Below are 50,449 nucleotides of genomic sequence, written 5' to 3'. Positions count from 1 at the left end.
CCCGTACACCGAAGGTGCCCGTATCGTGGCCGGCCTGGACCGCGTCGGCGTGTCGGCCAGCCCGGCGCGCAACGGCAGCCGCGACGCCTTCACCGAYGGCGCCCGCAGCGGCAACCGCGATGCCTTCACCGAYGGCGCCCGCACCGGCAAGTTCGATGTCTTCACCGAAGGCGCCAACGCCTGAACACAGTCGGAGATGGTTCCGGATCGCGACAGGGGGTAGCCGGCAAGTGCCGGCTATCGCACCCGGTGGGGCGTCCGGCTGGCAATTGCTACTAGTCTGGAGTGCATGATGAATCTACGAGACAGCTTCCTGATCGTGGTCGGCTGGGTCGGGCTCTGCCTGGTCAGCGGCTCTATGGTCACGGTGGTCGCCCAAGTGCTGCCTTCCTGAGCAGCCTGGGTGGCTTTTTGCGACTGCACATGGAATTGGCTTGAGGATCTATCGACAGATAGATAAGATCACGCTATGAAAACGCAATCCGTACGCGAACAACTGCTCGAACATACGCTGGTGCTGATCCGCCGCCGTGGTTTCAACGGCTTCAGCTATCGCGATCTTGCCGAGCTGGTCGGGGTAAAAACCTCGAGCATCCACTATTACTTCCCCGCCAAGGACGACCTGGTGCTGGAAGCGGTGAAGGAATACAGCGCACGCGTCACAGAGCGGATCCGCAACATCGACGCCAGCCTGCCGCCGCATGCCCAAGCCGAGGTGTACCTCAGCTTCCTGCGCAATGCCGCCTGCGGTGACCAGATCTGCCTGGCTGGCATGTTGTCGACCGAAACCCTGTGCCTGCCCGAGACGGTACACGCCGAGCTCAAGACGTTCTACCGCATGAACGAGAACTGGCTGATGGGGTTGATCGAACGCGCGCAGAAGGACTACGACAAGGTCTACCTGGTACCGCCGAAGGCGCTGGCGCAAGTGATCTACGGTGCTTTGCAGAACGGCCTGGTAGTGGCACGCCTGTTCGGCGCGCCCGAACGGCTGGAGGCGGCAGCGCAATTGCTGATGGCTTCGCTGTCGGAGTAGAAGTCAGACCAGGCTAGGAGTCAAACCTCGCACGCCAGTCAAGCAGGAAGGGAAACAGGCAGGACGGCAGACAAGCAGGAAGGCAGGCGCTGAGTTGCGTAGTGTCGCCTGCCCGGTACTACCCGGGACAAGAAGGTTGTCGGAGTTCAGGCGCTGAACCCCGACAGCCTTTTTTCATTTGCGGCGCGCGCGGGCGCCTCCGGCAAGACTCACGCTACTTGCGTTCCACCGCGCGCCAGAACCCGCCATCCTCCACCACAGCCCCGTCGACGACCAGTTTGTTCAGGTGCGCGAGCAGGGAGCGCTGTGCCACCGGCAGCATGCGCTCCGGCACATCGTCGTACACGCGCAGCAGCAGGACTTCGAGCGCACTGTCGCCAAGGTCACGCAGCGCGTTCAGCACCTTGGCCTCGCGCTGCAGCCGGTGCCGGATCAGCGTGCGGATCGCATCGGCTGGCTTTGCCATCAGGAACCCGTGTCCCGGCGCCAGCCACTCCAGGTCCTCCTGCTGCAACGCGGCCAGCGATGCCAGGTAGGCGTGCATGTCGCCGTCGGGCGGATTGATGACAACGGTGGAACCCTGCATCACGTGGTCGCCGGTGAACAGGGTTTTTTCCTCCTCCAGCAGGAAGCACAGGTGATTGGAGGCATGGCCCGGCGTGTGGACTACGCGCAGGGTGCAGTCCCCGCCCAGCGCCAGCCGTTCGCCGTGCTCCAGGACGCGGTCCGGCCGGAAGGTCTGGTCCTGGCGCGGTGTGTCCGGCGCGGGCCGGCCGAGCACGGGCGCGCCGGTGGAGGCCTTCAGCTTCGGCGTGCCCGGGGAGTGGTCGAGGTGGGTATGGGTGGCCAGGATCCAGCGCACCGGTCCGGGCGCCGCGGCTAGCACGGCGGCCAGGTGAGCCTCGTCGTCCGGGCCCGGGTCGATCACCGCCCATTCGTTGGTGGCGGGATCGCCCACGAAATAGGTGTTGGTGCCGGGACCCGTCATCACGCTGCCGTTGCCGGCGGTCACGCGCCATACGCGGTCGGACAGGCGCATGGCCAGGCCGGTCGCCAGCTCGTAGCGAGCATGGCCTTCTCCATGCGGGTCGATGCGCTCGATCTCGGCATAGGGCGGCTCGCTCGGCAGCACGGGGCGCAAGCCACCGCTGCCCTGGGCCAGGCGCGGCATGATGCGCGCCACGCCACGCAGCTGCGCGGCATGGTCGAAGCACGCTTGCGCCGTCTCGAAGCGGGCAATCGCGGTGAGCGTGCGCCGGGTCACCGGCACGAACTTGTAGCCCTTGGCGGCGTCGAGGGCGTCGCTCGGGCGCACCCAGATATGCTCCATCGCTTCATCGCCATCGTGCACGGCAGTCTGGCCTGCCGGCGCCAGGGCGACGAAAAAGCGGGTATCGAAGCGCTTGGGCAGGCCGGGCGGCGTGAGCCAGTGGCTGTGATAGGCGAGGCGGTCCACCGCCAGGCGCACGTCGAGGCGCTCGCAGATCTGCGCCATGCCGGGCCCGCCGCTGCGGGCGGACTGGCGCAGCCAGCCATGCTGTTGCGCATCGCGCGCCTGCAGCGCATCGAGCCCGACCAGCGTGCCGGCGGAATCGCTTGCGAACAGCAGGCCGGCTTCTTCGAAGCATTCGCGCACTGCCGCGAGGTAGAAGTCCAGTCCGCCGTCGGGGACGCCGAGGCGCTGGCTTGCCGCCGCGTCGTCCAGGCCGGCACAGAATGCATGCAGGCTCCGGTCCTGGGGGTCCAGCGTGCCGCCGGGAAAGACGAAGGCGCCGCTGCTGCGATCGTCGTTGCGCTCGGGACGGCGCACCATCAGGACTTCCATGCCTTTGGCACCGTCGCGCACGACCAGGATGCTGGCTGCGTGACGCAGGGAGGAGGGACGTGATGCCGGGGGGGATCTGGGTACGGAATGTGGGGCGTTGCCGCTCTTTTGTTCTTCGCTCATGTCTGGCGGATGTCTCGGTGTGCTGGCAGGGTCAGGCCATAGTGTAGCGGCATCGCCCGGTTATGCCACCGAGGGAAAGCGAGACATGGCTCGCGATGCCTTGCCATGTAATGTGTGGTGCCACGGCGCCGGCTCGCGCATGCCGGGCCCGGCGCGCCTCGGCGATGTCCCGGCTGGCGCGCGAGAAGGCGGGGCCGCCGCGTCTGTCCGCAGTGGTCCGGGGAATCGATAAAGGCGGAGGCATGCTTTGCCGCCTAACATGCAGTCAAAAGCCGGCGCCGATCCGGCCGGATCCACGGGAGGAGGGAAGATGAACCGCAAAGGCCTGATCGATGCAGCCGAAGTCCTGGAAGACCTGGCGGCCGGCCTGCAGCCGGACCACGGCCGCCTGGCCGCGGGGGCCCATGCCCTGGGCGCCATGCATGCCGATCATCCGTCGTGGCGCGATATGACGGACGCCGCCTTCGGCCTGCAGGCGCTGGCCGCCGGCGGCGCGCTGGACCTGGACCAGAAGGGGCGCGCCCGCGCCGCCCGGCTGGCCGAGGTGGTGCGCAGCCTGGTGGACTCGCTCTAGGCGGCAGGGCAGGCGGCAGGCCAGGCGGCACAGGGTGCGCTGCCGGCCCGGCCTGGCTGGACTGCCTAGAAGGCCACCATCGCGAAGTCCTCCTTGCCGACGTCGCACAACGGGCAGCGCCAGTCATCGGGGATATCCTCCCAGCGCGTGCCGGGCGCAATCCCTTCCTCGGGCAGCCCGGCGGCTTCGTCATAGACCCAGCCGCAGATGATGCACACCCACTGCCTGAACTCGATGGCGTTGGAGGGCGACGTCGGTTCTTGCTCCACGGCGGCGTCTTGCGTCGCAGCCGGCGCGGGCGCAGCCGCGACAGCGGGCTCGTCCAGGCTGAATACCAGCGGCGCGGCCGTGCCTTGCCCGGGTGCGGCCAGCTTTTCCTGCAGCAGGGTCAGGAGCCGTTGCGCCTCTTCGGCGGTGAGGTCGATCCAGTACGGGTCTCCCGCACCGTCGTTCAAGCGCGCGGGGGAAAACTGCAGTTCTACTGCGGTGCCTTTCTTGTACATGCCTATGGAAATGAATGCGCGGCCGCCCGGTGGCAGGTCACGCGCGGGGCGGAGCGGAATTGGCGGTGGAGCGACCCCTGCCCGGGTCGGATAGCCCCAGCGGCCCGGCCAGCCATTGCTGGAAATCGGCGACGACATTCTCGTTCAGTTCGTGGCCGATCGGGTAGCGCCGCAAGCTGTGCGCGACGCCGAGTGCATCCAGCCACTGGCCGGCGCGTTGCGCCCAGGTCACGGGCAGCTTGTTGTCGAATTCGCCATGGGCGATGAACGCGGACAAGCCGGCGAGCGCCGCGCGAGGCGCGATATGGGGTTCGATCTCGGGCAGGATGCGGCCGCTCAGCACGGCGAAGCCGGTCACGTCGGCGGGCGCGCTGAGCGCCACGCCGGCGCTCATGATGCCTCCCTGGCTGAAGCCGCCGATCACCGTGCGCACGGGCGGTGCGTCATCTTCCGCGCCCTCCGCGCGGTCCAGCGCATGCAGGGCCCGCACCAGCGTGATCAGCTGGCGGCGGCTGCGGTCCGCTTGCGCGGCGTCGATGGCGGGCGCGCCGCCCTGGAAACTGACTTCGAAGAAGCCATACTGGCCCGGCGCGAACGTGAGCGGCCCGCGCACGAGCACGACCTGCACGCGCGGATCGGTCAGCGCGGCCAGGCCGGCGAGGCTGGTCTCGTTGCTGCCGACGCCGTGCAGCAGGATCAGGCGACCTGCGGGTGCGGCGGCAGGGTGGGCCTGACGCAGACGGTAGCGCAGCCCGCTGGCGGAATCTTCGGTCTGGGGGCCGATCTCGGCACTGCCTGGCAGCATGGGATCTCCTTGGTCAGGCCGCGACCGGCGCGGCGGCGGCCTGCGGCTGGCCGAAGACATAGGACTCCATCGACAACACGCCGTAGTCGATGCCGCCGTCGATCACCTGCAGCGCTTCGCCGGCCACGGCCGCGCCGACGGCCACCAGCAGCGGCAGGAAATGCTCGTCGGTGGGATGCGCGCGGGCGGCATCCGGCGCCAGCCGCCGATAGTCGAGCAACGCGGCGGTATCGCCGTCCTGCATGGCCTTGCGTACGGCTTCGCGCACCCAGGCCGTGAACCTGGCGACGTAGGGCGCATCGGTGCCGTCGCGGCCGCGGAACTCGTAGAGGTTGTGCGTCATGCTGCCCGAGGCCACGATCAGCACGCCCTGGTCACGCAGCGGCGCGAGCGCGCGCCCCAGCGCCAGTGCGCCGGCCGGGTCCAGCGGCTGGGGCAGCGAGACCTGGAACACTGGCACATGGGCATCCGGGTACAGATGCCGGACCGGCACCCAGGCGCCATGGTCCAGGCCGCGCTGCGGATCGGCACGGGCAGGGATGCCGGCCTCGCCCAGCAGGGCCACGGTGCGCATGGCCAGGTCGGGATGCCCCGCCACCGGATAGCGCAGCGCGTACAAGGCCGGGGGGAAGCCGCCGAAATCGTGGATGGTTTCCGGGCGTTCGGTGGTCGTCACGCCAACGCCGCCGCGCGTCATCCAGTGTGGCGACACCACCAGCACGGCCTTCGGCGTGGGCAGGGCGCGGCCTAGCGCGGTCAGTTGCGGGCCTGCCAGGCCAGGCTCGATGGCAAAGGTGGGTGCGCCGTGCGAAACGAACAGGGCGGGAAGTGCGGCTGACATGAATACGCTCCGATGGGCCGCGGCACGCCGGCTTGCGCGGGCGTCATGGCCGATTTCGATGGCGCAAGTGTATTAGCTTCGCTGGCCACGATAAACGGCAATCCATGTGATATATAGTCTCGAAAATCGGGACAATCGAATCAAGAGACGAGGACGCCATGGACCGGGCCCTGGAAATGAGTGTGTTCGCCGCGGTGGTCGAGGCGGGCAGCTTTGTCGGAGCGGTGGAGGGCCTGCGCATGTCGAAGGCCGCGGTGTCGCGCCATGTGGATGCGCTGGAGCAGCGTCTGGGCGTGCGGCTGTTGCAGCGCACCACCCGCCGCCTGTCGCTGACCGAGGAAGGCAGGATCTTCTACCAGCGTGCCAAGGAAGTGCTCGGCGCGCTGGACGATGCCGAAGCCGAGATCACCTCGCGCACGCGCGAGCCGAGCGGGCTGATCCGCATCAACGTGCCGCTGACCTTCGGCATCATGCATCTCGCGCCGCTGTGGAGCGCCTTCATGGAAGCGCATCCGCAGGTCGATCTGGACATTACCCTCAACGATCGCGTGGTGGACCTGGTCGACGAAGGCTATGACATGGCCGTGCGCATCGGAGATATGCCAAGTTCGGCACTGATCAGCCGCCGGCTTGCCGGCACCCGCATGACCCTGTGCGCCTCGCCGGCCTACCTGCAGCGGCACGGCGAGCCGCGCCATCCGCATGAACTGGCGAAGCACCGCGTGCTGGCATACGCCAACTGGTCCGGCCGCGACGAATGGCACTTCGAAGGCCCGGATGGCAAGGTGAGCGTGAGCACCCGCGCGCGCGTCTATGCCAACAACGGCGACACCTGCCGCGCCATCGCGCTGGCGCACGGCGGCATCATGCTGCAACCCAGTTTCCTGCTGCAGGAAGACTTGCGCAGCGGCGCGCTGGTCGAGCTGATGCCGGCATATCGGGCGGGCGAACTGGGGGTCTACGCCGTCTACCCGACGCGCAAGCAGCTGCCGCTCAAGGTGCGGCGGCTGGTGGACTACCTTGTGCAGGCATTCGCCAGTGTGTCGTGGGAGAGCGGGCCGGGCGGCGACGCTTCTTCGGCGGGGCCGGGCTAGCCGGACTACCCGGCGGCGCCCGCTGCCGTGACCGATGTGGCCGCAGTGGCCGCAGTGGCTGCAGTGGCTGCAGTGGCTGCGGCTTCCGCAACGATCGCCTCAGGCGCCGCGGCCACCTTCGGCTGTGGTCCGGCGGACACCACGTCATGCACGAAGCGCAGCTTCTCGACCGCCTTCGGCGAGAGCGCGAACGGGTAGCCGTCGGCAAGGCCCAGGCTGCGGTTCAGGCTGTTGAGTACATAGGTCAGCGGATACCAGCGGTTCATCAGGCTATCGAAGCTGGATTCCTCCACCGGCGTCTGGTCCGTCAGTACGGGCTCCCCGGCGGTACTCGGCTTGAGCGCCAGCCCGCAGGCCGCGGCGGTGTCCACCGTATCGACGATATGGAGGTAGTGCGCCCATGTCTCCGCCCAGTCCTCCCACGGATGCATGGCCGCGTAGGCGCTCACGTGCGCCTGCTCCCAGCCGTCCGTCGCGCCTTGCTCGTAATGCGCCGCCAGCGTGTCGGCGTAGTCCACGCGCTCATCGCCGAACAAGGCGCGGAACGGCACGATCCAGTGCGTGCCGGCAACCAGCCGGTCGAAATAGTAGTGGCCGATCTCGTGCCGGAAGTGGCCGAGCAGCGTGCGGTAGGGCTCGCCCATCTCCGAGCGGGTCTTCTCCCGGTGCGCGTCGTCGGCCTCCGCGATATTCATGGTGATGAGCCCGTTGTCGTGGCCCGTCATCACGCGCTCGTCGCCGACGTCCTCGAGGAAATCGAACTGCAGGCCGCCCTCCGGATCGGCTTCGCGCGAAACCACCGGCAGGCCGAGCGCGGCCAGCGTGTAGAGCGCCCGCCGTTTCGCCGTCTCCAGCCGCCACCAGTAGAGGCGGTTGTTCGGCGTCGCCAGGAACGGCGTCGTGCGGGTCAGTTCGCACGACTCGCAAAGCGTGTCCTCGGAATCCGCCGGAATCATCCAGTTGCAGACATCCTGGACCGCGTAGTTGTGGCACTGCTTGTAGAGCGCGCCGTCGGCCCCCTCGTTCAGGCAGCGCCAGAGCCCGTCGCCGGCAGGCTCGAACGCGCACACCTGCGAAATCGCCGGGACATAGCCGAGCAAGGCATTGCACCGCTCGCAGGACACGTTCTCGAAGAACACCAGGTTGCTGCATTTTCCGCAGTGGAAAGTCTTCATGGCTCGTCCCTGTGATCCTTGTGACCCTGCGACCCTGCCGATCCGGCCGCACCGCCAAGCAGCCGGTGCCGTTCGTACCCTCCGGCCGATCTTGCCGCAAGTGTGCCGCGTGTGCCGCGTGTGCCGCCAGCGCATGTCACGTCCGCCGGGCAAAAGGCCGGCACCAGCCGGCACGCCAAGTCCGGGCTGCAAGTTTTACATGGCGGCGTTACAACCGCGTGGGCCAAGATCGCGCAGCCGGGTCGTCGGGTGGCCCGGCAGCGATCGCGGCTATCGCAGCTTATCGATGCTATTGCTGGGGGGAATCCCTGCCGGTCCTGGCGGTGCGGTCGGCCGGCTGCGTGCTCTGCGGGTCCCGCTGGCCGGGCTGGGCGGTCTTGCGGCCTTCACCGGGCTGTTCGATATGGTTTCGTTGCCGGGAGCCGCCGCGTTCCGCCGGGCTCCGCACTCCATGCGGGGGATTCATGGTCATCTCCGTTTGCTGTGGCTTGTGCATGGCTGGCCGGGGGCGTCGCCGAAGGCGCGCTGCCGCCATGCTATCCGGATCGAGCAAGAGGCGTGCCACGAAAGAGGTGGCCGCGGCGGGGGGCGGGAGGGCCGGCAGAAAGCCGTCCGGCGTGAGATCATGGCCGCCTGTTTTCTCAACTTCGGCAAGGGGAGTATCGAATGACCATGGCAAAGGAAAAAGCCATCCTTGCGGGCGGCTGCTTCTGGGGCATGCAGGATTTGCTGCGCCGCTATCCCGGCGTGCTCGCCACGCGCGTCGGCTATAGCGGCGGCGACGTCGCCAACGCTACCTACAGGAGCCACGGCACGCATGCCGAGGCGATCGAGATCGTCTTCGATCCGCAGAAGATCAGCTACCGCCAGATCCTGGAATTCTTCTTCCAGATCCATGACCCGACCACGCGCAACCGTCAGGGCAACGATGTCGGCACGAGCTATCGCTCGGCGATCTTCTACGCGGACGACAAGCAGAAGCAGGTAGCCGAAGCCACCATCGCGGATGTCGACGCGTCGGGAGTCTGGCCGGGCAAGGTCGCAACGGAACTGGCCCCGGCGGGACCGTTCTGGGAGGCGGAGCCGGAACACCAGGATTACCTCGAACGCTACCCTTCGGGCTATACCTGTCACTTCGTCCGGCCGAACTGGCGGCTGCCGGCAAAGGCCGGGGCCGGCGGCTGAGGCCGCGGCTACAGATACAGCTACGGCACCTTCAGGCGCATGAAGAACCGTGAAGGTGCATGAAGGCGGCCCAGGGCGCCTTTGCGAAGGCCGCCGGGCCGGCATGGGTGCGTGGCACTCAGTCGGCTTCGCCGCGGCGCAGGACTTCGCCTAGCGCGGCTTCGATCTTCGCCGCGATTTCCTGAAGCGGCCCGGCAAAACGCCGGATGGCTTCCTGCGCGTCGATGGCAGCCGACAGATACACGACATTGAGGCTGCCCAGCACGCGCTCGCCGTGCCGCAGCGGTACGGCCAGCCCGCCGATCTTCCTTTGCTCGGCCCAGTCGCCGCGATTGGTGCTGAAGCCGTCGGCACGCACGCGTTCCACCAGCTTGCGTATGAAGACTGCATCGTTGGCCAGGGCGGCCTGTTCGGCACCGCCCGCGCCCGCACGCAACATGTTCAGCATGTTCTCGCGCTGGACCTCGCTGCAGTAGGCCAGGTAGGCACGCCCGGCCGACGTCAGCAGCAGCGGCAACCGCCGCCCCACCATGGCGCGGTGGAACGACAGCGGACTGAAGCGATGCGTGGTCTCGCGGATGATCATCGCGTCCCCGTCCGGCGTGACAAGGTCCGAAGGCCACGCCACGCGCTGCAGGAGTTCTCCCATCAGCGGCGCGGCCACCGTCGAGATCCACTCGTCATCGGTGAACCCTTCGCTCAGCCCGCGCACCTGCAGCGTCAGCCGGTAGCTTTCATCGGAATCGCTGCGCCTCACCAGGCCTTCGGTCATCAGCGTCTCCAGCAGGCGGCGCACCGTGGTGCGGTGCAGGCCGGTTTGCTCGCTGAGTTGCTGCGCGGTGGCGCGCCCGCTCTCCATGCGGTTGAGCGCCTGCAATACCGCCAGCCCGCGCGACAGGCCGCGCACGCTGGCATACGTCGAAGATCTTGCCGTTGTCGAGACAGGCACAAAAATCCTTTATAAATCAACGATGTGCATTCCTTGCACATGTTGAACGTTTTTTTGTCGCCTGACAAGCCGGTCACTAGACTCGCTTCATCACACAGATCAGCAAGTTCAGCGGCCGCCCGGGCCGACATGACGATAAATCAGGAGCAAAGATGTCCAATGCCGTTTCCCCCGCTGTCAATCCGTCCACCGCCCGACTGCCGTACGAGAGCATCTGGGGCGAGTTGCGCGGCGTCACCTTCAGCCAGGGCTGGCTCGACGCAAACGGAATCCGCACGCGTTACCTGCACGCAGGCAGCGACGACAAGCCCGCGCTGATCCTGCTGCATGGCGTCGGCGGCCATGCCGAAGCTTATGTGCGCAACCTGCAGGCGCATGCCGGGCACTTCAATGTGTGGGCCATCGACATGATCGGCCACGGCTGGACGGACAAGCCCGATGGCCCGCGCGAGGTGTCGGCCTACGTCGATCACGTGATCGGCGTGCTCGATACCCTGGGCATCGGGCGCGCGTCGTTCTCCGGCGAGTCGCTGGGCGGCTGGGTGGCATCGCGCCTGGCGATCGATCATCCGGAGCGCGTCGAGCGGCTGGTGCTGAACACGGCGGGCGGCTCGCAGGCCGATCCGGTCGTCATGGAGCGGCTCAAGACGCTGTCGATGCGTGCCGTGGAAGACCCCGGCTGGGACTTCATCAAGGCACGCGTGGAATGGCTGATGGCCGACAAGCGCAAGGCCTTCGACGACCTGATCGCCACGCGCCAGGCCATCTATGCCCAGCCCGGCATGGTCGAGGCCCAGCGCGGCAACATGGTGCTGCAGGACATGGAAACGCGACAGCGCAATATCCTGCGCGCGCAGGACTACGGCCGCATCCAGGCACCCACGCTGGTGCTGTGGACCTCCGACGATCCCACCGCCGACGTGTCCGAAGGACGCCGCATCGCGACCATGATCCCGGGCGCGCTGTTCACCGTGATGGACGGCTGCGGGCACTGGCCGCAGTTCGAGGATGCCGAGACCTTCAACCGCATCCATCTCAACTTCCTGCAGGGCAGGGCGGTGCCGGAAGCGACCACCGTCTGACCTGAAAAAAGCAAGGAGGAGACATGAGCAACGCCATCGAGATGGCGGCGGGAGACGGCCGCCCCCAGGATCTGACGACTGACGTGGCCATCATCGGCGCCGGCCCGGTCGGACTGATGATCGCCAATATCCTCGGCCTGCAGGGCGTGCGCGTCGCGCTGGTCGAGAAGCTCGACGAGATCATCGACTACCCCCGCGCGATCGGCCTCGACGACGAGGCCCTGCGCGTGTTCCAGTCGGTGGGTCTGGCCGAAGTGCTGCTGCCGCATACGACACCGCACCACTGGATGCGCTTCGTCACGCCGGGCGGCCGCTGCTTTGCCTCGATCGAGCCCCGCACCGATGAATTCGGCTGGTCGCGCCGCAATGCCTTTATCCAGCCGCTGGCCGATCGCGTGCTCTACGAAGGGCTGGCGCGCTTCCCGCACGTCAGGATCCTGTTTGGCCAGACCGTGTCCGGCTTCACCCAGGACAACAGCGGCGTGACGATACGCACGACCGGTGCCACGGGCGCCGAAACGGTGCTGCGCGCGGGTTACCTGGTGGGCGCGGATGGCGGCAACAGCTTCGTGCGGCGCAGCCTCGATATTCCGTTCGAGGGCCGCACCAAGCCGAACCAGTGGATCGTCGTCGACGTGCGCAACGATCCGATCGGCACGCCCCATATCTATATGCATTGCGATCCGGAGCGCCCCTATGTGTCCGCGGCGCTGCCCCATGGCGTGCGCCGCTTCGAGTTCATGGTGATGCCGGGCGAAACCGAGGAAGAGTTGTCGAGGCCGGAGAACCTGGCCGCGCTGATGCGCAAGCTGGTACCGGAGCCGGACAAGGTCGACTACATCCGCAAGCGCGTCTACACGCACAACGCCCGCCTGGCACGCAGCTTCCGCTCCGGGCGCGTGCTGCTGGCCGGCGACGCGGCCCACATCATGCCGGTGTGGCAGGGGCAGGGCTACAACAGCGGCATCCGCGATGCGGCCAACGTGGCCTGGAAGCTTGCGATGGTGGTCAAGGGCCAGGCGCAGGAGCGCCTGCTCGATACCTATGGCATGGAGCGGCGCGCGCACGCCCGCTCGATGATCCACCTGTCCGAGGTGGCGGGAGACATCTTCGCCCCGGCCAGCCGCACGGGTGCGCGCCTGCGCGACGGGTTCACGCGGGTCATGAACGCCTTCCCGCCGGTCAAGCAGTATTTCGTGGAGATGCGCTTCAAGCCGATGCCGCGCTATGAAAGCGGGGTGGTGCTGTTGCCCGAGCGCGATGCCGCGCCGGGTTTCCTGGCGCGGCGCCTGGAGCGCGCCGGCAACTCGGCATTGGGCCGCCTGCTCGGACTGATGTGCGAGAAGCGCGAGTCGCTGGTCGGGCGCATCGTGCACGGCCGCGATCCGGCCGGCAACTCGCCGGTGGGCCGGATGTTCATCCAGCCGATGGTGCGCACGGAGCAGGGAAGCGTCATGCGCCTGGACGACGTGATCGGCAACCGCCTCGCCATCGTCGGCTGGGGCACCGATCCCACCTTTGGCCTGACGCCGCAGGCACGGGTGGTGTGGGAGCGGCTCGGTGCCTGCTTCGTGATCGCCAAGCCCGACCCGCAACTGGCCTACCGCGCCGACGTTCCGCCCGGGGTCATCGCCGTGGGGGACGTCCAGGGCCGGCTCAAGGACTGGTTCGGCAGGCAGCCCCATGCCATGGTGCTGCTCAGGCCGGACCGCTTCGTCGCCGGGACGTGCTCGCCGCAGGAGGTGTCGCAGTCGATCATGGCGCTGGCCGACAAGCTGGCGCTGGTGCCCGCCGCCGGCACGGCGCACGCGGACGGCGCGTGCCTGCCCGCGCGCGGCATGGCGCCGGATGGCCAGGTCCTGGCGCTCGCCGGAGGGAGCCCGGCATGACGATCCATCTGGAGTGCCTTTCGCACACGCCGCTGCACGGTTATTTCGACCCGGACCCGGCCATCGTCGCCGAGGTGGAGGCGGTGCAGGCGGCAGCGCGCGCCCGCGTCCGGGCCTTTGATCCGGAACTGGTGATCGCCTTCGCGCCCGACCACTACAACGGTTTCTTCTACGACGTGATGCCGCCGTTCTGCATTGGCGCGGCGGCCACCGCGATCGGCGATTTCAAGAGCCTGGCCGGGCCGCTCGACGTGCCGCGCCAGACCGCGCTGGCGCTGGCCGATGCGGTGCTGGCCGCCGATATCGATGTCGCCGTGTCGTACCGCATGCAGGTCGACCACGGCTGCGCGCAGGCGCTGGAGGTCCTGACCGGCGGCCTCGACCGCTATCCCGTCATCCCGGTCTTTATCAATTCCGTCGCGCCGCCGATGGCCTCGTGCCGGCGGGCACGCTTGCTGGGTGACGCGATCGGGCGGTTTGCCGGGCGCCTGGGCAAGCGGGTCCTGGTGATCGGATCGGGCGGCATCTCGCACGAGCCGCCGGTACCCGAGATCGAGCCCGCCATCGCCGCGGGCCACGCAGAGAACGTCGAACGGCTGATCGCGGGGCGCAATCCTTCGCCCGAATCCCGCGCCGCCCGGCAGGCACGCACCATCGCCGCCGCCAGCGCATTCTGCGCGGGCGACAGTGCGCTGCACGCGCTCAATCCCGAGTGGGACCGGGCCTTCCTTGCCTTGCTGGCCAGGCGCGAGCTGACGGCGGTAGACGGCATGACCGACGAGGCCATCACGCGCGAGGGCGGCAAGTCCGCGCACGAGATCCGCACCTGGATCGCGGCCTTCGGCGCGCTGGCGGCGGGCGGGCGCTACCAGGCCGAGATCGACTACTACCGTCCGATCCCGGAATGGATCGCCGGCTTTGGTGTCATGCACGGCCGCTGCGCCACGCAAGCGGCATCTCTTCATCAACCCGAACGCTTCGATTGCCATGCAAATGACCACTAGCCAGCAGACCGTACTCGCGCTCGCCGAGCGCCTGCGCCGCGCGGAAGCCGACCGCGTCCCCATCGGGCCCTTGCGCGACGAGATCGCGGGCGGCGGTGCCGGTGTCGCCTACGCGATCCAGCGCGCCAACGTCGACGCCTGGCGCGAGCAGGGCCGCCGCGTGATCGGGCGCAAGATCGGCCTGACCTCGCTGGCGGTCCAGCGCCAGCTGGGCGTCGACCAGCCGGACTTCGGCACCTTGTTCGCCGACATGGTCTATGGCGACGACGAACCCATTCCCGTGGCCCGCACCCTGCAACCCAAGGCCGAGGCCGAGGTGGCGCTGGTGCTCAAGCACGACGTGCCCGCCATCGACGCGACGCTGGTCGATCTCATCAATGCGGTCGACTATGTGCTGCCCGCCATCGAGGTGGTCGGCAGCCGCATCGACAAATGGAATATCTCCTACGTCGACACCGTGGCGGACAACGCTTCCAGCGGGCTGGTGGTGCTGGGTGCGGTCCCGGTGCCGCTGGCGGGCCTGGACCTGAAGACCGTGCAGATGGAGATGTTCCGCGCGGATACGCGGGTATCGGCCGGCACCGGTTCAGACTGCCTCGGCCATCCGCTCAACGCCGCGGTATGGCTTGCCCGCAAGCTGGCATCGCTGGGCGATCCGCTGCGCGCCGGGGACCTGATCCTGACCGGGGCGCTTGGCCCGATGGTGGCGGTGGAACCCGGGCAGGTCTACGAAGCACGCATCGCCGGCGTCGGCACCGTTCGCGCCCGCTTCGCGCAAGACTGATCCCCGGCCTTCGCCTAGATTCGCCGGGATTCACCGGGAACCCCGCAGCAGCTTCACTTCGCAACACCCTCATCACGGGCACAGAGGCCGCGGTAGCGGCTCGCCCGACCAAAACGACAGGAGACAAGCCGTGCAGACCCAGACCCAGACCCTGACCCAGACTCTGAGCCTCAAGCCGCTCTTGCTGAGCGCCATCGTCGCCACCGTCGCTTCGCTGGCCGCGCCCCTGGCCATGGCAGACACCTATCCGAGCCGGCCAGTCACCCTGGTCGTGCCGTTCCCCGCCGGCGGCGTCACCGACATGATTGCGCGCCAGCTCGCGCAGCAGATGCAGACCGGCCTGGGCAAACCGGTGGTGGTGGAGAACCGGCCGGGCGGCGGCGGGCAGATTGCCGCGCAGGCGGTCAAGCGCGCCGAGGCGGACGGCTACACGGTCTTCATCGGCGCCACCGAGATGTTCGCCATCAACCCGGGCCTGTACCGCAACTTCTCCTATGATCCGCTGAAGGACTTCAAGCCGGTCACCGCGCTGGCCGGCTCGCCGCTGGTGCTCGTGGTGCCGGTGGGCAGCCCCGTGAATTCGGTGAGCGACCTGGTCCAGCTCTCGCGCAGCAAAGGCAGCGGCGTGAACTATGCCTCCCAGGGCATCGGCTCGATCGGCCACCTGCTTGGCGGCCTGTTCGCCGACAAGTCCGGCGGCCACCTGACCCATGTCGCCTACAAGGGCTCCGCTCCCGCCTTGCAGGACGTGATGGCCGGCCAGGTGGACATGATGTTCGATCCCGTCATCACCACCTCGCCGCTTATCAAGGGCGGCAAGGTCAAGCCGCTGGCGATCGCGTCGCAGCGGCGCTCCGCCCAGTTGCCCGAGGTCAAGACGCTGTCGGAGCTGGGTGTCAAGGGGCTCGACGCGGGGGTCTGGTTCGGCATGGTGGTCAAGGCCGGCACGCCCGACGCCATCATCAGCCGACTGAACGAGGAAGCGCTCAAGGCGCTGAAATCGCCGGAAATCGTCAGGCGCTTCACCGATCAGGGCCTCGAGCCCATGCCCATGACACCGCCGCAGTTCGGCGCCTTCCTCAACAGCGAAAACGCGCGCTGGGCGCCGCTGGTCAAGGCCAGCGGGGCCAGCGTCGAGTAAGCCCTGGCGGAGAATCCACGATGACACGCAAGCTCAAGGCCGCCATCGTCGTTCAGGCAATATCGGCACCGACCTGATGGTCGAACCGGGGCGGCGCGGGATGGTGGGCGGGCAGGAGGACATGATCGTCGACGTGGCGCTCGACCTGCTCGAAGGGCGTGCTGGCGGCGAAGGTGCCGGCTCGCGTCGCGCAGCCTGAACCGGGCAATGGTGCCGTGGGCGGCGCGTCTGTCGGGCGGACGCGTTCGCGCTGCGGCGATGCCAGGAAAAAAGGCCGGCATGCATGCCGGCCAAACGTCCTTGCACCCGGTAAGGAAATGACAAGGTCGATATGATCTTTGGCGGCGGGCCCCGAAAGCCCCGCCGGGTCATGCCGCCGCAGGCATCAGAAGCGGTGACGCATGCCAAGCATGGCGCCGGTCTGGTTCTGGCCCGCGATCGTGTTGGTCGCGCTGGTCACGCCGTAGCTTGCCTTGCCCTTGTTGTTCACGTAGCCGAGCAGCAGGTAGGCGTCGGTCCGCTTGGACAGTGCATAGTCGGCGTTGATCACGAACATCCACGAATCGTTGTTGTCCTTGCGGGCATCGGTGTAGTACGCCGCACCGGTCAGGCTGAGGGCCGGCGTCAGCTTGTACAGCGCGCCAAGCCAGTACAGGTTGTCCTGCCGGGTGACGTTGGCAGTGGTGGCATCGTCGCGCAGCCAGCGGTAGCCGGCGAACAGCTTGGCATTGCCGAACGCATAGGCGCCGCCGATGGCGACACGCTTGGCGGCGGCGCCGGAAGTGGCGACGCTGCTGCCCTGGTACTGGTCATAGGCGATACCCACCGAAGCCGGGCCATTCTCATACGCCAGGCCGCCGCCAAAGTTCTTGCCGACCTGGAAGCTCCCCGGGACTTCGCCGCCGTTGGCCACATTGCTGTCCCGGCCGAAGCTGTAGAAGCCGGTGGCGGTGAGGCCGCCGAACCTGCCGGTGTACTTGACGGCGTTGTCGGCACGGCCGTTGAAGCCCTGGGTATCGACCGAGTTGAGCGAGTAGCTGGTGCCGACGGCCATCGGGTCGTAGGCGCCGAACAGGTCGTACAGCGAGTTTTGCTGGCGGCCCAGTGCCACGGTGCCGAAGTTGCCTTGCAGGCCGACATAGGCCTGACGGCCGAACAGGCGGCTGCCCTGGCCGGATTTGCCGGTGTCGAGGTCGATGCCGCTTTCCAGCACGAAGATGCCCTTCAGGTTGTTGCCGAGGTCTTCGGTGCCACGGATGCCCCAGCGCGAACCGGAGAGGCCGCCGGAGGTAACGCCGGTGACCGACCCGCCACCGTTGGCGCCTTGTACATGGCTCTGGAAGCTGATGCCGGCATCGGCAATGCCGTAGAGCGTCACCGCGGAAGCGGCCTGGGCGAAGGCGGACCCGGAGGCGGTGCAAGCTGCCGCAATTGCGGCAAAAGCGAGGAGATTTTTTTTCACGGACATTCTCGGTTTCTATTTGAGCGAGTAGTTGCCTGCTGCCTCTGGCAGCGAGCGGAGGCGTTCCACCCGTATGGCTCCGAGAGATTAAGACGTCTATGTGACAGCAATAAGTAAATGGTTATGAAAAATACAAACACATTGTTTCTTTAAGTGAAACTATGTGACCGCACGCCATCCGCTTCCGCAACGCACCTCCGGCGCACCTCCGGCGGCCCGGTCCCGGCCCCGGTTCTTGCCTGCCAAAGAGGGACCGGCTAGTGTGAGGTAGACCCAGGCCGGGAGAGGGCATCATGCTGGAAGACAGATACGGGCTGACACTGACAACGACATCGACGGCCGCCCGGGACGCCTATGTGGCGGGCGTGGATAGCGTGCTCTCAGGGGTGGCGGGGTACCGGGAGTCCCTGGGGCAGGCCATCGCGGCCGATCCCCGCCTGGCGCTGGCGCACGCCGCCCAGGCGCGCGGCATGTTCCTGGACGCAGAGATCGCGCCCGCGCGCGAGGCCGCCGGCCGGGCGCGCGAGCTGGCGGCCAATGCCTCGGCGCGCGAGCAGAGCCATGTGAACGTCATCAGCCTCGGCGTGGAGGGCAAGCCCGCGCAGGCGATGCAGGCCATGCTGGCGCATTTGCAGGCCTGGCCGCGCGATGCGATGGTGCTGGCGCCGGCTACCAGCGTGTTCGGCCTCTATGGCTTCAGCGGCGATCCGGACCACGAAGAGCAGCTCTACCAACTGCTGGCCTCGCTGGCGCCAGCCTATGGCCAGGACTGGTGGTTCGACGCGGTATATTCGTTCGCCGCCTGCGAAACCGGGCGGCTGGAACAGGCATGGACGCTGATCGAGCACAGCTTTGCCGCCAATTCCCGCAACGCCCACGCCGCGCATTTCCGGGCTCACGTGATGTACGAGCGCGGCGAGACGGCCGCGCTGCTGGACCACCTGGAAGGCTGGCTGCCGGCGCTGCCCAAGCGCAGCCTGACACACTGCCATCTGTCATGGCACGTAGCGCTGGCGGCGCTGGCGGCGGGACGGCTCGAGCGCGCCTGGGAGGCCTATCGCGCCGGCGTCCATCCGGGCGGCGCGTGGGGCCCGCCGATCAATGTCGTCACCGACGCGGCGTCTTTCCTGTGGCGCGCCGAGCTTGCCGGCGAGCCGAGAAACGCAACGCTGTGGAATGAAGTCCATGCGCACGCGCTGCGTTCATTTCCCAAGGCCGGGCTGGGCTATGCCGACGTGCACGCGCTGATTGCCTGCGTGGTCCATGGCGACAGCGTCTGCCTCGAGCGACGCCTCGCGGAGATCCGTCAGCGCATCGCCGAGAACCTGTACCCGCCCGGCGAGGTGGTCGTCGCCCTGGCCGACGGCTTTGCTGCCTACGCAGCCGGGGACTGGAACGGCGCGATCCGGCACCTGGAGCGCGCCTTGCCGCAAACGGTGAGGATCGGCGGCAGCCGCGCCCAGCGCGACCTGGTGGAGCTGACGCTGGTCTCTGCGTTTATCAAGGACGGCAGGGCGGACGAGGCCAGCGCATTGATCGGCCGCCGCGACGTGAGGCACCCCGTGGTCGGCGTTGCGGGGTACGGCTGAGCATGGCACGCCTTCCTGCCTGACGCTCAACGCTCGGCGCGCCTGGCGCAAGTGCCGGCGCGCACAGCGTTCGCTACGACCGCGCGGCGGCCCGCTGCCGTGTCCGCGGCTTCGCGGCAGCGGCGGGCGCCGCCGCGGCGCTGGCCGCTGCCTTCTCCCTGCCCGCGGCCAGCAATCCCGTCAATACGAACTGCTGCACGCCTTGCCGCCATTGCGCCAGCGCGACCTTGGGCCGCGTGGTGGGCCCGGTGGGCTTGGCGCTGAAGAACATGCCGACGCCGTGCATGGCGGACCAGGCGCAGCGCACCATCATGTCGTCGAACTGCTCCGCGAGGCCGTTTTCTTCGAAGTAATCCTGCACCGCCCCAAACAGGAGCTGGTACGACGCGCTGCCCGCTTCGAGCAGTTCGGGATAGTTCTCCTTGCCGACGATCTGCGGGCCGAACATCAGGTAGAACAGGGCCGGATGCCTGACGGCGAATTCGATGTAGCCGTCCATGACCGTCAGCAGCCGCTCCCCGGCGGCCATCTCGGGCGACAGCCGGGCCCGCCGCACGGCGACCAGCTCGCGGAATCCATCGGCGGCAATCGCGGCAAGCAGGCCTTCCTTGTCGGCGAACTGATTGCGTGGCGCGCCGTGGGAGACGCCGGCGAGCCTGGCAGCCGAGCGTAGCGTCAGTCCATGCACGCCTTCGGATGCCAGGATCTCCCTGCCGCAGCGGATCATCTCTTCGCGCAGGTTGCCATGGTGGTAGCTCTGGCGGGGCGGGGGTGGGCTAGCGTTTGTCATGGTGTTGCCGTTTGCGGTGTCGTCAGGCCTCCATGTTAGCGCCAATGGGCATTGCCGCAGGAAAGTCCCCGGCCAGCCAGGGAGCCGTCTGGCGACCCGGCGCCTGCTGTCGCGGCAAGCCTCTCCCTACCCGGCATGCCAGGCATTGCACGGACTACACCGAACTTGCGATGTGCTCGCGCAGCCATTGATGCGCGGGGTCGCGATGGGAGCGCTCATGCCAGAGCATGGACATCTCGTAGCCAGGTACTTCGAGAGGTGGCTCGACAACCCGCAGTGCAGGGTTGTCGCGAACCAGGCGCGCAGGCAGCATCGCCACGAGATCGGTGCTCGCCAGCACCGACATCAGGAACAGGAAGTGCGGAACGGAAAGCACAACCCGGCGCGTCAGGCCGGCCTCCGAGAGCGCCTCGTCCGTGATGCCGCGGAAGCCCCCGCCATCCGGCGACACGATGGCGTGATCGAGTCCGCGGAATTGCGAAAGCGTTGGCCGCCTTCTCAGGCGCGGATGGCCGGCGCGGCCAGCCAGCACATACCGCTCCGTGAAGAGCGCGCGGCAACGCAAGCCCGACGGCGCCTCGTCGCTGGTATGGAACGCGAGATCGATCTCCCCCTGTTCCGCTTGCCTGGCGATGCGCGAGGGCGCGAGCTCGAGCACGGCAAGCCGGGCGCCGGGCGCCGCCGAACGCAGCCCGGCCAGGGCAGGCAGCAGGACTGTCGATTCGCTGTAGTCGGATGCGGCAACGCGCCAGGTATGACTGGACCCGGCCGGATCGAAGGGGCTGGCGGGCGACACCGCGCGATCCAGCGCAGCCAGTGCCTGCCGCAACGGTTCGCGTAGCTCCTCGGCCCTGGCGGTGGGGCGCATCCCGCGTGGCCCCGGCAGCAGCAATGGATCCGCGAAGATATCCCTGAGCTTGGCGAGATGGACGCTGACCGATGGCTGGGAGAAATTCAGGCGTTGCGCGGCGCGCGTCACGTTGTGCTCCGAGAGCAGGACATCAAGCGTCACCAGCAGGTTGAGGTCCAGCCGTCGCAGATTATTCATCGTAATACCTGGAATATTGATTATTCATTTCCAATATACCTGACAAAGGCCTACCTTGCGATCTTCCAGCAACGGAGGCTACTGCCATGAATGTTCTGCTCGTCTATGCCCATCCCGAACCCAGGTCGCTGAATGGCTCGCTCAAGGATTTCTCGGTCAGGCGACTTGAGGATGCCGGGCACCTCGTCCAGGTGTCGGATCTGTACGCAATGAAGTGGAAGGCATCGCTTGACGCGGCCGACAGCATGGACGGGCAGGGCGATGCCCGCTTTGACCCGGCCCTCGATTCCAGGCGCGCATTCGAGAATGGCCGGCAGAGCGAAGACATCGCGCTCGAACAGGACAAGCTGCGGTGGGCGGATGCCGTCATTCTGCAATTCCCCCTGTGGTGGTTTTCGATGCCCGCCATCCTGAAGGGCTGGGTGGAGCGCACCTATGCGTACGGCTTCGGCTATGGCGTGGGCGAGCACTCCGACGCCCGCTGGGGCGACCGCTACGGGGAAGGCACGCTGGCCGGAAAACGGGCGATGCTGATCGTCACGGCGGGCGGATGGGAGTCTCACTACGGCCCGCGCGGTATCAATGGCCCGATGGATGATGTGTTGTTCCCCATTCAGCATGGAGTGCTGTACTACCCCGGCTTCGACGTCCTGCCACCGTTCGTGGTCTACCGGACAAGCCGGATGGACGAAGCCCGGTTCGCAGGGATCCGCGACGCGCTAGGGCAACGTCTGGACGATCTCTGGAAGACCGCGCCGATACCATTTCGCCCGCAGAACGCGGGCGCATACGACATCCCGGAACTCACGCTGCGACCGGATATTTCACCCGATCGGTCCGGCTTCGCGGCGCACCTCGCATAGCGCTTGCCGACGCGTCAGCGTTCCGGCCGGGGGCGTCCCGGCCGGCTGGCTGGCATTCCAGACGCCGGAACCGGCGCAAAGTGCTTGACTCGTTGTGTCGCGTTCCTGTGGGACTGCGCGGGCGAACGTGACGGGATTGTAATGAGTTGGTCAGGAAGAGGTCAGTGGGCGAAACCAATACTGGGTACAGCTTTTCATCATCTCGATAAAAGCGCCGCGGCTCCGGCGGTACCGGGCGATCCCTACTGATAGAGGTAAATCATCATGAAAGCACTCGTTCGCACCGTACTGATTTCCTGCGCCCTGGCGGTGCCGGCCCTGTCCTTCGCGCAAAGCGTGCAGGCGCCCCTGACCCGCGCCGAAGTGCGCGCCGATCTGATCCGGCTGGAACAGGCAGGCTACCGGCCGGGCGGCGGCGACGACCCGACCTATCCCCAGGACATCCAGGCCGCCGAAGCCAAGGTGCAGGCAGAAGATGCGGCGGCGGCCAGGACGGCGGCAAACACGCAACCGCAGGCGCAGAGCCATCTGCAGGCGAACGCCAGCATGCGGATGAGCGCCGGCCAGCCGCGCATCGATGCCGTGCGCAACCCCTTCTATTACGGCGCGTAATGCGCCGGCACAAGTGCTGCCAGCATGCGCCGGCGACGGCGGGCGGGTCGTGAACATCCCGCCGGGCTGGCAGCCGCGCCGCCTTCCCCGGCATCGCCGCGCATGCGCGCCGAGGGTCCTGACACCTTCGTATAGGACGCCGAGACTTCGGGCTGGCCCGGGCGCGGCCGGCTCAGATCCCGGTCATACGGACAAGCTGTCCTGCGTGCGCCGGCATCATCCGAAGGTATCGGGAGATGCAACCAGGGTGCGCCGGGGCAGTCCGTTGGTAGGTATTGGCCCCGGGATCTTGCCGGCTTAGATTTCATTCGCGGCTGCGGTGTGCATGTCCGTTTTCCCAGTCATCGTCCAAAGGAGTCTCACGTGAAAATTTCGTCTCATGTCGCATCGGTCCTGGCAGTGTCCGCTTGCTTCCTTGCATCGGCCAGCGCAATGGCACAGGATGCCAGGACGCCCCACGCGCCGGTCAGGAATATCGTTCTGGTCCACGGTGCCTGGGTGGATGGGTCTGGCTGGAAGCCGGTCTATGACATCCTGACAAAGGACGGCTTCCACGTCAGCCTGGTGCAGGAACCGTTGACCTCGCTTGAAGACGATGTCGCGGCGGCCAAGCGTGTCCTCGACCTGCAGAACGGGCCGACGATCCTGGTGGGCCACAGCTATGGCGGCTCGGTCATCACCGAAGCCGGGGTGCACCCGAACGTGGCCGGACTGGTCTACGTCGCCGCGCATGCGCCGGATGTCGGCGAGGACGAGGCGGCGCTTGGCAAAGGCAAGCCCAGCTTCACGTCGAAACAGGCCGGCGCCATCGGCAAGACCGACGACGGCTACACGTACCTGAACCCGGCTGTCTTTGCGAAGGACTTCGCTGCGGATCTGCCGCGCAAGACGGCCGAGTTCGAAGCACACGCCCAGATCCTGACGGCCGCCAAGGTCTTCGGCGCGCCGATGACCGCGGCCGCGTGGAAGACCAAGCCGAGCTGGGGCATCGTGGCCGCCGACGACAAGATCATCAATCCGGATCTGGAGCGCTGGTATTACACGCGTGCGCAGAGCCACATGACGGTCATCGCCGGCGCGAGCCACTCGGTGTATGAGTCGCGCCCGAAGGAAGTCGCCGCTGTCATCGAGGAGGCGGCCAGGCACGCCGCGCTGTGATCCCCGGGGACGGAGCCATCGACAGCCTGCAGATGCGACCATGAGGTCCGGGCGCGTGGCCGCTTTCTGCGCGATCGCCCTGAAGCCATCGAATTCGGCCGTCCCTATTTCGCCGGAGCGGACCGGCTCGCCGATGTGCCTTCTTCCATGCATGGCCCCGGCTCCACGCCATCAGCGATCTGTGGCCTATACGTACATATGATTCCACCCGGCAACCGCGGCACATAAGATGCTGGCAAAGGGTTGGGCGTAACCGCGATCGGTGCGCCAGCCCGATGCTCAGCCAGGTCGAGGTAGTCGCTTGTACAACAATCAGAGCTTGCAAAGGAAGGAAATCGCCCCGCTTTCCAGGGCTTGGGAACTGCTGGACCGCTACCGCCACCGGCTCTACCTGGCCGGCATCGGCGGTGCCCTGCTGGCCTTCCTGATGGGCTTCCTGCTGATCCGCGAGTCTCTCAAGCCGCTCGCCGAGATCGCGCACCACGCGCTGGCGGTGACGGTGGCGCGCCTGAACACCCGTCTCGACGTGCCACACGCGCCGCGCGAACTCGATGTCCTGCAGAATGCGCTCAACGCCATGCTGGGTCGTCTCGACCACGGCTTCGCGCGTTTGTCGCAATACACCGCCGACCTTGCGCATGATCTGCGCACACCCCTCGCCAACCTGCGCGGCACCGCCGAGGTGGCCCTGGCGCGCCCGCGCACGGCCGACGAATACCAGGCCGCGCTGGAATCCAACCTGGAAGAGTGCGGTCGCCTGGAGCGCATGATCAGCAACGTGCTGCTCTTGGCGCGCACCGAACATCCCGAGTTCGTGGTGCAGCAGCAGGAATTCGAAGTGCCGGCGGAGCTGGCGCGGATCGCCGACTACTTCGAAGGCGTGGCCGAGGACGCTGGCGTGAAACTGCAGGTGGGCGGCCACGCGCACCTGCGCGCCGACGTGGAACTGTTCCGCCGCGCCATTGGCAATCTGCTTGCCAACGCCATCCGCTACACCCCGCGCGGCAGCGGGATTTCGCTGTCCGCCACGACCGGCGCGCAGGTCGTGATGGTCACCGTGGCCAACGCCGGCACCCCCATCGACCGCGCCTTGCTCGAGCGCATCTTCGACCGTTTCTACTGCGTCGATCCCGCGCGCAGTTCCAGCCAGCGTGCCACCGGCTCGGCCGGCCTGGGCCTCGCCATCGTGCGCAACATCATGCATCTGCACCGTGGCAGCGTGCGCGCCGAGAGCGATGCCGCCGGCACGCGCTTCATCCTGAGCTTCCCGGCGCCGTAGCCGCCGGGTCTTGCCAGCCGCCGCCGAGCGCCTTGAGCAGCCGTACGCTGGACTGCATGCGCCGTCCCTGCACCTGGACCAGCGTGCGCTGGTGATCCAGCGCCAGGGTCTGTGTCGTGACCACGTCCAGGTAGCTGGCGGCACCGGCCTGGTAGCGGTTGTTCGTCAAGGCCAGCGAGCGCGCGGCGGCCTCGCTGGCGCGCTGTTCGCTATCGGCCTCGTGCGCCAGGCCCTGCAGCGCGGACAGATTGTCTTCCACATCCTGGAAGGCGGCTAGTACGGTCTGGCGGTATCCGGCCACGCCGGCATCATAGGCGGCGGTGGCGCCCGCCAGCTCGGCCTTGCGCCGGCCGCCGTCGAACAGCGTGCCGACCAGTTGCGGGCCAAGCGCCCAGAACAGGCTGGGCGCGCCCAGCCATGGCGCGAAGAAGGAGCTTTCCAGTCCGGCGCCGGCCGACAGCGCGAGAGTGGGAAAGAAGGCGGCGTGGGCTTCGCCGATTCTGGCGTTGGCCGCCGCCACGCGGCGCTCGGCGCCAGCGATGTCGGGCCGGCGCTGCAGCAGTTGCGATGGCAGCCCCACCGGAATGTCGGGCACGCGCAGCGGGCCGGCCTGCGGCGGCAACGAGAAGCTCGATGCCGGCGTTCCGGTGAGCGCGGCAATGGCGTGTTCCAGCGTCTGGCGCTGGATCGCGAGCTCGTCGGCCTGGCTGCGCGTACCCTCCACCTGCAACTGGGCCTGGGCTACCGCGGCGTCGTCTGCCGCGCCGATGCGCTCCTGCGACTGCACCATCGCCAGCGCGGCGGTGTAGGCCTGCAGGGAGGCATCGAGCAACTGCCTTTGCAGGTCCAGGGCGCGCAGGCCGAAGTAGTCGACTGCCAGTTCACTGCTGACTGCCAGTCGCATCGCCTCCAGGTCTGCCTGGCTTGCCTGTGCGTCGGCATGAGCCGCATCGGTGGCGCTGGCCACGCGACCGAACAGATCGGGCTCCCACGAAGCGGACAGCGCGGTGCTGTAGTCGTTGACGGTCTTGCCGGCAAGCGAGTGCCCCAGTACGTTCTGCGAAGTGCGCGCGCGTGCCACGGCTACGCCGGCGGCGACCTGGGGGAAGAAGGCGGCACGCTGTACGTTCACCATGGCGCGGGCCTGCTGCAGCCGCGCCGCGGCCTGCTTCAGGTTCTGGTTGGAGACCTGGACCCTGTCCTCCAGCGCATCGAGGCCGGGTTCCTGGAACACGGCCCACCAGCTTCCGCGCGCAACCATGTCGGCCGGCACCGCCACCGCCCAGCCCTTGTCCGCGCCCGCGGCACCTGAGAAATGCGCCGGCACGGCGGTTGCGGGCGGATGGTAGACCGGTGCCGAGGCACAGCCGGCCAGGGCGCATATCACGCAGGCAGCGATGGCCTCGCGCGCCAGGCGCCACGAACGCGGTGCGCGCGACGGCATTGATGATGTCTTCATGGCGCTCTCCCTGGTCCCTGTCGCCGGGCGGCGGCGACCGCCGCTGCCTTGGCTGGCGGCATCGCCGCGGGCGTTGCCGTATCCGTGGCGCCGGCGGCGACGACATGCACCGCCTCGCCCGCGCCGATGGCGTCGCCCGGGTTGTTGATGACGCGATCCGTGCCGCTGATGCCCGCCACGACTTCGACATAGGTGCCAAAGTCGCGCCCGAGCGTGACGCTGCGCAGCGCAACCTTGTTGTCGCTGCCGGCAATCGCGACGATGACGCCCGCGGGCCGGAACAGCAGCGCGCTGACTGGCAGCTGAAGGGCCGGCATGGCCGATCGCAGCATCAGGTGGGCCTCGGCGAAGGCGCCGGGCAGCAAGGTGCCGTCAGCGTTGTCGACATCCACTTCGGCGCGCAGCGTGCGCGTAGCCGGATCGAGCGAATCGGTGGTGCGTGCCACGCGCGCGGCAAAGCGGCGGCCGGGATAGTCCTGCACGGTCAGGTAGGCCGGCGTCTGCGGCGTCACGGCGGCCGCGGCGGATTGCGGCACGTCGACGAACACGCGCAGGGTCTGGGTCTGCTGAATATGGAACAGCTCGCCCTGGGCACCGGCCACGCCCGGAGTGCCGCTGGCCGTGACCAGGGCCCCCACGTCCACGCGGCGGGCGGTGATCACGCCATCGAATGGCGCCTTGACTTGCTCGTAGGAGACCAGCTCCTGCAACCGCGCCACATTGGCCCGGGCCGAGGCCAGCAGCGCGCCCCTGGTGGCCAGGTCGGCCTGCTTGGTGTCGGCGTCCTGCCGGGAGACCGAGTGGGTCTGCACCATCTCTTGCCAGCGCTGCGCGGTGACCTTGGCCAGGTCCAGGGCGGCCTGCGCCGAGGCCAGGTCCGCCACCGCCTGCCGCAGCTGCGCGTCCAGCTCTGGCGTGCGGATCACCGCCAGTAACTGGCCGGCCTTGACGCGAGCGCCGATGTCGGCATACCAGCGGTCGACAAAGCCGCTGGTGCGCGCGTAGATGGCGGCGTCGGCATACGGCATCACCGAGCCTGGCAACAGCAGCGCCTGCTCGGCGGGCGCCGGGTGCGGCGTCACCACCGACACGTCGACGGCATTCTGTGCGGTGACCTGGCGCGCCAGCACGGTGCCGGCGCGCAGCCGTGGCACGATGCCGGCCGCCAGCAGCAACGCCACCCCACCGGCCAGCAGCGTGGGTGCCAGCCACGCGCGCCGGCGGGATGCGGTTTGGGGCGGGCAGCCCTCGTTTGGCGTGTTCATGAAGACTCCTTGGATTGCTGTTGGGGCGTAGCGGTGAGCGCGGTGCCAGCGCCGGCGACAGGCCCGGCCGCCGGCGCGCCTTTGCGCCTGGCCAGCCAGGCATGCACCGCGCCAAATACCACTGGTACGAACATGAGCGTGGACACGGTTCCGAATGCCAGCCCGCCGATGACGGCGCGGCCGAGCGGGGCGTTCTGCTCGCCGCCGTCGCCAAGGCCCAGCGCCATCGGGAGCATCCCGATCAGCATGGCCAGCGCGGTCATTAGCACCGGCCGGAAGCGGGCGAAGCCGGCGTGCAGGGCGGCCTCGGGCGGGGCCATGCCGCCCTGCATCGCGTCCCGCGCCGCGTTGATCACCAGGATGCTGTTGGCGGTGGCAATGCCGATGCACAGGATGGTGCCGGTCAGCGCCGGCACGCTCAGCGTGGTGCCGGTGGAGAACAGCATCCAGGCGATGCCCGCCAGCGACGCCGGCAACCCGCTGACGATGACGAACGGATCGATCCACGACTGGAAGTTCACCACCATCAGCAGGTAGACCAGTACAACCGCCAGCACCAGCCCGGTGCCGAGCCCGCGATAGGATTCCCGCATCGACTGAACCTGTCCCCGCAGCACGATGGAAGAGCCGGGCGGCAACTGCGCGCGGGCGGCATCCACCAGCCGGCTCGCGTCGGCGGCGACGCCGCCGAGGTCGCGTCCCTGCACGGAGGCGAAGATGTCGAGCACCGGCTGCACGTTGTAGTGCGAGACCACCGCCTGCTGCGAGCTGCGCGACATGGTGCCGAGCGTGCCGAGCGTGCCGAGCTGGCTCTGCGCGCCGGTGCCGGCGGCGCTGTTGCCCACAGGCAGGTTTGCCAGCGTCTGCAGCGAATGGATGTCGTACTGCGGCACCTCGGTCAGCAGCGGATAGCTGACGCCGTTCTTGGGGTCCAGCCAGAAATTGGGCGTGGTCTGCGCGCTGCCGGAAAGGGAAATCAGCAGGTTCTGCGCCACGTCATGCTGGGTCAGGCCCGCCTGCAGCGCCTTGGTGCGGTCGACGTTGATGTCCAAGGTGGGCGCGTCCGCCGGTTGCTGGATGCGCGCATCGACCAGTCCACGCACGCTGCGCAGCTGCGACAGCAGGCGGTTGGCGACGACGCGATTCTCGTCGACGCGGCTCCCAACGATCTGGATGTCGATCGGCGCGGGCAGGCCGAAATTGAGGATCTGGCTGACGATGTCGGCCGGCAGGAAAGAGAAGGTGACGCCCGGGAAGGCCGCGGTAAGCCGGTTGCGCAGCATCGCGACGTAGTCCGCGGTGGGGCGGTGGCCCGGCTTGAGGCTGATCATCACGTCGGCGTCTTCCGGGCCGATGGGGTCGGAGGTGTCGTAGGTCAGGTTGATGCCACTGACCGGCACGCCGATATTGTCGAGGACGCCGCCGCGCTCGCCGGGCGGGATCGCGTCCCTGATGCGGCTCTCGACCTGATCGGTCAGCGCCGCGGTCTGCTCGATGCGCGTACCCGTCGGCGCGCGCAGGTGCAGGCGGATCTCGCCGGCGTCGACAGCGGGAAAGAAGTCACTCCCGATGAACGGCAGCAGCGCCAGCGAGCCCAGGCAGAACAGCAGGCACAGCGCCACGAAACGGCCCCGCTGCGCCATGGCCCACGACAAGGCGGCGCGATAGCGCTTGCGCAGCACCTCGAAACGCCGCTCGAAGCGCTGCTGGAGCCGTGCGAGAGCGGCGAAGCGGCCGTGGGGCCGGGCGTCGCCCGCGGCGCGCGCGCGCAGCAGGTACATCGCCAGCGTCGGTATCAGGGTGCGCGAGAAAAAGTAGGAGGCGCACATGGCGAACACCACCGCTTCGGCCAGCGGCACGAACAGGTAGCGCGCCACGCCGGACAGCAGGAACATCGGCACGAACACGATGCAGATCGACAGCGTGGAGACGAAGGTGGGCACGGCAATCTCGCCGGAGCCGTTGAGGATGGCGTCGTGCAATGGCTCGCCGTTCTCGATGTGGTGGGTGATGTTCTCTATGGCCACGGTGGCATCGTCGACCAGGATGCCCACCGCCAGCGCCAGGCCGCCCAGCGTCATGATGTTGATCGTCTGGCCCAGCGCGGAGAGCGCGGTCAAGGAAGTCAGCACCGCGAGCGGGATCGACACGGCGATGATTAGCGTGGCACGCCAGCTGCCCAGGAACAGCAGGATCATGGCGGCGGTCAGGCTGGCGGCGATCAGCGCTTCGCGCACCACGCCGGAGATCGCGGCGGTGACGAACACCGACTGGTCCGACAGCGTGCTGATATGCAGCGAAGGTGGCAGGGCGGCGCCGATCTGCGGAAGCATGGCCTTGACCCGGCTGATGATGTCCAGCGTCGAAGCGCTGCCGGTCTTCTCCACCTGCAGCAATGCGGCGCGCTTGCCGTCGCTGCGCACGATATTCGTTTGCGGCGCGTAGCCGTCGCGCACATGGGCCACGTCGCGCACGTAGATCACATTGCCGCCGACGCTCTTGACCGGCAGGTCGTTGAGCGCGTCCACGGTATCCGTGCTGCCGTTCATGCGCACGTTGTACTCACGCTCGCCCATTTTCGCGGTGCCGCCCGGCAGCGTGAGGTTCTGCGCGTTGACGGCGCTCACCACGTCCGCCGGCGTCAGGCCCTTGGCCTGCAGCGCGGCGGGATCGATGTCGATCATGATCTGGCGGACCTTGCCACCGAAGGGCAGGGGCACGGCGGCGCCCTGCACGGTGGCGAGCTGGGTGCGGATGAAGCTGTTGCCCAGGTCGTAGAGTTTCTGCTCCGGCAGCGTGTTGCTCGACAGGCCGAGTTCCAGCACCGGTACGGTCGAGGCGTTGTAGCTGATGATGTTGGGCGGCAGCGTGCCGGGCGGCAGGATGCGCAGGATCGAGGCCGAATTGGCGGCCGCCTCGGCGATTGCACGGTTGATGTCGGCGCCGGGATGGAAGAAGACCTTGACCACCGACACGCCGTTCAGCGATTGCGATTCGATGTGCTCAATGTCCTCCACGTCGGTGGTCAGCGCGCGCTCGTAGCTGGAGGTGATGCGGTGTGCCATGTCCTCGGCAGAGAAGCCGTTGTAGGACCACACGATGCTGACCACCGGGATATTGATGTCGGGAAAGATATCGGTCGGCGTGCGTTCGATGGCCAGTGGGCCCAGTACAAGCAGCAGCAGCGCGAGCACGATGAACGTATAGGGTCGCCGCAAGGCGAGTTTGACGATCCACATGGTTGGTTCCGGGCGAGAGATCGAAGGGAGGCTGCCTTCGATCGATAGGCGGGCAGCGCTTGGTGATGTCGCCAGTGTGGTGGCTGCGCATTTACCCGGTCCTGACCAATGCATTACGGAATTGTCATGTTGCGCGGGCGGCGCAGGCAGGATCACTCGGCGCGCACGGATGCCACGGATGCCATCGAGGCCAAGGTGACAAGCTTGTCATCAATTGGTCAGCCTGAGGTCACCGGGCGAGACCAACAATGGTTACAACTTGTCCGTCATCCCGACGCAAGTTCCACAACCGCCACGCGCAAGCGGGCCATCCCGTCGAAACACCGGAACACCGGAACACCGAAAGAGGTAACCATCATGAAAGCACTGATCCAAGCCGTACTGCTCGCCTGCACCCTGACAGTCCCGGCACTGTCGTTCGCCCAGAGCGTGCAGGGCCCCGTGACCCGCGCCGAAGTGCGCGCCGACCTGATCCGCCTGGAGCAGGCCGGTTACAGCCCGCACGGCGACGACGCGAACTATCCGCAGGATCTGCAGGCGGCCGAGGCCAAGGTGGCGGCCGAGACCGGCAGCGCAAGCACGGGCACCCCGATGCACGCGCAAGCGCAAGGCCAGGCGCGCCTGCACGCGTCGCTAGGCACGCCCGCTATCGACCAGGTGCGCAACGCCTTCCAGTTCGGCGCATGAGCGCCGCACGCTCGTGCGCGCCGCGCGCCCCGCTTGCCGCCACGCGCGGCAGGGCCGCGGTGCCGGTGCATGCGCTGGAGCGATACGCCAGTCTCCAGCGCTATTGCGCCGCTGCTGGAGTGCGCTGCGAGCAGGGTGGGCCGATGCGCCGCTCACCCGCAGTGCGAATCTGCAATGACCAGGCATGCGGGAAAAATTTCCTGCCGGGAACCTAGCAGAATCCTGATAACGGGCTACGCCCCGCACAAGCCGGAGATCACACCAGCTTTGTGCCGGGCCCGGGCCGCCATCGGTAGGAACTCGTATACAACGCACGAACTCGTGCCGCGCACGGAAAGGATTGGCTATGACTGACAACGTTGGAGGCCCCTTGGGGCAAAAACCCAAGCTGAGCGCCGGTGCGGTGGCGATCCGATATGGCGGCATCGGGGTGGCGACACTCGTGCTCGCCGGCGCCTTCGCCTATGCGGGCGGCTGGCTCTCACCGGATCGCCTTACGCAGGACAAGGTCGTTTCCGGCTTCGAAGCGGCGAACGGAAAGCACGCAGGGTTCCGTCGCAATCATGCGAAGGGCCTCTGCGCGACAGGCTGGTTCGATAGCAACGGTTCGGGATCAGCGCTTTCCCAGGCCAGGCTGCTAGCCCGCGGGCGCGTGCCCGTGGTCGGGCGAATCGCCTTCGCCGGCGGCATGCCATTCGTTGCCGATGGACCCAGTCTCGTGCGAAGCCTTGCTCTGCAATTCAAGCCCGACGGTGGACAGGAATGGCGCACGGCGATGGTGGATATCCCCGTTTTTCCCTTCAGCACGGTGCAGGCGTTCTACGATCAGATGATGGCGTCGATTCCCGATCCGAAAACCGGCAAGCCCGACCCTGAGAAGGCGAAAGCGTTTGCTGCGGCTCACCCGGATTTCGTGGCTGCCGTCGGCATCGTGGGCCATCGCGCCGTCTCGTCTGGTTTCTCGAACAGCACCTATAACGCACTGGATACCTTCCTGTTCGTGGACAGGGCGGGCATCCCGGTACCGGTTCGCTGGTCCGCCGAGCCTGTCCAGCCATTCGCGCCGGTCGGCAAGCAGCAGGGCGCCGATCCGAACTACCTGTTCGACGCGCTGATCTCGGAGGTGGCTCAGCATCCCGTGCAGTGGAAGATGGTGGTGACCGTCGGCCAGCCGGGAGACCCCGTCAACCCCGACAAGGCGTGGCCCGATGGCCGGCAGAAGGTCGACATTGGCACGGTCACGCTCGACAAGGTGTCGAGCGAAGACAGTGGTACCTGCACCGACATCAATTTCGATCCAACGATCTTGCCGGCCGGAATCGAAACGTCCGCCGACGACATCCCGAGCGCCCGCTCTGCAGCCTATTCGCGTTCCTTCACCGTTCGCGAGAACGAGCGTCGCGAGAAGCCGACCAGCGCAGTCACACCGCAAGAAGTGAATGCAGGAGCAAAATCATGAGAACCACCATCCAAGGCTTCTCGGCGCCGTCGCGGATCCTTCACTGGCTGATGGCAGCGCTGATCCTGGCCATGTTGTTCATCGGCATCGGCATGGTAGCGACCGTCTCCGGCCGCTATGCCTTGCTACTGTCGATTCACAAGCCGCTCGGCGTTGCCATCCTGGTGCTCGCGGCAGTACGCCTGGTGAACCTCCTGATCAACCCGCCCCCGCCGCTGCCGGCCGCGCTTTCGCCGCTCCAGCGTCTGGCGGCACGGGCTTCGCATGCCATGCTCTATGTCCTGATGTTCGCGATACCGCTGATCGGTTGGGGCATGCTCTCGGCGGGCGGCTACCCGATCGCGCTCTATGGGCAAGCACAACTGCCGCCCATCCTGCCGCACAGCGCCGCCTTGTATGCGACGCTGCGCAATGCGCACACCATGCTTGCATTCTTGCTGTTCGCAACCGTTCTGGTTCACTTCGCCGCGGCGCTGTATCACGGGCTGATCCGGCGCGACGGTGTACTGGAAGGCATGACTACCTGGAAGCCTCAGCGATAGTCGCGCCAACCCTCCTTGCAGCTACCACGTGAGAATGGCGAGCGTTCCCGAATCAGGGGCTCGCCGCTCGCGCCGCGGGCGTGCAGATTCCTCGCTGGTCGTGGCGCTGGCTTGGTCTCGTCAGGGACGATGGGTGCTGCCCCGACGTATCGGAGGCGATGATCGGCTTCGCGATGGGTGGATTGCCGCTGGGCAGGATCACATGCCGTCAGAGCCGTACCCAGAGCGCGACGACGACGGCCATCGCGCAACTTGCGGCACAGATTCCGATCCAGGCCACTGCCAGCAGGACGTCGCGCGGCTTGTCGATGTTGAAGGTGTAGCCGTACTTGTCGCCGCTGTGGGTGCTGGTGCGCGGATCGCTGGCGTTGGCCAGGGTAGCGGACAGGATGCTGGCGCCGATGAGGCCGGCCGCGGCAAGGAGGCGTTTGTCGCGAGTGGTCATGATGTTCTCCAGTCGGGTAGCAGGATGGTGCCGGCGCGGAGGTCCGGCGGGTAAGGCGCGGCGTTGCGCAACACAGCTTGCTTCGCGGATCTGCCTGCTTCTACAACTCGGCTGGAACAGGGAGCGCCTGGCATTCGGGTGTGTCGAGCAGGCTTGCTTTGCCTTGCTGGAAGAATAGATTGGTCCTTGCGTGTGCGCACTCGTGCATGGGTTCGTTGTACTAACGCATTGGTAGCGGCAAGTCATCCTTTGGTTTAGGTGTGGCCGCGATAGGCCATCGCTACCCGCCGATGACCTGTGCGGAATCGGCAAAGCACCTGTACCCGCGCCGTGGCCTGGGCCAGGCGAAGGCGGTGCATGGAGCCGGCAGCCAGCGCGTAGCCAGCGCAGCTTGCCACTGCGTGGCGTTCGTCGGGCCACCGCGGTGGCATCGAGCACTGCCGCCAGGATCATGGCCTCGGCATTGCACGGCCGCGGGCGGCGTGGCGCACGGTGTCGCGCAATTCACGCAGCCGTACGCGCGAATGCGGCTTTCATCTTCCAGCTATGGGGGGTCTCGCCGAAGAAGCGCTTGAACACGGTGGTGAAGTGCGATTGCGAGCGCAAGCCGCAGCTCAGCGCAACGTCGAGGATGTTCTGGGAATCGGGGGGCAGGGCCCGGATTCCCGGGGAACGCGCGCGCGCTGACTGCCCGCACGCCCCCGGGATTGGCCGGGTTGCCTATTGCAGCGTGATATGTTTCTCGGTGACGACCTTGGCCCAGCGGTCCGCGTCCTTGCGGATCTGCGCATCGAACGCGGCGGGCGCGGTGCCGCTCGGCTCGGTGCCCAGCTCCAGCAGCTTGGACTTGACCTCGGGCAGGGCGACTGCCTTCGCGACCTCGGCGCTGAGGCGGTTGACCACCGCGTCCGGCGTGCCCGCCGGGGCAAACAGGCCGAACCAGCCTACGTCGGCAAACTGCGGATAGCCTTGCTCGACGAAGGTAGGCACGCTTTCGAGGCCTTTCCATCGGCGTGGACCGGTCACGCCGATGGCGCGGACGGTGCCGGCCTGGACATGTGGCTTGATCGCGAGCGGGTCGACGAACAGGCCATTGATCTGCCCGCCGATCAGGTCCTGGATCGCGGGCGCCGAACCTTTGTAGGGTACGTGCATCATGTCGAGCCCGGTGGCGGAAGCCAGCAGTTCGCCCCAGAGGTGCGAGCCGGTGCCGGCGCCGAAGGAACCGAAATTGAGCTTGGTGGACGCAGCCTTGCCATAGGCCACGTAGCTTTTCAGGTCGGTCACCGGCAGCTTGCGGTCGACCACGAACACGACCGGCGATGCGGCGATTTCCGCCACGCCCCTGAAGCTCTTGATGGCGTCATAGGGCAGGTCCTTGAACAGCGCCGGCTGGATGCTGTGCGCCGAGTTGTTCATCAGCAAGGTGTAGCCATCCGGCGCGGCCTTCGACGCGATCGAGTAGCCCACTATGGTCTGCCCTCCCGGGCGGTTGTCCACCACGACCGGCTGCCCCATCTGCCGCGACAGGGCCGCGCCGAGGGTCCGGGCGATGATGTCGGTCCCGCCGCCGGCGGCATAGGGCACGATGATGCGGATCGGATGCGTGGGGAAATCCGCGGGCTTCCCGGCGCGCGCGGGGTGGGGCGCCAGCATCAGCAAGCTGGCGGCCCCGGCCGCGAGGTACGCGGCCGTGTTGGACCTGGTCATGGTTGTCTCCTGTTTTTTTTCGATCTACTCGTTTTTCGATCTACTCGTACACCACCGAGTACTTGATGGTCAGCGTGGCGAAGGCCGCGTCGATGGTCGACATGGCGGCATTGCGCTCGGCCGGGCCCATGGCGGCGGGCAGGACCAGGGTCGAAGTCAGTCCCAGGTCGCCGCGATCCTCGACACGGATGTCCTGCACCGGTACCGGCGCGTCGCTTGCGGCATCCGCGAGCATCTGTTGCTGGGCGCGCCGGATGGCGTCGCCGCGCAGGACATTCTTCTGGATCTTGCCGACCGCTGTCTTTGGAATCACGTCGACCAGGTAGAACTGCTTGGGCACAGCGGCGCGCTCGGGAATCACTTCATAGGCATAGTGCTTCAGGCGGCCGAGCGGGTAGTCGCTGCCCGGCTTGAGCGCGATGTAGGCAACCGGCAGTTCGCCGGCATGCGCGTCCGGGATGCCGATCGCGGCGGCATCGAACACCGCCGGATGGCGATAGAGCGCCTCCTCGATCATGCGCGGATCGATGTTGTTGCCTCCACGGATGATCAGGTCCTTGGCCCGGCCGGTCAGCCAGAAGTAGCCTTCCTGATCCCGGTAGCCGAGATCGCCGGTGTTGAACCAGCCGCCCTCGAACCAGATACCACGGTTGTGCTTCGGATCGAGATAGCCGGCAAAGATGTTGGGGCCGCGCACGATCACCACGCCGGGCTCGCCGGGCTCGCAATCGCGCACGATGCGGTTATCGGCCACCTTGACCGCCTTCATCTGCTGGTAGGCCTTGCGAAATCCGATCGAGCCCGTGCGCGCCTCGCCGTAGCGCGGGTTGCAGGCGCTCAGCGCGGTGCCTTCGGTCAGGCCGTAGCCTTCCATGATGACCGAGCCGGTCTTCTTGCCGAAGGCCTCGGCGATCGCGGTCGACAGCGGCGCCGTGCCGCAGGTCGCGGCCTGCAGCGAACTGATGTCGGCACCGTCGATCGGGATGTTCAGCAGCATGTTGACCACGCTTGGCACCATGCTGATGGTGGTGACGCGGAAGCGCTCGATGATGCGCCAGATGTTGCGGATCACCGAAGGGTCGCGCCAGCCGCCGGAGGTCAGCATGACTACCGAGGCCCCGCGCGCCAGCGGCATCAGGCAGTTGGTCAGCACGCCCGTGACATGGAACATCGGCACGCCGCAGACGCGCACGTCCTCGGGCTGGACGTCATATTGCATGCCGCTGACCCAGGCCATGAAGACCTCGTTGCCATGGGTGTGGAGAGCGAGCTTGGGTGTGCCCGTGGTCCCGCCGGTATGGAACATCGAAGCGGTGTCCGCGGGAGCGATCCGCCGCCCGCTGTCGAGCGACTCGGCGCTCAGGCGCGGCAGCTCGGCCAGGAGGTCGACGATGCCGTCCTCACTTGCGGGACCGCCGCCTGCCTTGATCCAGTGCCGGACTTCGGGCAGGTCCTGCCGGATCAGCATGGCTTTGTTCCATGCCTCGATATCCGCGTCGGGGCCGTAGACAATCACGGCCTTCGCCCCCGCATTGCTCAGCAGGGCACGGATGATCTCCGGCTCCAGCATCCAGTTGACGGGGCAGGCGATGCCGGCGGCCTCGCTGCCCCAGATTGCGTATTGCGACTCCGGCGCTACTGGCATGAGAATGCCGATCACGTCGGTCGGGCCGATCCCGAGCGAATGCAGCAGGTTGGCGGTCTGGGTGATGCGCCCGAACAGCTGCCCGTGGGTGACCGTGGTGGCGCGGTCCAGCTCGTCACCCGAGGCGAAGTGGTACAACGCCGGGGCGTCGGGCGCGCGATCGCGCGCCAGGCGCAGCAGATCGTAGGTGCTGTCGGGCAGCTTGCGCCCGGCCAGCGGCGTCTGCTCGAAGCGCTCGATGTCGGCCAGGGTCGCGACCTGCAGGCGGGGATGGTAGATATCCTGCGCCGGGTCCGCGGCGCCAGGCGCGTGCGCGCCGGCGGCGGTTGCCAAGGTTGCTTGCGTCATGATCAGGATCCCCGGTAGGCCGGACGGCGCCTGTTCAGGAAAGCGTCGCCGCCTTCGTGCATGTCATCGGTGCTGAAGAGCGTGGCGAAGGCGAGCTGTTCCATCATCAGCGCCGTGTCCAGGTTCGTGTCCTGTCCGTTGTTGATCATCAGCTTGGCCATGGCGATGGAGTGCGGCGACTTCTCCGCGATGCGGTGCACGTAGGCCTTGGCCTCCTCGAGCAACTGCGCGGCGGGCACCACCTTGTTGACCAGGCCGATGCGGTAGGCCTCGTCGGGCTTGATGATCTCGCCGGTGAAGATCATTTCCTTGGCGCGCGTTGCGCCGACCAGCCGGACCAGGCGCTGGGTGCCTCCGCGCCCCGGGATCAGGCCGACATTGGTTTCGGTCTGCCCCATCAGGGCATTGTCGGCGGCCACGCGCAGATCGCAGGCCATGGCCAGTTCCAGGCCGCCGCCGAAACAGGGTCCGGCAATGGCCGCCACCACCGGTATGGTGCTGTGATGGATCAGCGCCCACAGGTCAGACGAGCCGCTGGTGGGGCCGAACGCGTCGATCGGGCGGCGCTTGAGCATCTCGACGAGGTCGCCCCCCGAGACGAATGCCTTGGTGCCGCCCCACAGGACGATGCCGCGGATTGTCTTGTCGGCCATCAGCGACGACATCGCCGCGTAGATGTCATTGCGCAGCGCGCCGTTGAGGGCGTTGTACTTCTCGAGCCGGTTCATCGTGACGATGCCGCAGCTGCCATCCCGGTCGACGAACACGGTGTCGTATTCGGTGATGCCGGTGCTCGGGTTCTTGGTCATGTTGCTGTCTCCTGGCTTGTTGGCGCTTCTTAGTGGATGAATTCGAACAGGCCGGCGGCACCCATGCCGCCTGCCGCGCACATGGTCACCACGCCGTACTTCGCCTTGCGGCGGCGCCCCTCCAGCAGCAGGTGGCCAACCTGGCGCGCGCCGGTCATGCCATAGGGATGGCCGATCGCAATCGCGCCACCGTTGACGTTGACGCGTTCCTCGGGCAGCCCCAGCTGGTCGATGCAGTACAGCGCCTGGCAGCCAAAGGCCTCGTTGAGTTCCCACAGGTCGATATCGTCGACGGTCAGCTCGTTGCGCTCCAGCAGGCGGGGAACGGCGCGCACCGGCCCGATGCCCATTTCGTCCGGCTCCACGCCCGCGGTCGCCAGGCCGATGAAATAGCCGAGCGGCACCAGGCCGCGCCGTTCGGCTTCCTTCTCTGACATCACCACGAGCGCCGCGGCGCCGTCCGACAACTGGCTGGAATTGCCGGCGGTCACCTGGTATCCCTCGCCCTTCACCGGGGGCAGGGCGCTGAGCTTCTCCAGCGTGGTGTCGGGGCGGTTGCCTTCGTCGGCTTCGAGCAGGCATGCCTCCGAGACGGTTTGCCCGGTCGCCTTGTCGGTCACGCCCTTGGTCGTGGCAAGCGGCACGATCTCATCCTTGAACAGGCCGGCCTGCTGGGCACGGTCGGTGCGCTGCTGGCTGCGCACGGAGAAGGCGTCCGATCGTTCGCGCGACATGCCATAGCGCTTGGCCAGGATCTCGGCGGTATCGATCATGTGCAGGTACACATCCGGCCGGTGCTGGGCAAGCCAGGCTTCCTGTTGCGCCGTCTTGAGCGTCACGGGCTGCGACAGGCTGATCGATTCGACGCCGCCGGCGACCATGACCGGCACCTTGTCGATCAGTACCCGCTGCGCAGCGAAGGCGACCGCCTGGAGGCCGGACGCGCAGAAGCGCGTGAGGGTCGTCCCGCTCACCGATACCGGCAGGCCGGCGCGAATGCCGCCGGCACGGGCGACATTGCCGCCGGTGGCCGCCACCGGCTGGCCACAGCCGAAGATGATGTCTTCGACTTCGGCACCGTCGAGCCTGGCGCGCCGCACGGCATGTTCGATGGCATGCCCGGCCATGGTGGCGCCATGCGTCTGGTTGAACGCGCCGCGGCCGGCCTTGCCGATGGGGGTACGGGCGTAGGAAACGATTACTGCGCGAGACATAGACTCTCCTTGGATGGTGGCTGTCGCGGGGGATTCCCGATCCCGGTCCGCAACGAATATAGACAGTGGATACATTAAGGCGGACCGATCCGGCTGGACGCGATGCCTGGATGGCATCGGCTGGCCGCGGAAGACTGCATCGGCTCATCAGTGTATCCACTGTCTACATGCTAGTGAGCGGATCTGGAGAGGTCAAGCGCTCAGCGTCGTTGCGCGGGTTTACCTCGATCTTGCGGTGAGCAATGGACGGGGGAAGACGGCGGCCGCCGGCCGTCGGCGGCTATCGGGATGCCTGCACGGCATCCACGATTTCGCTCGACAGCGTTTCCGAGCGCGCCGCGCGGGCGAGTACCAGGCCACCGACCATCGTGGCCAGCATCAGGATCGCATCCTTGCGCGAGGACTCACTGTCATCCCCCGCGATCAGCCGGATCAGCGAGCCGACGCGGGCCTCGAATCGCTTCCGGGTCTTGGCATCGAGTCGCGAGACATCCGTGCCGAGGGCGGCGATCGCGCAGCCGCTTTCCGGATGGTCGCGGTGCTTCTTGCTCATGTAGGCTTGAAGGATGGCACGCTTGCGCTGCTTCGCCGGCGCCGCGGACGCGGCCGCATCGAGAAAGGCCATGGTCTGGTCGAAGGCAGCGTCGACCGCGTCGGCGATCAGGGCATCCTTGGAATCGAAGTGCGCGTAGAAACCGCCATGGGTCAGGCCGGCGCTCTTCATCAACTGCGCCACGCCAATGCCGTTGACGCCGTGTTCGCGAAACTGGGCCGAAGCCGCCGAGATGATCTGATTGCGGGTTTCGGCCTTGTGATCTGGCGAGTAACGCACGATGGGGACTCCGTCATGATGAAGGGCAGCGACGCCCGTTGAAATGACGGCCATCATACATTCATGATGATGATGCCGGTGAGCCGGCTGTCATCGCTGTGCAATCTATAGTATGACGGGCATCATGGAATAACCAGGCCGAAGTGACGGATGCGGTGGAGCGGCGATCGTGCCTGGCTCTTCCTAGGGTAAGCACCGAGGTGGAAGTGAATTGCATTGCTTGACGACCCCGGATCGCCTGCCTAGGATGTAGACACCGGATAGATATTGCCTGCGTCGCCGCTGGCGCCGGCCGGATACGGTTGTGGCGAGAGCCGGAGCGGCGTGGCCAACCCGGGGCGAGTGACCCGACAGCGTGGAGGAATGAGATTTGGAACTGACTGGAAGGCAAGTCATCAAGGCGCCCAGGGCGGAGGTCTGGCGGCGCCTGAACGACCCTGGCACGTTGCAGCGGTGCCTGCCGGGGTGCGAGCACTATCAGAAAGCCGAGGGCGACGCCTATGACGCGGTGATCGTTGCCGCCATCGGTCCCATCAAGGCCCGCTTCAAGGGTACCGCCCGCTTCTCCGACCGGCAGGAGGGAATCGGCTATCGCATAGAGGGAACCGGCACCGGGGGCATGGCAGGCTTCGGCAAGCTCGACGCGGATGTCCGCCTGGAGGACATCGATGGCGGCACGTCCCTGCACTATGCCGCAGTTGCACAGATGGGCGGCAAGCTGGCGCAGATCGGTTCCCGGCTGGTGGGGGCGGTCGCCAACAAGTTCCTGGCGGATTTCTTCTCCCGTTTCGAGACACTGGTGATGGAATCGGGCGAGGGTGGTGCCGCCGTGGCGGCTTCCCCGCCGCAGGGCGCGCCAGTCGCCGCGGCGCAGTGATCCGTGGCCTGCGATGAGACGGGGATGAGGAGGCAGCGTGCCGGAGGAAGCTGGTTTCTTTTTTTTCATTCTTTAGTATGATGGTCATAATTCCATAGCGTGCGGCCGCCTCGCGGGCGGCCGGCACATAAAGGAGGCAAGGTGGCGCAAGTGAAGATACACAACACCATCAATGGCGTGAGCGCAAGCACCGAGACGGAGCCGAGGCAGCTCCTGGTGCACATGCTGCGGGACGCCATGCGCCTCACCGGCGTACACATCGGCTGCGACACCTCCCAGTGCGGAGCCTGCACCGTGCTGCTCGACCAGCGCACGGCAAGGTCCTGCACGGTGCTTGCCGTGCAGACCGACGGGAGCGCGATCCACACCATCGAGGGCATGGAGGACGATCCCACGGTGAACGTGCTCAAGGCAGCCTTCAATGAATGCCACGGCCTGCAATGCGGATTCTGTACGCCAGGGATGCTGCTTGCCGCGCGCGCGCTGCTGCTGCGCGTGCACTGTCCGTCGGAGGCGCAGGTGAGGGAGGCGCTGCACGGAAACCTGTGCCGGTGCACCGGCTACCAGAATATCGTCGACGCCGTCCTGCTGGCGGCGACAAGGCTTGCGCAGGGCAATGCGGTGGCCGTTGAGGAGCATTGCCATGAGTGAAGCCCCGCAAGACGCCACGACGCGCTATATCGGCAAATCCGTCAGGCGCCGGGAAGACCGGCGCCTGATGAGCGGGCGCGGCAGGTTTACGGATGACTTCCAGTTCCCCGGGATGGTATTCGCCGCCTTTGTCCGGTCTCCCTTCGCCCATGCGGACGTCCGCCATGTCGACACGGCGCAAGCGCTCGCGCTGCCCGGCGTCGTGGGCGTATTGACCTACGCGGATATCCAGGGAAAGGTCGGCGATATCCGTCCGAACTGGGTCGTGGGGGACTCGAAAGTGCCGGCCCATCCGCCGCTTGCCGCGGGGCGGGTGCGCTACGCCGGCGAGGCTGTCGCCATGGTGCTGGCAGGCACGCGAGAACTCGCGGCCGATGCCGCCGAGCTGGTGGCGGTCGAGTACGGGGAACTGCCAGCCGTGGCCGATGCGCAGGCGGCACTGTCTGCGGGCGCGCCGCAACTCCACGCCAATGTGCCGGGCAACCTGATCGGCGTCTACCGCGTCAAGGGCGGCGACTATGACGACGCGCTCAGGCAGGCCGACCGCGTGGTGTCGATCCGCCTGGTCAACCAGCGGCTGATACCCAGCCCGCTCGAGCCGCGCGCGCTCTGCGCCAGCTATGACCCGGTCGACGAGCAGCTGACTTTCATCGTGCCTACCCAGGTGCCGCATATGTCGCGGCGCTGGCTCTCGGAAGCCCTGGGCTGGCCGGAGCACCGGATCCGGATCGTCGCGCCCGACATCGGGGGCGGGTTCGGCGCGAAGATGCACTTCTATGCCGAAGAGGTGCTGGTAGCGTTTGCGTCCAGGCATTTCGGCCGGCCGGTCAGCTGGACCGAGTCCCGCAGCGAGAGCCATGTGGCCACCACGCACGGCCGCGCCCATGTGGAATATGTCGAAGCCGCGGTCAAGGATTCCGGCAAGGTACTGGGCATCAAGGTGCAATCGTTCGCCAACCTCGGGGCCTATCTTTCCAATATGGCCACCGGTATCCCGACGGTCAACACGGCCAGCTACGTCACGGGCAACTACCAGATCAGCTCGGTCGACGTCGAGGTCAATCTCGTCACGACCAACACCACGCCGGTCGACGCCTATCGCGGCGCCGGCCGGCCGGAGGCGGCCTATATCGTCGAGCGGATGATGGATGCGGTCGCCGGTGAGCTGGATATCGATCCGGTCGAGCTCCGGCGGCGCAACCTGGTGCAGGCCGACCAGTTCCCCTATCAGCCGCATAACAATGCGCGCGGAAAATGGGATAGCGGCAACTACCAGGCGTGCCTGGACAATGCCACCGAACTGGTCGACTACACCGGCTGGCGCCTGCGCCAGGCGGAGCTGCGGCAGCAAGGCAAGTACATCGGCATTGGCGTGACCTGCTACCTGGAACTGGTGGGCATGGGCATCTCCGCCCTGTTGCTGAGGGTCGGCTTCGATCGCGGCGGGTGGGAGAGCGCCCATATCCGGGTGCACTCCGACGGCAAGGTAACGCTGTTCAGCGGATCGATGCCGCAAGGGCACGGCCATGCCACCAGCTACGCGCAGATCGTGGCCGAGGTGCTGCAACTCCCGATGGAGGACGTCGATGTCGTGCAAGGCGACACCGACCGCGTGCTCGCGGGCCACGGGACGTTCAATTCCCGCTCGATGCCGGTCGGGGGCTCGGCGGCCTACCTGGCCGCGGGCAAGATTCTCGCGAAGGCCCGCAAGATCGCCGCGATCATGCTGGAGGCGCCGGAGGAGGATGTCCGCTACGCCGACGGCCGGTTCTCGACAGCGGCGGCGGACACCACCGTTGCGTTTTCCCGGGTGGCGCGCATGGCTTATGTCGCGAGCAAGTTGCCCAGGGATGTCGAGCCCGGGCTGGAAGAACGCGTGTTCTACGAGCCCACCTCGATGGGGGCGCCCAACGGTTGCCATGCGGTGGTCGTCGAGGTGGACATCGAGACTGGCATGGTAGAGATACTCGACTACGTCGCGGTAGACGATGTGGGGGTACTGATCAATCCCATGCTCTGCCACGGCCAGATGCACGGCGGTATTGCGCAGGGCATCGGCCAGGCCCTCTTCGAGGAGGCGAGGTACGACGAGGCGGGCCAGCTTTTGTCGGGATCGCTGCTCGACTACGGCTTCCCGCGGATCGAGCAGGTTCCCCGCATGCGCACCAGTTTTCACGTCTCGCCCTCGCCGACCAATCCACTCGGGGTCAAGGGCATCGGCGAGGCCGGCTGCGTCGGCGCGCCGCCGGCGGTGGTGGCGGCGGTATGCGACGCGCTGAAGCCATTCGGCATCTCCCATCTCGATATGCCCCTGACGCCGCCCAAGATCTGGCGCGCGATCCACGAGGCCAACAGGAGCGAGGCATGATCCCGTATCCGTTCGACTATGTCAGGGCAAGCAGCCTGCCCGACGCGCTCGCACTGCTGTCAGGCGATGCGGACGCGAAGCTGGTGGCCGGAGGCCATTCGCTTCTGCCCCTGATGAAGCTGAGGCTGGCCAGGCCGTCCCTGCTGGTGGACATCGGCCGGCTGCCCGAGCTGAAGGGCGTGGAAATCCACCAGGATCACATCTCGATCGGCAGTGCCACGACCCACGCCGAACTGGAGTCGGACAGCCAGCTGAGGGCATTGGCCCCGATGTTTGCCCGGGTTGCGGGCGTCATCGCCGATCCCGCGGTGCGTAATCGCGGAACCATCGGCGGGGCGCTGGCAAACGCCGATCCGTCGGCGGACTGGCCGGCTGCCATGCTCGCGCTGGAGGCCGAAATGGAGCTGGCCGGCGCCAACGGCACGAGACGTGTGCCGGCGCACGCGTTCTTCGTGGGGTTCATGTCCTCGGCCGTGCAGCCCGACGAGATCCTCGCCCGCATCCATATTCCCATGCCGGCCGCGCTGCGGGTCGGATACCGGAAGTTCCGCCATCCATCGTCGGGCTATGCCGTGGCCGCCGCCGCCGTCGCGCTGCGGTTCGCGGGGAGCCGGTGCGTGGGCGGCACGATCGGGATCACCGGCGTCGCCGACACGGCTTTCCGGCCTTATGCCGCCGAGGCTTTGCTGGGCGCCGGCTTCACGGGCGGGGCCGATGACATGGATCGCATCGCAATGGCGGCGTTTGCCGGCGTGACGCCGCTGACGGACAGCTTTGCCGATGCAGCGTACCGGCTTCAGCTCGGCAAGGTCATGCTGAAACGGGCGCTGGCGGATGCCATGGAGATAACGGGCCCGGGTGCCTGGCAGGCGCACCGTCCGCCCGGAGATTTTGCGAAACCGACAAGCAAGGAGTCAACGGAGTGAATGCGATGAAAGCAAGAGAAGTCGTGCTGTGCCAGCCGGTTCGCACAGCCATCGGGGCCTACAACGGCGCGCTCAAGGCTACGCCTGCGACCGAGCTCGGCGCGACGGTGATCGGCGAGACCTTCCGTCGTTCTGGCCTCGACCCGGCCCTGGTCGGCAGCGTGGTGTTCGGCAACGTGGTGCAGGCAGGCAACCGGATGAATCCGGCGCGGCAGGCCGCCATCGGAGCGGGCCTGCCGGTTTCGGTGCCCGCGATGACAGTCAATCGGGTATGCGGCTCCGGCGCGCAGGCCATTGCCACGGCGGCCGACGAAATCCGCCTCGGCTATATGGACGTGGCGATCGCCGGCGGCATGGAGAACATGGACCAGGCGCCCTACCTGATGCCTGCCGCCCGCTGGGGAAGCCGCATGGGCGATGCGGCGCTGCATGACAGCATGCTGCGGGACGGCCTGGTGGATGCGTTCTCGGGCGAACACTCCGGCTGGCATACCGAGGATCTGGTGGAGCGCTGCAAGATCAGCCGCGATGAACAGGACCGCTGGGCCGAACGCTCGCAGAGCCGTTTTGCCCGCGCCCAGGCGCAAGGCCGTTTCCTCGCGCAGATCGTCGGCGTGCCGGTGAAGGCGAAGGGCGGCGCGGTGATGTTCAGCGTGGACGAGGCGAATCGCCCGGACACCACGTTCGAGGTCCTCAGCCAGCTGCGGCCGGCGTTCCGCAAGAACGGCACCATCACGGCGGGCAATGCGCCGGGGCTCAATAGCGGCGCGGCAGCCATGCTGGTCGCCGAACGTTCCGTGGCCGAGGAAAGGGGACTGGCGCCGATGGCGAGGCTGGTGGCCTATGGCGTCGGCGCCGTGGAGCCGGGCCTGTTCGGCCTCGGCCCCGTGCCGGCCGTGCGCCAGGCCCTGGAGCGTGCGCAATGGGCGCTGGGCGATATCGAGCGGATGGAAATCAACGAGGCATTCGCGGCGGTGCCGCTGGCGGTTGCCGCCGAACTGGGCCTGCCGCACGACATCATCAATGTGGATGGCGGCGCCATCGCGCACGGCCACCCCATCGGCGCGACCGGCGCGATCCTGACCACGCGGCTGCTGCACTCGATGCGCGCGGACGGGATACGCCGGGGCATCGTGACCCTGTGCATCGGCGGCGGCCAGGGCATCGCCCTCGCGGTCGAGGCCCTGGCCTGAGCAGGCAGGCGAGGTGGCGAGGCGGCGAGGGACCGCTATCAGGCGCCCACGCCAAACCTTGCCGCCGGCGCGCTGCGCGAAAGGTTCGGGAACAGGGCCGTACGCGCGGATTCGTAGGCGTTCCAGTCGGCCACGTCGGGCAGTGACGGCACCGTGAAGACCTCGCCCTGGTCCAGCCCGGCGAGCGCCGCGTCGACCATGTCGTCCGCCGACATCACCCAATCCTGCGGCAGATTGTCCGCCGGCTGGCCGGCGACATCCCAGAACTCCGTGCGGGTCGCGCCGGGCAGCACGGCCTGCACGCGCACCCCCTTGTCGGCAAGTTCATGCTTGAGCGACCGGGTCAGCGCCAGCACGAAGGCCTTGGACGCGCCGTAGACGCCGTTCAGCAGTTCGGGGGAAATCGCCACGACCGAGGCAATGTTGATGATCGTGCCGGTACCGCGTTCCACCATGCCGGGAACGGCCGCATAGGTCAGCCGCGTCAGCGCCACCACATTCAGCTCGATCATCGACTGCATCTTGTCCACGTCAGAAGCCAGCAGCGGCGCGACCGCGCCCACGCCGGCATTGTTGACCAGCGTGGTGATGCTGGCATCGGTGCGCAGCAGCGTTTCGATGCGGTGGACGTCGGCTTCCGCGCCCAGGTCGGCCGTGACGATCTCGACCGAACGGCCAGTCTCGTCGGTCAGGCGCTGCGCCAGCGTCTCCAGGCGCTCGCGGTTGCGCGCCACCAGTACCAGGTCGTAGCCGCGCCGCGCCAGGCGGTCCGCGTAGATGGCGCCGATGCCGGAAGATGCGCCAGTGATCAGGGCCGTACCGGGTTGTGTGGTATTCGTCATGTCTTCTGCTCCAGTCTTGCCGTGGCCGACACCATGTCGGCCAGCACAGGAGCTAGAGTAGGCGCCAGGCCTGATGGCATCAATGTCGTAGATCCAACGTTTTAGGACATGGCCCCGCCAAGCTATCGCAGGAGGCAATTGCGCGGCACGAGCGGCCGGCACATGGCGGCGGTACCGCCCTGGACCGGCTGGCGCCGGGCTTTCGCAGGCCGGATGGCACTTGCCCCGGCGCACCCGGATGGCCTTCGCCTGCAATGCAATGCGGGTGGCGGGCAAGGTTGCAATGCGGACAAGATCGCACTAACTTTTATTTGTTCGCCACGGTCGGTACGACGATTCGGCCGCGAAAGTTCCGCGCGCAACTGTCTCGAAGGAGTAGCCAGCATGACACGTGTTCTGCTAACGAACCTGAAGCCCGACATCTCCGACGAGGATATCCGCGCCTTCCTGGCCAAGTACGGCCTGCCGCCTTGCGATGAGATAGAACATGTGCCCGGGGATGGCACGCGCCCCGCAGCGGAACTGGTCTTCCATGCGATCGACGCCGACACCTTGCGCAAGGCGCTGCCTCGAATTCATCACATCTTCTGGAATCAGCGCGAGCTCAGCGCGCTCATCCTGTCCGATCGATTTACCTGAACCCGGCGCAGCGGCTGGTCACGACCAATGCGTGGCATGTCCGCTGTGAAGGCAGCCAATCTGGTCTTGCCTGACGGCCTGAAGACTGCAGCGAGGCTGGTCGCCGGCACTCAAGGACGCTGCCTCAGGCGGTATATGGCCCGGGTGGCTGGCCTTCACCCAGCGAGCGCAGGAGTGTCGGAACCTTGGCCCTGCTGGTGGCCTGCACTTTTGTGATGAGGGTATGGTCCACGCGATTCACGCCGTACGTCTGGGCGATGTCGGATCGCAGTCGGTGCCACAAATGACAGGTCATCTCCGCGTCGACCATGGCCCGGTGAGCTCGCCCGGGTTTGGGCAATTGCAGCATGTCCACCAGCGTCGATAACCTGTGATTGCCGGCGTGCGGGTAGAGCCGCCTCGACACGAGCATCGTGCAGGCAAAGGACTGGTCGGCGGCCATGCCGAGAAGCCCAAGCTCAGACTGCCAGAAGCGCCGGTCGAAGCCGGCATTGTGTGCGACGACAGGGTGGTCGCCAACGAACTCGGCTGCTTCGCGCATTACCTTTGACGCGGCGGGTGCCGACGCGATCATGTCGTTAGTGATGCCCGTCAGATTCACGACATCGGAAGGGATACGCCTGCCCGCATTCATCAGGCTTTGATAGCGGTCGACGATCTGCCCGTCGCGCAAAAGGATGACGGCAATTTCCGTAGCCCGGTCACCTTGACGCGGCGACAGCCCCGTCGTTTCGAAATCCAAAACCGCAACTGTCTGCACGTTGCCTTTCCCTGTAAGTCTTTAGGCTCCAATCTCTGCTGTCGGATGCAGCCTCGTCATCGCCCAGCCGTGCGTCAGCTGCCGGGAACGCACCATGTTCGATGGCTCCCTGCATATCGTCGAGGGCTTCCTCAAGCCCTGCGACGAATTCCGGCACCGTGCGAATGCTACACGAGAAGCTGCAAGCCTATGCCGAGAGGGGCGGTCGCCGATCCTCTGGCGAATCCACAAGAGGCCCGTTGACTTGCCCTGGCAGGGGGATCGGGTCGCGCAGCAGCGGGTGACAACGGTACGACCGCACGAGGCGCTTGCCACTTATACCGCGGAGACGCCGCTCGCCTGTGCCGCGGCGCCGAAGATCGGCGGCGCAGTGACGATGGAACGAAGCGCGGGCTCGGCAGGCCTGAGGGCGGCGAGGTCGGGAACGGGACGGCGCAATGCCGCCGATGCGGCAAACGCCGTTTCCATCGCCTGGGCCACGCCCAGGGTTTCACCGTCGCCCCGGAACCGGCCGGTCACCTGCAGGCCGAACGGCATGCCGAGGTCGTCGGTGCCGCAGGGCAGCGAGATGGCAGGGTGCGTGGTCAGGGTCACGACATACGTCAGGGCCAGCCAGCGGTAGTAGTTCTCCTGTTTCTCGCCGTTGATGGTATCCGCGTACAGGCTGGTCCACGGGAACGGCGAGACCGGCGTGGTGGGCGACAGGATGACGTCGTAGTCCCGATAGGCCTGCTGGAAGCGCTGCAGGATGCGGTTCTGCTCGGCCTGCGCCCACGCGCTATCGGCCAGCGACATCTTCGCGCCCATCTCGTAGTTCGCACGGGTGTTGGGGCCGAGGCTGGCGGGATCGCGCTGGTAGGCCTCGTGCATGCCGGCGACGAAGCTCTCGGCGCGCAGCACGTCGAAGCAGCGGTGCACATCGCCCAGGTCGAAGGTCACCTCATCGCACTGCTTGAACAGATGCCGCATCGCGGCAATCTTCGCGCGGAACACGCGGCGGATACCGTCGTCCACCGCGCAGCAGCCGAAGTCCTCCGTCCAGCCGACCCGCAAGGCCGACAGGTCCACGCGTGCCGGCGAGAGGAAAGCGGCCGGATTTACCTCGTAGCTCAGCGGATCGGTGACCGATACACCCGCCGAAGCCGCAAGCTGCAGGCAGGCATCGGCGACTGTGCGGCCCATTGGGCCGACCACGGAGATCGGGGTCCAGCCCAGCAGCTTGCGCGAGTTGGGTACGATGCCTGGCGAGGGCCGGAAGCCGACCACGCCGCACTTGGCCGCGGGAATGCGCAGCGAGCCACCGGTGTCGGAGCCGGTGCAGACCGGCAGGAAATCGGCCGCCAGCGCGGCGGCCGAGCCGCCGGAGGACCCGCCCGCATTGAGGTTCGGGTTGAAGGGGTTGCCGGTCGCGCCCCAGACGGCGTTGCGGGAGTTCGCGCCGGCGCCCATTTCCGGGATGTTGGTCTTGGCAACGACGATGGCGCCGGCCGACCGCAGCCGCGCTACCAGCACGTTGTCCTCGGTGGGCAGATGGCCGCGAAACAGCGGCGAGCCGTAGGTGGTGAGCAGCCCCGCGGTTGCCTCCAGGTCCTTGACGCCAAGCGGCAGTCCGTGCAGCAGGCCGAGTGATTCGCCGCGCATGACCGCCTGCTCGGCGGCCCGGGCTTCCGTGCGTGCCCGCTCGTAGCAGGTCGCCGTGATCGCGTTGATGGCCGGGTTGTAGGTTTC

At 67.1% G+C, this 50,449-nt stretch carries 43 protein-coding genes and 4 pseudogenes (1 of these 47 only partly in view); 25 read left to right on the top strand and 22 right to left on the bottom strand.

The window, feature by feature from the left end; all coding sequences use genetic code 11:
• Positions 1-184 (top strand): annotated as a pseudogene (locus tag AB4Z48_RS27535) (copper resistance protein CopQ); the annotation flags it as partial.
• 285 nt (positions 185-469) lie between these two features.
• Positions 470-1,036 (top strand): TetR/AcrR family transcriptional regulator, encoded by a 567-nt coding sequence (locus tag AB4Z48_RS27530; RefSeq protein ID WP_441619841.1) that lies wholly within the window; start codon positions 470-472, stop codon positions 1,034-1,036.
• Positions 1,037-1,250: 214 nt separating this feature from the next.
• Here AB4Z48_RS27530 and AB4Z48_RS27525 read toward each other — a convergent pair whose 3' ends face one another.
• Positions 1,251-2,984, bottom strand: a complete 1,734-nt coding sequence (locus AB4Z48_RS27525; protein WP_441619839.1) for an MBL fold metallo-hydrolase — start codon at positions 2,982-2,984, stop codon at positions 1,251-1,253.
• A 310-nt stretch (positions 2,985-3,294) separates the two neighbouring features.
• Between AB4Z48_RS27525 and AB4Z48_RS27520 the strand changes: the two genes are divergently transcribed.
• Positions 3,295-3,558 carry a hypothetical protein gene (locus tag AB4Z48_RS27520; RefSeq protein WP_441619837.1) on the top strand — a complete coding sequence of 88 codons (264 nt, stop codon included), beginning with the start codon at positions 3,295-3,297 and terminating at the stop codon, positions 3,556-3,558.
• 65 nt (positions 3,559-3,623) lie between these two features.
• Here AB4Z48_RS27520 and AB4Z48_RS27515 read toward each other — a convergent pair whose 3' ends face one another.
• From AB4Z48_RS27515 to AB4Z48_RS27505, 3 genes are read right to left on the bottom strand one after another with little or no spacing between them, the layout of a single operon-like run.
• Entirely contained in the window at positions 3,624-4,061 is a 438-nt protein-coding gene (locus AB4Z48_RS27515) for a rubredoxin (protein WP_441619835.1), read from the bottom strand.
• A gap of 37 nt (positions 4,062-4,098) precedes the next feature.
• On the bottom strand, positions 4,099-4,866 hold the full coding sequence (locus AB4Z48_RS27510; protein ID WP_441619834.1) for an alpha/beta hydrolase: 768 nt from the start codon (positions 4,864-4,866) through the stop codon (positions 4,099-4,101).
• A 13-nt stretch (positions 4,867-4,879) separates the two neighbouring features.
• Positions 4,880-5,707, bottom strand: a complete 828-nt coding sequence (locus AB4Z48_RS27505) for a dioxygenase family protein (RefSeq protein WP_441619832.1) — start codon at positions 5,705-5,707, stop codon at positions 4,880-4,882.
• Between the two features lie 158 nt (positions 5,708-5,865).
• Between AB4Z48_RS27505 and AB4Z48_RS27500 the strand changes: the two genes are divergently transcribed.
• On the top strand, positions 5,866-6,801 hold the full coding sequence (locus tag AB4Z48_RS27500; protein WP_441619830.1) for a LysR family transcriptional regulator: 936 nt from the start codon (positions 5,866-5,868) through the stop codon (positions 6,799-6,801).
• 5 nt (positions 6,802-6,806) lie between these two features.
• Here AB4Z48_RS27500 and AB4Z48_RS27495 read toward each other — a convergent pair whose 3' ends face one another.
• Positions 6,807-7,976 (bottom strand): zinc-binding metallopeptidase family protein, encoded by a 1,170-nt coding sequence (locus AB4Z48_RS27495; protein WP_441619828.1) that lies wholly within the window; start codon positions 7,974-7,976, stop codon positions 6,807-6,809.
• A 666-nt stretch (positions 7,977-8,642) separates the two neighbouring features.
• On the opposite strand from AB4Z48_RS27495, the gene msrA reads away from it, so the two are divergent.
• Positions 8,643-9,161, top strand: a complete 519-nt coding sequence (msrA, locus tag AB4Z48_RS27490; RefSeq protein ID WP_441619826.1) for a peptide-methionine (S)-S-oxide reductase MsrA — start codon at positions 8,643-8,645, stop codon at positions 9,159-9,161.
• 118 nt (positions 9,162-9,279) lie between these two features.
• Here msrA and AB4Z48_RS27485 read toward each other — a convergent pair whose 3' ends face one another.
• Positions 9,280-10,110 (bottom strand): DNA-binding transcriptional regulator, encoded by an 831-nt coding sequence (locus tag AB4Z48_RS27485; protein ID WP_441619824.1) that lies wholly within the window; start codon positions 10,108-10,110, stop codon positions 9,280-9,282.
• A gap of 152 nt (positions 10,111-10,262) precedes the next feature.
• Between AB4Z48_RS27485 and AB4Z48_RS27480 the strand changes: the two genes are divergently transcribed.
• The 6 genes and pseudogenes from AB4Z48_RS27480 to AB4Z48_RS27455 form a co-directional block, all read left to right on the top strand.
• Positions 10,263-11,192 (top strand): alpha/beta fold hydrolase, encoded by a 930-nt coding sequence (locus AB4Z48_RS27480; RefSeq protein ID WP_441619822.1) that lies wholly within the window; start codon positions 10,263-10,265, stop codon positions 11,190-11,192.
• Positions 11,193-11,215: 23 nt separating this feature from the next.
• Entirely contained in the window at positions 11,216-13,081 is a 1,866-nt protein-coding gene (locus tag AB4Z48_RS27475) for a bifunctional 3-(3-hydroxy-phenyl)propionate/3-hydroxycinnamic acid hydroxylase (protein ID WP_441619820.1), read from the top strand.
• On the top strand, positions 13,078-14,085 hold the full coding sequence (locus tag AB4Z48_RS27470) for a 3-carboxyethylcatechol 2,3-dioxygenase (protein WP_441619818.1): 1,008 nt from the start codon (positions 13,078-13,080) through the stop codon (positions 14,083-14,085). Before AB4Z48_RS27475 ends, AB4Z48_RS27470 begins: the two co-directional genes overlap by 4 nt.
• The gene (mhpD, locus tag AB4Z48_RS27465; RefSeq protein ID WP_441619816.1) at positions 14,069-14,869 is read left to right on the top strand and encodes a 2-keto-4-pentenoate hydratase; all 801 of its coding nucleotides are present in this window, start codon (positions 14,069-14,071) and stop codon (positions 14,867-14,869) included. The genes AB4Z48_RS27470 and mhpD overlap by 17 nt, the downstream gene beginning before the upstream one ends.
• A 130-nt stretch (positions 14,870-14,999) precedes the next feature.
• The gene (locus AB4Z48_RS27460; RefSeq protein ID WP_441619814.1) at positions 15,000-16,010 is read left to right on the top strand and encodes a Bug family tripartite tricarboxylate transporter substrate binding protein; all 1,011 of its coding nucleotides are present in this window, start codon (positions 15,000-15,002) and stop codon (positions 16,008-16,010) included.
• Between the two features lie 70 nt (positions 16,011-16,080).
• Positions 16,081-16,209, top strand: a pseudogene (locus AB4Z48_RS27455) (4-hydroxy-2-oxovalerate aldolase); the annotation flags it as partial.
• A 186-nt stretch (positions 16,210-16,395) separates the two neighbouring features.
• Here AB4Z48_RS27455 and AB4Z48_RS27450 read toward each other — a convergent pair.
• Positions 16,396-17,472 (bottom strand): porin, encoded by a 1,077-nt coding sequence (locus AB4Z48_RS27450; RefSeq protein ID WP_441619812.1) that lies wholly within the window; start codon positions 17,470-17,472, stop codon positions 16,396-16,398.
• 293 nt (positions 17,473-17,765) lie between these two features.
• On the opposite strand from AB4Z48_RS27450, the gene AB4Z48_RS27445 reads away from it, so the two are divergent.
• Positions 17,766-19,061, top strand: coding sequence for a tetratricopeptide repeat protein (locus tag AB4Z48_RS27445; RefSeq protein ID WP_441619810.1), 1,296 nt, complete (start codon positions 17,766-17,768; stop codon positions 19,059-19,061).
• 73 nt (positions 19,062-19,134) lie between these two features.
• Here the strand turns inward: AB4Z48_RS27445 and AB4Z48_RS27440 are convergent, their stop codons facing one another.
• Both AB4Z48_RS27440 and AB4Z48_RS27435 read right to left on the bottom strand, forming a co-directional pair.
• Positions 19,135-19,851 (bottom strand): TetR/AcrR family transcriptional regulator, encoded by a 717-nt coding sequence (locus AB4Z48_RS27440; protein ID WP_441619808.1) that lies wholly within the window; start codon positions 19,849-19,851, stop codon positions 19,135-19,137.
• A 154-nt stretch (positions 19,852-20,005) separates the two neighbouring features.
• Positions 20,006-20,899 (bottom strand): LysR family transcriptional regulator, encoded by an 894-nt coding sequence (locus tag AB4Z48_RS27435; protein ID WP_441619806.1) that lies wholly within the window; start codon positions 20,897-20,899, stop codon positions 20,006-20,008.
• A gap of 86 nt (positions 20,900-20,985) precedes the next feature.
• On the opposite strand from AB4Z48_RS27435, the gene AB4Z48_RS27430 reads away from it, so the two are divergent.
• The 4 genes and pseudogenes from AB4Z48_RS27430 to AB4Z48_RS27415 form a co-directional block, all read left to right on the top strand.
• Positions 20,986-21,762, top strand: coding sequence for an NAD(P)H-dependent oxidoreductase (locus AB4Z48_RS27430; RefSeq protein WP_441619804.1), 777 nt, complete (start codon positions 20,986-20,988; stop codon positions 21,760-21,762).
• A 264-nt stretch (positions 21,763-22,026) separates the two neighbouring features.
• On the top strand, positions 22,027-22,374 hold the full coding sequence (locus AB4Z48_RS27425; RefSeq protein WP_441619802.1) for a DUF4148 domain-containing protein: 348 nt from the start codon (positions 22,027-22,029) through the stop codon (positions 22,372-22,374).
• A gap of 363 nt (positions 22,375-22,737) precedes the next feature.
• On the top strand, positions 22,738-23,532 hold the full coding sequence (locus tag AB4Z48_RS27420; protein ID WP_441619800.1) for an alpha/beta fold hydrolase: 795 nt from the start codon (positions 22,738-22,740) through the stop codon (positions 23,530-23,532).
• Between the two features lie 355 nt (positions 23,533-23,887).
• Positions 23,888-24,811 (top strand): annotated as a pseudogene (locus AB4Z48_RS27415) (heavy metal sensor histidine kinase); the annotation flags it as partial.
• Here the strand turns inward: AB4Z48_RS27415 and AB4Z48_RS27410 are convergent.
• Genes AB4Z48_RS27410 through AB4Z48_RS27400 form a run of 3 tightly spaced genes read right to left on the bottom strand, consistent with a single transcriptional unit; the run spans position 24,786 to position 30,774 of the window.
• The gene (locus AB4Z48_RS27410; protein ID WP_441619798.1) at positions 24,786-26,270 is read right to left on the bottom strand and encodes an efflux transporter outer membrane subunit; all 1,485 of its coding nucleotides are present in this window, start codon (positions 26,268-26,270) and stop codon (positions 24,786-24,788) included. The pseudogene AB4Z48_RS27415 and the gene AB4Z48_RS27410 sit on opposite strands and share 26 nt — an antisense overlap.
• Complete coding sequence (locus AB4Z48_RS27405) at positions 26,267-27,535, bottom strand: efflux RND transporter periplasmic adaptor subunit (RefSeq protein ID WP_441619796.1); 1,269 nt, start codon at positions 27,533-27,535, stop codon at positions 26,267-26,269. Before AB4Z48_RS27405 ends, AB4Z48_RS27410 begins: the two co-directional genes overlap by 4 nt.
• Entirely contained in the window at positions 27,532-30,774 is a 3,243-nt protein-coding gene (locus AB4Z48_RS27400) for an efflux RND transporter permease subunit (RefSeq protein ID WP_441619794.1), read from the bottom strand. The genes AB4Z48_RS27405 and AB4Z48_RS27400 overlap by 4 nt, the downstream gene beginning before the upstream one ends.
• Positions 30,775-31,131: 357 nt before the next feature.
• On the opposite strand from AB4Z48_RS27400, the gene AB4Z48_RS27395 reads away from it, so the two are divergent.
• The 3 genes from AB4Z48_RS27395 (at position 31,132) to AB4Z48_RS27385 (ending at position 33,462) form a co-directional block, all read left to right on the top strand.
• Entirely contained in the window at positions 31,132-31,461 is a 330-nt protein-coding gene (locus AB4Z48_RS27395; RefSeq protein WP_441619792.1) for a DUF4148 domain-containing protein, read from the top strand.
• A gap of 346 nt (positions 31,462-31,807) precedes the next feature.
• Positions 31,808-32,920, top strand: coding sequence for a catalase family peroxidase (locus AB4Z48_RS27390; protein WP_441619790.1), 1,113 nt, complete (start codon positions 31,808-31,810; stop codon positions 32,918-32,920).
• Positions 32,917-33,462, top strand: coding sequence for a cytochrome b (locus tag AB4Z48_RS27385; RefSeq protein WP_441619788.1), 546 nt, complete (start codon positions 32,917-32,919; stop codon positions 33,460-33,462). The genes AB4Z48_RS27390 and AB4Z48_RS27385 overlap by 4 nt, the downstream gene beginning before the upstream one ends.
• 208 nt (positions 33,463-33,670) lie before the next feature.
• On the opposite strand, the gene AB4Z48_RS27380 is transcribed toward AB4Z48_RS27385, so the two are convergent.
• The 7 genes and pseudogenes from AB4Z48_RS27380 to AB4Z48_RS27350 all read right to left on the bottom strand — a co-directional run bounded on the left by AB4Z48_RS27380 (position 33,671) and on the right by AB4Z48_RS27350 (position 40,522).
• Entirely contained in the window at positions 33,671-33,907 is a 237-nt protein-coding gene (locus AB4Z48_RS27380) for a hypothetical protein (RefSeq protein ID WP_441619786.1), read from the bottom strand.
• A gap of 504 nt (positions 33,908-34,411) precedes the next feature.
• Positions 34,412-34,543: pseudogene (locus tag AB4Z48_RS27375) on the bottom strand (AraC family transcriptional regulator); the annotation flags it as partial.
• An 84-nt stretch (positions 34,544-34,627) separates the two neighbouring features.
• The gene (locus AB4Z48_RS27370) at positions 34,628-35,617 is read right to left on the bottom strand and encodes a Bug family tripartite tricarboxylate transporter substrate binding protein (protein WP_441619784.1); all 990 of its coding nucleotides are present in this window, start codon (positions 35,615-35,617) and stop codon (positions 34,628-34,630) included.
• Between the two features lie 40 nt (positions 35,618-35,657).
• Positions 35,658-37,610 carry an acyl-CoA synthetase gene (locus AB4Z48_RS27365; RefSeq protein ID WP_441619782.1) on the bottom strand — a complete coding sequence of 651 codons (1,953 nt, stop codon included), beginning with the start codon at positions 37,608-37,610 and terminating at the stop codon, positions 35,658-35,660.
• Positions 37,611-37,612: 2 nt separating this feature from the next.
• Entirely contained in the window at positions 37,613-38,419 is an 807-nt protein-coding gene (locus AB4Z48_RS27360) for an enoyl-CoA hydratase/isomerase family protein (RefSeq protein ID WP_441619780.1), read from the bottom strand.
• A gap of 29 nt (positions 38,420-38,448) precedes the next feature.
• Positions 38,449-39,633 (bottom strand): acetyl-CoA C-acyltransferase, encoded by a 1,185-nt coding sequence (locus AB4Z48_RS27355; protein WP_441619778.1) that lies wholly within the window; start codon positions 39,631-39,633, stop codon positions 38,449-38,451.
• A gap of 280 nt (positions 39,634-39,913) precedes the next feature.
• Entirely contained in the window at positions 39,914-40,522 is a 609-nt protein-coding gene (locus AB4Z48_RS27350) for a TetR/AcrR family transcriptional regulator (RefSeq protein WP_441619777.1), read from the bottom strand.
• A 313-nt stretch (positions 40,523-40,835) separates the two neighbouring features.
• Here AB4Z48_RS27350 and AB4Z48_RS27345 point away from each other — a divergent pair, with 313 nt between their 5' ends.
• The 5 genes from AB4Z48_RS27345 (at position 40,836) to AB4Z48_RS27325 (ending at position 46,480) form a co-directional block, all read left to right on the top strand.
• On the top strand, positions 40,836-41,342 hold the full coding sequence (locus AB4Z48_RS27345) for an SRPBCC family protein (protein ID WP_441619775.1): 507 nt from the start codon (positions 40,836-40,838) through the stop codon (positions 41,340-41,342).
• A gap of 150 nt (positions 41,343-41,492) precedes the next feature.
• Complete coding sequence (locus tag AB4Z48_RS27340) at positions 41,493-41,993, top strand: (2Fe-2S)-binding protein (RefSeq protein ID WP_441619773.1); 501 nt, start codon at positions 41,493-41,495, stop codon at positions 41,991-41,993.
• Positions 41,986-44,361, top strand: coding sequence for a xanthine dehydrogenase family protein molybdopterin-binding subunit (locus AB4Z48_RS27335; protein WP_441619771.1), 2,376 nt, complete (start codon positions 41,986-41,988; stop codon positions 44,359-44,361). Before AB4Z48_RS27340 ends, AB4Z48_RS27335 begins: the two co-directional genes overlap by 8 nt.
• The gene (locus tag AB4Z48_RS27330) at positions 44,358-45,287 is read left to right on the top strand and encodes an FAD binding domain-containing protein (protein WP_441619769.1); all 930 of its coding nucleotides are present in this window, start codon (positions 44,358-44,360) and stop codon (positions 45,285-45,287) included. The genes AB4Z48_RS27335 and AB4Z48_RS27330 overlap by 4 nt, the downstream gene beginning before the upstream one ends.
• A gap of 5 nt (positions 45,288-45,292) precedes the next feature.
• Positions 45,293-46,480, top strand: a complete 1,188-nt coding sequence (locus tag AB4Z48_RS27325; RefSeq protein WP_441619767.1) for a thiolase family protein — start codon at positions 45,293-45,295, stop codon at positions 46,478-46,480.
• 38 nt (positions 46,481-46,518) lie between these two features.
• On the opposite strand, the gene AB4Z48_RS27320 is transcribed toward AB4Z48_RS27325, so the two are convergent.
• On the bottom strand, positions 46,519-47,322 hold the full coding sequence (locus tag AB4Z48_RS27320) for an SDR family NAD(P)-dependent oxidoreductase (RefSeq protein ID WP_441619765.1): 804 nt from the start codon (positions 47,320-47,322) through the stop codon (positions 46,519-46,521).
• A 384-nt stretch (positions 47,323-47,706) separates the two neighbouring features.
• On the opposite strand from AB4Z48_RS27320, the gene AB4Z48_RS27315 reads away from it, so the two are divergent.
• Positions 47,707-47,961, top strand: a complete 255-nt coding sequence (locus AB4Z48_RS27315) for an RNA-binding protein (protein WP_441619763.1) — start codon at positions 47,707-47,709, stop codon at positions 47,959-47,961.
• Positions 47,962-48,085: 124 nt separating this feature from the next.
• On the opposite strand, the gene AB4Z48_RS27310 is transcribed toward AB4Z48_RS27315, so the two are convergent.
• On the bottom strand, positions 48,086-48,721 hold the full coding sequence (locus tag AB4Z48_RS27310; protein ID WP_441619761.1) for a 3'-5' exonuclease: 636 nt from the start codon (positions 48,719-48,721) through the stop codon (positions 48,086-48,088).
• Positions 48,722-49,036: 315 nt separating this feature from the next.
• Positions 49,037-50,449, bottom strand: partial view of an amidase gene (locus AB4Z48_RS27305; protein ID WP_441619759.1) — the 3' portion only. It continues 111 nt past the right edge of the window; only the last 1,413 of its 1,524 coding nucleotides appear in the window; its start codon lies off the right edge, out of view; the stop codon is at positions 49,037-49,039.

Source organism: Cupriavidus sp. 2TAF22 (assembly GCF_052115045.1).
Taxonomy (GTDB): Bacteria; Pseudomonadota; Gammaproteobacteria; order Burkholderiales; family Burkholderiaceae; genus Cupriavidus.
Note: the sequence above shows the minus strand (reverse complement) of the source record. Positions and strands in the feature narration are given on the sequence as shown.

Excerpts from the sequence above, each read along its gene's own strand:
- AB4Z48_RS27510 (WP_441619834.1), bottom strand. The coding sequence starts at position 4,866 with ATGCTGCCAGGCAGTGCCGAGATCGGCCCCCAGACCGAAGATTCCGCC.
- AB4Z48_RS27500 (WP_441619830.1), top strand. The coding sequence starts at position 5,866 with ATGGACCGGGCCCTGGAAATGAGTGTGTTCGCCGCGGTGGTCGAGGCG.
- AB4Z48_RS27370 (WP_441619784.1), bottom strand. The coding sequence starts at position 35,617 with ATGACCAGGTCCAACACGGCCGCGTACCTCGCGGCCGGGGCCGCCAGC.
- AB4Z48_RS27390 (WP_441619790.1), top strand. The coding sequence starts at position 31,808 with ATGACTGACAACGTTGGAGGCCCCTTGGGGCAAAAACCCAAGCTGAGC.
- AB4Z48_RS27475 (WP_441619820.1), top strand. The coding sequence starts at position 11,216 with ATGAGCAACGCCATCGAGATGGCGGCGGGAGACGGCCGCCCCCAGGAT.
- AB4Z48_RS27520 (WP_441619837.1), top strand. The coding sequence starts at position 3,295 with ATGAACCGCAAAGGCCTGATCGATGCAGCCGAAGTCCTGGAAGACCTG.
- AB4Z48_RS27380 (WP_441619786.1), bottom strand. The coding sequence starts at position 33,907 with ATGACCACTCGCGACAAACGCCTCCTTGCCGCGGCCGGCCTCATCGGC.
- AB4Z48_RS27425 (WP_441619802.1), top strand. The coding sequence starts at position 22,027 with ATGAAAGCACTCGTTCGCACCGTACTGATTTCCTGCGCCCTGGCGGTG.
- AB4Z48_RS27365 (WP_441619782.1), bottom strand. The coding sequence starts at position 37,610 with ATGACGCAAGCAACCTTGGCAACCGCCGCCGGCGCGCACGCGCCTGGC.
- AB4Z48_RS27430 (WP_441619804.1), top strand. The coding sequence starts at position 20,986 with ATGAATGTTCTGCTCGTCTATGCCCATCCCGAACCCAGGTCGCTGAAT.
- AB4Z48_RS27385 (WP_441619788.1), top strand. The coding sequence starts at position 32,917 with ATGAGAACCACCATCCAAGGCTTCTCGGCGCCGTCGCGGATCCTTCAC.
- AB4Z48_RS27330 (WP_441619769.1), top strand. The coding sequence starts at position 44,358 with ATGATCCCGTATCCGTTCGACTATGTCAGGGCAAGCAGCCTGCCCGAC.
- AB4Z48_RS27410 (WP_441619798.1), bottom strand. The coding sequence starts at position 26,270 with ATGAAGACATCATCAATGCCGTCGCGCGCACCGCGTTCGTGGCGCCTG.
- AB4Z48_RS27400 (WP_441619794.1), bottom strand. The coding sequence starts at position 30,774 with ATGTGGATCGTCAAACTCGCCTTGCGGCGACCCTATACGTTCATCGTG.
- AB4Z48_RS27315 (WP_441619763.1), top strand. The coding sequence starts at position 47,707 with ATGACACGTGTTCTGCTAACGAACCTGAAGCCCGACATCTCCGACGAG.
- AB4Z48_RS27350 (WP_441619777.1), bottom strand. The coding sequence starts at position 40,522 with ATGATGGCCGTCATTTCAACGGGCGTCGCTGCCCTTCATCATGACGGA.
- AB4Z48_RS27395 (WP_441619792.1), top strand. The coding sequence starts at position 31,132 with ATGAAAGCACTGATCCAAGCCGTACTGCTCGCCTGCACCCTGACAGTC.
- AB4Z48_RS27495 (WP_441619828.1), bottom strand. The coding sequence starts at position 7,976 with ATGAAGACTTTCCACTGCGGAAAATGCAGCAACCTGGTGTTCTTCGAG.
- AB4Z48_RS27530 (WP_441619841.1), top strand. The coding sequence starts at position 470 with ATGAAAACGCAATCCGTACGCGAACAACTGCTCGAACATACGCTGGTG.
- AB4Z48_RS27360 (WP_441619780.1), bottom strand. The coding sequence starts at position 38,419 with ATGACCAAGAACCCGAGCACCGGCATCACCGAATACGACACCGTGTTC.
- AB4Z48_RS27470 (WP_441619818.1), top strand. The coding sequence starts at position 13,078 with ATGACGATCCATCTGGAGTGCCTTTCGCACACGCCGCTGCACGGTTAT.
- AB4Z48_RS27515 (WP_441619835.1), bottom strand. The coding sequence starts at position 4,061 with ATGTACAAGAAAGGCACCGCAGTAGAACTGCAGTTTTCCCCCGCGCGC.
- AB4Z48_RS27405 (WP_441619796.1), bottom strand. The coding sequence starts at position 27,535 with ATGAACACGCCAAACGAGGGCTGCCCGCCCCAAACCGCATCCCGCCGG.
- AB4Z48_RS27325 (WP_441619767.1), top strand. The coding sequence starts at position 45,293 with ATGAAAGCAAGAGAAGTCGTGCTGTGCCAGCCGGTTCGCACAGCCATC.
- AB4Z48_RS27335 (WP_441619771.1), top strand. The coding sequence starts at position 41,986 with ATGAGTGAAGCCCCGCAAGACGCCACGACGCGCTATATCGGCAAATCC.
- AB4Z48_RS27320 (WP_441619765.1), bottom strand. The coding sequence starts at position 47,322 with ATGACGAATACCACACAACCCGGTACGGCCCTGATCACTGGCGCATCT.
- mhpD (WP_441619816.1), top strand. The coding sequence starts at position 14,069 with ATGCAAATGACCACTAGCCAGCAGACCGTACTCGCGCTCGCCGAGCGC.
- AB4Z48_RS27440 (WP_441619808.1), bottom strand. The coding sequence starts at position 19,851 with ATGACAAACGCTAGCCCACCCCCGCCCCGCCAGAGCTACCACCATGGC.
- msrA (WP_441619826.1), top strand. The coding sequence starts at position 8,643 with ATGACCATGGCAAAGGAAAAAGCCATCCTTGCGGGCGGCTGCTTCTGG.
- AB4Z48_RS27355 (WP_441619778.1), bottom strand. The coding sequence starts at position 39,633 with ATGTCTCGCGCAGTAATCGTTTCCTACGCCCGTACCCCCATCGGCAAG.
- AB4Z48_RS27480 (WP_441619822.1), top strand. The coding sequence starts at position 10,263 with ATGTCCAATGCCGTTTCCCCCGCTGTCAATCCGTCCACCGCCCGACTG.
- AB4Z48_RS27445 (WP_441619810.1), top strand. The coding sequence starts at position 17,766 with ATGCTGGAAGACAGATACGGGCTGACACTGACAACGACATCGACGGCC.
- AB4Z48_RS27435 (WP_441619806.1), bottom strand. The coding sequence starts at position 20,899 with ATGAATAATCTGCGACGGCTGGACCTCAACCTGCTGGTGACGCTTGAT.
- AB4Z48_RS27505 (WP_441619832.1), bottom strand. The coding sequence starts at position 5,707 with ATGTCAGCCGCACTTCCCGCCCTGTTCGTTTCGCACGGCGCACCCACC.
- AB4Z48_RS27525 (WP_441619839.1), bottom strand. The coding sequence starts at position 2,984 with ATGAGCGAAGAACAAAAGAGCGGCAACGCCCCACATTCCGTACCCAGA.